This window comes from Streptomyces sp. RKAG337 (assembly GCF_023701715.1).
Lineage (GTDB): Bacteria > Actinomycetota > Actinomycetes > Streptomycetales > Streptomycetaceae > Actinacidiphila.
Genome location: NZ_JAJOZA010000001.1, coordinates 7218168 through 7275096 on the forward strand (window position 1 = coordinate 7218168; position 56929 = coordinate 7275096).

The 56929-nt window shown below is 72.9% G+C and carries 51 protein-coding genes and 1 pseudogene (2 of these 52 only partly in view); 27 read left to right on the forward strand and 25 right to left on the reverse strand.

What is annotated here, in order from left to right:
* Window positions 1-723, reverse strand: partial view of a FecCD family ABC transporter permease gene (locus LNW73_RS31980; protein WP_250993104.1) — the 5' portion only. It extends 243 nt beyond the left edge of the window; the window shows 723 of its 966 coding nt (coding positions 1-723); the start codon lies at window positions 721-723; its stop codon lies beyond the left edge, outside the window.
* 131 nt (window positions 724-854) lie between these two features.
* Here LNW73_RS31980 and LNW73_RS31985 point away from each other — a divergent pair, with 131 nt between their 5' ends.
* From LNW73_RS31985 to LNW73_RS31995, 3 genes are all read left to right on the forward strand, one after another.
* Window positions 855-1877 carry an ABC transporter substrate-binding protein gene (locus LNW73_RS31985; RefSeq protein WP_250992344.1) on the forward strand — a complete coding sequence of 341 codons (1023 nt, stop codon included), beginning with the start codon at window positions 855-857 and terminating at the stop codon, window positions 1875-1877.
* A complete protein-coding gene (locus LNW73_RS31990; RefSeq protein WP_250992345.1) occupies window positions 1874-2704 on the forward strand; it encodes a siderophore-interacting protein in 831 nt (276 codons plus the stop codon). Before LNW73_RS31985 ends, LNW73_RS31990 begins: the two co-directional genes overlap by 4 nt.
* Window positions 2705-2848: 144 nt before the next feature.
* Complete coding sequence (locus LNW73_RS31995; RefSeq protein WP_250974196.1) at window positions 2849-3250, forward strand: hypothetical protein; 402 nt, start codon at window positions 2849-2851, stop codon at window positions 3248-3250.
* A gap of 10 nt (window positions 3251-3260) precedes the next feature.
* Here LNW73_RS31995 and LNW73_RS32000 read toward each other — a convergent pair whose 3' ends face one another.
* Window positions 3261-3914 carry a TetR/AcrR family transcriptional regulator gene (locus tag LNW73_RS32000; protein WP_250992346.1) on the reverse strand — a complete coding sequence of 218 codons (654 nt, stop codon included), beginning with the start codon at window positions 3912-3914 and terminating at the stop codon, window positions 3261-3263.
* 96 nt (window positions 3915-4010) lie between these two features.
* Here LNW73_RS32000 and LNW73_RS32005 point away from each other — a divergent pair, with 96 nt between their 5' ends.
* The 9 genes from LNW73_RS32005 (at window position 4011) to LNW73_RS32045 (ending at window position 13830) form a co-directional block, all read left to right on the forward strand.
* Window positions 4011-4931, forward strand: a complete 921-nt coding sequence (locus tag LNW73_RS32005; RefSeq protein WP_250992347.1) for an oxygenase MpaB family protein — start codon at window positions 4011-4013, stop codon at window positions 4929-4931.
* 187 nt (window positions 4932-5118) lie between these two features.
* Window positions 5119-7074 (forward strand): sigma-70 family RNA polymerase sigma factor, encoded by a 1956-nt coding sequence (locus tag LNW73_RS32010; RefSeq protein ID WP_250992348.1) that lies wholly within the window; start codon window positions 5119-5121, stop codon window positions 7072-7074.
* 40 nt (window positions 7075-7114) lie between these two features.
* Window positions 7115-8059: a glutathione S-transferase family protein gene (locus tag LNW73_RS32015; RefSeq protein ID WP_250992349.1), complete on the forward strand. Its 945-nt coding sequence runs from the start codon at window positions 7115-7117 to the stop codon at window positions 8057-8059.
* Between the two features lie 83 nt (window positions 8060-8142).
* On the forward strand, window positions 8143-8580 hold the full coding sequence (locus LNW73_RS32020; protein WP_250992350.1) for a GNAT family N-acetyltransferase: 438 nt from the start codon (window positions 8143-8145) through the stop codon (window positions 8578-8580).
* A 288-nt stretch (window positions 8581-8868) separates the two neighbouring features.
* Window positions 8869-9210, forward strand: coding sequence for a hypothetical protein (locus LNW73_RS32025; RefSeq protein WP_250992351.1), 342 nt, complete (start codon window positions 8869-8871; stop codon window positions 9208-9210).
* The gene (locus tag LNW73_RS32030; protein WP_250992352.1) at window positions 9204-10046 is read left to right on the forward strand and encodes a hypothetical protein; all 843 of its coding nucleotides are present in this window, start codon (window positions 9204-9206) and stop codon (window positions 10044-10046) included. Before LNW73_RS32025 ends, LNW73_RS32030 begins: the two co-directional genes overlap by 7 nt.
* Window positions 10043-12166 carry a tetratricopeptide repeat protein gene (locus tag LNW73_RS32035; RefSeq protein WP_250992353.1) on the forward strand — a complete coding sequence of 708 codons (2124 nt, stop codon included), beginning with the start codon at window positions 10043-10045 and terminating at the stop codon, window positions 12164-12166. Before LNW73_RS32030 ends, LNW73_RS32035 begins: the two co-directional genes overlap by 4 nt.
* 297 nt (window positions 12167-12463) lie before the next feature.
* The gene (locus LNW73_RS32040) at window positions 12464-13132 is read left to right on the forward strand and encodes an epimerase (protein WP_250992354.1); all 669 of its coding nucleotides are present in this window, start codon (window positions 12464-12466) and stop codon (window positions 13130-13132) included.
* Window positions 13133-13212: 80 nt separating this feature from the next.
* Window positions 13213-13830 carry a DUF6629 family protein gene (locus tag LNW73_RS32045; RefSeq protein WP_250992355.1) on the forward strand — a complete coding sequence of 206 codons (618 nt, stop codon included), beginning with the start codon at window positions 13213-13215 and terminating at the stop codon, window positions 13828-13830.
* Window positions 13831-13915: 85 nt separating this feature from the next.
* Here the strand turns inward: LNW73_RS32045 and snpA are convergent.
* Window positions 13916-14565, reverse strand: a pseudogene (gene snpA / locus LNW73_RS32050) (snapalysin).
* A gap of 258 nt (window positions 14566-14823) precedes the next feature.
* On the opposite strand from snpA, the gene LNW73_RS32055 reads away from it, so the two are divergent.
* Window positions 14824-15834 (forward strand): LysR family transcriptional regulator, encoded by a 1011-nt coding sequence (locus LNW73_RS32055; RefSeq protein WP_250992356.1) that lies wholly within the window; start codon window positions 14824-14826, stop codon window positions 15832-15834.
* A gap of 45 nt (window positions 15835-15879) precedes the next feature.
* On the opposite strand, the gene meaB is transcribed toward LNW73_RS32055, so the two are convergent.
* The 4 genes from meaB to LNW73_RS32075 all read right to left on the reverse strand — a co-directional run bounded on the left by meaB (window position 15880) and on the right by LNW73_RS32075 (window position 23300).
* Window positions 15880-16875 carry a methylmalonyl Co-A mutase-associated GTPase MeaB gene (meaB, locus tag LNW73_RS32060; protein WP_250974184.1) on the reverse strand — a complete coding sequence of 332 codons (996 nt, stop codon included), beginning with the start codon at window positions 16873-16875 and terminating at the stop codon, window positions 15880-15882.
* Window positions 16876-16879: 4 nt separating this feature from the next.
* Window positions 16880-19129, reverse strand: a complete 2250-nt coding sequence (gene scpA / locus LNW73_RS32065; protein ID WP_250992357.1) for a methylmalonyl-CoA mutase — start codon at window positions 19127-19129, stop codon at window positions 16880-16882.
* Complete coding sequence (locus LNW73_RS32070) at window positions 19129-21030, reverse strand: methylmalonyl-CoA mutase family protein (protein WP_250992358.1); 1902 nt, start codon at window positions 21028-21030, stop codon at window positions 19129-19131. The genes scpA and LNW73_RS32070 overlap by 1 nt, the downstream gene beginning before the upstream one ends.
* Before the next feature lie 236 nt (window positions 21031-21266).
* Window positions 21267-23300 (reverse strand): ATP-binding protein, encoded by a 2034-nt coding sequence (locus tag LNW73_RS32075; protein WP_285393705.1) that lies wholly within the window; start codon window positions 23298-23300, stop codon window positions 21267-21269.
* Between the two features lie 186 nt (window positions 23301-23486).
* Between LNW73_RS32075 and LNW73_RS32080 the strand changes: the two genes are divergently transcribed.
* The 5 genes from LNW73_RS32080 (at window position 23487) to LNW73_RS36515 (ending at window position 28097) form a co-directional block, all read left to right on the forward strand.
* Window positions 23487-24728 carry a cytochrome P450 gene (locus tag LNW73_RS32080; RefSeq protein WP_250992360.1) on the forward strand — a complete coding sequence of 414 codons (1242 nt, stop codon included), beginning with the start codon at window positions 23487-23489 and terminating at the stop codon, window positions 24726-24728.
* Window positions 24729-24789: 61 nt separating this feature from the next.
* Entirely contained in the window at window positions 24790-24984 is a 195-nt protein-coding gene (locus LNW73_RS32085) for a ferredoxin (protein WP_250992361.1), read from the forward strand.
* A 446-nt stretch (window positions 24985-25430) separates the two neighbouring features.
* Window positions 25431-26027 (forward strand): TIGR03086 family metal-binding protein, encoded by a 597-nt coding sequence (locus tag LNW73_RS32090; RefSeq protein ID WP_250992362.1) that lies wholly within the window; start codon window positions 25431-25433, stop codon window positions 26025-26027.
* A 128-nt stretch (window positions 26028-26155) separates the two neighbouring features.
* The gene (locus LNW73_RS32095) at window positions 26156-27097 is read left to right on the forward strand and encodes a sigma-70 family RNA polymerase sigma factor (protein ID WP_250992363.1); all 942 of its coding nucleotides are present in this window, start codon (window positions 26156-26158) and stop codon (window positions 27095-27097) included.
* An 85-nt stretch (window positions 27098-27182) separates the two neighbouring features.
* A complete protein-coding gene (locus LNW73_RS36515; RefSeq protein WP_250992364.1) occupies window positions 27183-28097 on the forward strand; it encodes a GNAT family N-acetyltransferase in 915 nt (304 codons plus the stop codon).
* A gap of 60 nt (window positions 28098-28157) precedes the next feature.
* Here LNW73_RS36515 and LNW73_RS32105 read toward each other — a convergent pair whose 3' ends face one another.
* Window positions 28158-28379: a hypothetical protein gene (locus LNW73_RS32105; RefSeq protein WP_138353469.1), complete on the reverse strand. Its 222-nt coding sequence runs from the start codon at window positions 28377-28379 to the stop codon at window positions 28158-28160.
* Between the two features lie 265 nt (window positions 28380-28644).
* Between LNW73_RS32105 and LNW73_RS32110 the strand changes: the two genes are divergently transcribed.
* Entirely contained in the window at window positions 28645-29004 is a 360-nt protein-coding gene (locus tag LNW73_RS32110) for an STAS domain-containing protein (RefSeq protein ID WP_250992365.1), read from the forward strand.
* A gap of 31 nt (window positions 29005-29035) precedes the next feature.
* Here the strand turns inward: LNW73_RS32110 and LNW73_RS32115 are convergent, their stop codons facing one another.
* Entirely contained in the window at window positions 29036-29212 is a 177-nt protein-coding gene (locus LNW73_RS32115; protein WP_250974174.1) for a hypothetical protein, read from the reverse strand.
* 283 nt (window positions 29213-29495) lie between these two features.
* On the opposite strand from LNW73_RS32115, the gene LNW73_RS32120 reads away from it, so the two are divergent.
* Window positions 29496-32213, forward strand: a complete 2718-nt coding sequence (locus tag LNW73_RS32120) for a tetratricopeptide repeat protein (protein ID WP_250992366.1) — start codon at window positions 29496-29498, stop codon at window positions 32211-32213.
* A 42-nt stretch (window positions 32214-32255) separates the two neighbouring features.
* Here LNW73_RS32120 and LNW73_RS32125 read toward each other — a convergent pair whose 3' ends face one another.
* The 6 genes from LNW73_RS32125 to LNW73_RS32150 form a co-directional block, all read right to left on the reverse strand.
* Window positions 32256-33281, reverse strand: coding sequence for an LLM class F420-dependent oxidoreductase (locus tag LNW73_RS32125; RefSeq protein WP_250974172.1), 1026 nt, complete (start codon window positions 33279-33281; stop codon window positions 32256-32258).
* Window positions 33282-33328: 47 nt separating this feature from the next.
* Window positions 33329-34963: an ABC transporter substrate-binding protein gene (locus tag LNW73_RS32130; protein ID WP_250992367.1), complete on the reverse strand. Its 1635-nt coding sequence runs from the start codon at window positions 34961-34963 to the stop codon at window positions 33329-33331.
* Between the two features lie 78 nt (window positions 34964-35041).
* On the reverse strand, window positions 35042-35839 hold the full coding sequence (locus tag LNW73_RS32135) for an ABC transporter ATP-binding protein (RefSeq protein ID WP_250992368.1): 798 nt from the start codon (window positions 35837-35839) through the stop codon (window positions 35042-35044).
* On the reverse strand, window positions 35836-36654 hold the full coding sequence (locus LNW73_RS32140; protein WP_250992369.1) for an ABC transporter ATP-binding protein: 819 nt from the start codon (window positions 36652-36654) through the stop codon (window positions 35836-35838). The genes LNW73_RS32135 and LNW73_RS32140 overlap by 4 nt, the downstream gene beginning before the upstream one ends.
* A complete protein-coding gene (locus LNW73_RS32145; RefSeq protein WP_250992370.1) occupies window positions 36651-37550 on the reverse strand; it encodes an ABC transporter permease in 900 nt (299 codons plus the stop codon). The genes LNW73_RS32140 and LNW73_RS32145 overlap by 4 nt, the downstream gene beginning before the upstream one ends.
* The gene (locus tag LNW73_RS32150; RefSeq protein ID WP_250992371.1) at window positions 37547-38497 is read right to left on the reverse strand and encodes an ABC transporter permease; all 951 of its coding nucleotides are present in this window, start codon (window positions 38495-38497) and stop codon (window positions 37547-37549) included. The genes LNW73_RS32145 and LNW73_RS32150 overlap by 4 nt, the downstream gene beginning before the upstream one ends.
* A 640-nt stretch (window positions 38498-39137) precedes the next feature.
* Between LNW73_RS32150 and LNW73_RS32155 the strand changes: the two genes are divergently transcribed.
* The 7 genes from LNW73_RS32155 (at window position 39138) to LNW73_RS32185 (ending at window position 46901) form a co-directional block, all read left to right on the forward strand.
* Window positions 39138-40064, forward strand: coding sequence for a response regulator transcription factor (locus LNW73_RS32155; protein ID WP_250992372.1), 927 nt, complete (start codon window positions 39138-39140; stop codon window positions 40062-40064).
* 321 nt (window positions 40065-40385) lie between these two features.
* Window positions 40386-41237: a hypothetical protein gene (locus LNW73_RS32160; RefSeq protein ID WP_250992373.1), complete on the forward strand. Its 852-nt coding sequence runs from the start codon at window positions 40386-40388 to the stop codon at window positions 41235-41237.
* On the forward strand, window positions 41237-43066 hold the full coding sequence (asnB, locus tag LNW73_RS32165; RefSeq protein WP_250992374.1) for an asparagine synthase (glutamine-hydrolyzing): 1830 nt from the start codon (window positions 41237-41239) through the stop codon (window positions 43064-43066). The genes LNW73_RS32160 and asnB overlap by 1 nt, the downstream gene beginning before the upstream one ends.
* The gene (locus tag LNW73_RS32170; RefSeq protein WP_250992375.1) at window positions 43063-43638 is read left to right on the forward strand and encodes a flavin reductase family protein; all 576 of its coding nucleotides are present in this window, start codon (window positions 43063-43065) and stop codon (window positions 43636-43638) included. The genes asnB and LNW73_RS32170 overlap by 4 nt, the downstream gene beginning before the upstream one ends.
* The gene (locus tag LNW73_RS32175; RefSeq protein ID WP_250992376.1) at window positions 43635-45116 is read left to right on the forward strand and encodes a 4-hydroxyphenylacetate 3-hydroxylase family protein; all 1482 of its coding nucleotides are present in this window, start codon (window positions 43635-43637) and stop codon (window positions 45114-45116) included. The genes LNW73_RS32170 and LNW73_RS32175 overlap by 4 nt, the downstream gene beginning before the upstream one ends.
* Window positions 45113-45976: a class I SAM-dependent methyltransferase gene (locus LNW73_RS32180; RefSeq protein ID WP_250992377.1), complete on the forward strand. Its 864-nt coding sequence runs from the start codon at window positions 45113-45115 to the stop codon at window positions 45974-45976. Before LNW73_RS32175 ends, LNW73_RS32180 begins: the two co-directional genes overlap by 4 nt.
* A 52-nt stretch (window positions 45977-46028) precedes the next feature.
* Complete coding sequence (locus LNW73_RS32185; protein ID WP_250992378.1) at window positions 46029-46901, forward strand: helix-turn-helix transcriptional regulator; 873 nt, start codon at window positions 46029-46031, stop codon at window positions 46899-46901.
* A gap of 57 nt (window positions 46902-46958) precedes the next feature.
* Here the strand turns inward: LNW73_RS32185 and LNW73_RS32190 are convergent, their stop codons facing one another.
* The 10 genes from LNW73_RS32190 to LNW73_RS32225 form a co-directional block, all read right to left on the reverse strand.
* Complete coding sequence (locus tag LNW73_RS32190) at window positions 46959-48233, reverse strand: MFS transporter (protein WP_250992379.1); 1275 nt, start codon at window positions 48231-48233, stop codon at window positions 46959-46961.
* Between the two features lie 274 nt (window positions 48234-48507).
* Window positions 48508-49665, reverse strand: a complete 1158-nt coding sequence (locus LNW73_RS32195; RefSeq protein ID WP_250993105.1) for an LLM class flavin-dependent oxidoreductase — start codon at window positions 49663-49665, stop codon at window positions 48508-48510.
* 119 nt (window positions 49666-49784) lie between these two features.
* Window positions 49785-51179: an NtaA/DmoA family FMN-dependent monooxygenase gene (locus LNW73_RS32200; protein ID WP_250992380.1), complete on the reverse strand. Its 1395-nt coding sequence runs from the start codon at window positions 51177-51179 to the stop codon at window positions 49785-49787.
* A gap of 21 nt (window positions 51180-51200) precedes the next feature.
* Entirely contained in the window at window positions 51201-52466 is a 1266-nt protein-coding gene (locus LNW73_RS32205) for an LLM class flavin-dependent oxidoreductase (RefSeq protein WP_250992381.1), read from the reverse strand.
* Between the two features lie 74 nt (window positions 52467-52540).
* A complete protein-coding gene (locus LNW73_RS36115; protein ID WP_285391973.1) occupies window positions 52541-52663 on the reverse strand; it encodes a putative leader peptide in 123 nt (40 codons plus the stop codon).
* 108 nt (window positions 52664-52771) lie between these two features.
* A complete protein-coding gene (locus tag LNW73_RS32210; RefSeq protein WP_250992382.1) occupies window positions 52772-53692 on the reverse strand; it encodes an NADP-dependent oxidoreductase in 921 nt (306 codons plus the stop codon).
* A 99-nt stretch (window positions 53693-53791) separates the two neighbouring features.
* Entirely contained in the window at window positions 53792-54538 is a 747-nt protein-coding gene (locus LNW73_RS32215; RefSeq protein WP_250992383.1) for a GNAT family N-acetyltransferase, read from the reverse strand.
* An 81-nt stretch (window positions 54539-54619) separates the two neighbouring features.
* A complete protein-coding gene (locus LNW73_RS36750; protein WP_374118235.1) occupies window positions 54620-54748 on the reverse strand; it encodes a putative leader peptide in 129 nt (42 codons plus the stop codon).
* A 117-nt stretch (window positions 54749-54865) separates the two neighbouring features.
* Window positions 54866-56347, reverse strand: a complete 1482-nt coding sequence (locus LNW73_RS32220) for a leucyl aminopeptidase (protein WP_250992384.1) — start codon at window positions 56345-56347, stop codon at window positions 54866-54868.
* A gap of 244 nt (window positions 56348-56591) precedes the next feature.
* Window positions 56592-56929, reverse strand: partial view of a TetR/AcrR family transcriptional regulator gene (locus LNW73_RS32225; protein ID WP_250992385.1) — the final stretch only. 361 nt of this gene lie beyond the right edge of the window; the window shows 338 of its 699 coding nt (coding positions 362-699); its start codon lies beyond the right edge, outside the window; the stop codon is at window positions 56592-56594.

Genomic DNA, 56929 nt, shown 5'->3' on the forward strand with positions numbered 1-56929 from the left:
GGCGGCGGTCGCCGCCCCGCACAGCAGGGTGATGGCGGTCATCGCCAGCACACGGGTCCGGGTCAGCGAGGCGCCCAGGGCCCGCGCGGTGTCGTCGCCGAGGGCGATCGCGTTGAGCGGGCGGGCCAGGGCGAGGGCGAGCAGCACTCCGGCGCCGATGAACGGCGCGACCTGGGCGACCACGGTCATGGTGGCGGACGCGAGTGAACCGACGGTCCAGAAGCGCATGGTGTCCAGCGCCGCGGTGTCCAGCAGTTCGACGGCGTTGACATAGCCGTAGAGCGCGGCGGTGAGCGCGGTGCCGGCCAGCGCCAGCCGCACCGGGGTCGCCCCCCGGCTGCCGCCGAGCGCGTACACCAGGACCGATACGGCCGCGGCGCCGAGGAAGGCGAACCAGACGTACCCCGTCAGCGAGGTGACGCCCAGGAAGCTGATGGCGGAGACGACGGCGGCCGAGGCGCCGGCGTTGACCCCGAGCAGTCCGGGGTCGGCCAGCGGGTTGCGGGTCAGCGCCTGCATGACGGCGCCCGCCAGCCCGAGCCCGGCGCCGACCAGCAGCCCGAGCAGGGTGCGCGGCACCCGCAGTTCGCGGACGACGACATCGGTACTCGTCCCGGTGCTGTGGAACAGCCCGTGCCAGACCTGGTCGAGCGGGATCGGTTTGGCGCCGGTCGCGACGCTCGCTACCGCGATCAGCACCAGGACGCCGGTCGCTGCGAGCAGTCCGGCGGCGCGGGTCGCGGCACGCCGCCGGGGGCGGCTCTCTCGGCCGCCGGTGCTCGGGCGGGACTGTCTACGAACATTCGGTTAGGTTAGCCTACCCTTTCATCACCTCCCCGAGAGAGAAGCGCTCCATGCACACCCCCCGCTCCTCGTCCCCCTCCCGCCGCGCCCTGCTCACCGCGGGCGGCGCCCTCGGCCTCGGCGCGCTCGTCGCCGCCTGCGGGGGCGGCGGAGGGAAAACCGCCGCGGAGCCGGACCGGGCGAAGGGGCCATGGAGCTTCCGGGACGACCGCGGTACGACGGCGAAGTCGGCCGGCACCCCCGCGCGAGTGGTGGCCTTCACCGCGGCCGCGGCCGCTCTGCACGACTTCGGCGTCGAGTGCGTCGGGGTCTTCGGCCCCACCAAGCTCAAGGACGGCAAGGCCGATCCCCAGGCCGGCGACCTCGACGTCGCCAAGGTGACCGTTCTGGGCAACGCCTGGGGCGAGTTCAACGTCGAGAAGTACGCGGCCCTCGCCCCCGACCTGCTGGTCACCAACATGTACCAGCCCGACGCCCTGTGGTACGTGCCGGACGACAGCAAGAAGAAGATCCTCTCGCTGGCGCCCAGCGTCGCCTTCACCACTGCCGGCGTCTCCCTCACCGAGCCGGTCCGGCGCTACGCCGAACTCGCCGCGTCCCTCGGCGCCGACCTGAAGGCCGCGAAGGTCACCGACGCCAAGGCCCGTTTCGAGAAGGCCGCCGAGACCCTGCGCCGCGCGGCCAAGGCCAAGGGTGGCCTCAAGGTCCTCGCCGCCTCCGGCAGCGCCGACCTGCTGTACGTCTCCACGCCCGGCGTCTACGCGGACCTGAGCTACTTCCGCTCCCTCGGCCTGGACATCATCACGCCGGGCAAGGTCACCGGCGGTTTCTTCGAGAACCTGAGCTGGGAGAACGCCGACAAGTACCCCGCCGACCTGATCCTGCTCGACGACCGCACGGCCGCGCTGCAGCCCAAGGACCTCGCCGCGAAGCCCACCTGGGCCCAGCTCCCCGCCGTCAAGGCCGGCCAGATCACCCCGTGGGCCAGCGAACCGCGCTTCTCCTACGCCGGCGCCGCCCCGCTGATCGAGCGGCTGGCCGCCGCGGTCGAGAAGGCGGTGAAGGTCGCATGAGCGAGCTGCCCTTCCGCTTCTTCGACCTGCGGGTCCTGCGGACGGCCCGGCTCGCACCGGACTTCGTGCGGGTCACCTTCGGCGGCACCGACCTGGCCCTGCTCGCCTCCGGCGGACGGGACCAGCGGTTCAAGCTGTTCCTGCCGCAGCACGGCCAGGACGCCCCGGTCATGCCCGACCCGTCCGACCCCGACTGGTTCACGGCCTGGCGCGCCCTCGACCCGGAGGTCCGCGGCCTCATGCGCACCTACACCGTCGCCGAACTGCGCGACGCGGGGCGGCCGGCCGGCCGGCCCGCCGAACTGGACGTCGATTTCGCCCTGCACGGCGACATCGGCCCGGCCTCCCGCTGGGCACAGACGGCTCGCCTCGGCGACCGGGTCACCATCCTCGGCGCGGTCGAGGAGGACAACGGGGGCATCGACTTCCGGCCGCCGCCCGGCACCGACACGGTCCTGCTCACCGCCGACGCCACCGCGCTGCCGGCCGTCGCCGGCATCCTGGCCTGGCTGCCGCCCGGCCTGCCCGCGAAGGTCTGGATCGAGATCCCGCACGCCGACGACCGCCGCGAACTGCCCAGCCGGGCCGACACCGTGGTGACCTGGCTCATCGGCGACGACGCGCCGCCGGTCCTGGAGGCCGTGCGCGCCGCGGAACTGCCCGGGAGCACGCGGTACGCCTGGATCGCGGGGGAGTCCGGGGCGGTCAAGGCGCTGCGCCGCCACCTCGTCTCCGAGCGCGGGTTCGACCGTAAGGCGATCACTTTCACCGGCTACTGGAAGCGCGGCAGTTCGGAGGACGAACTCATCGCCGAGGTGGTTGTCTGAGCCGTCGCCCCGGCCGGTCGGCGGAACACCGGTCCGGTGTCCCGTTCCGGCCGGTCGGGGCCCGGCACTTGAGTACCGTTCGAGGGGAGCGGTGCAAGAGTGGTCGGGGCAGTTCGCCGTGCCCCTCGGGGAGGAGTCCCGCACATGCCCCAGAGGTTGACGCGCCCATGGGCCGCCGCACTCGCCCTGCTCCTGGCCGTCCCGGTGGTCGCGGCCTGCGACGGTATGGACAAGGCGCTCGACTGCGCCAAGATCGCCGCCCGGATCGCCGGGGATGTGCAGGATCTGCAGTCGACGGCCACCAATATCGGCCAAGTGTCGGAGCAGAGCCGCCGCCAGGACACCTCCGCCTCCCTGTCCAAGCTGGAGAAGGACCTCCAGGAGGTCGGGGGCAACAGCGTCCACGTGGACGTCCGCAAGGCCGTCGACGATCTGTCCGTCGCCCTCGGCCGCGCCAGGGACCGTGCCAAGGACGGCAAGGGGCCCGACGTCACGCCCCTCGCGGACGCGGCGGGCCGGCTGTCCGTCGCCTGCACGAAGGGATAGCGAACCGCCGTCAGGGACGGGGGGATTCCGGGCCGGTGCGGTCCTGGCCGGTGCGGTCCGGCCGGGTGGTCGCCGCGTGGGCGGCGAGTACCAGTTGGACGCTGTGGTCGACGAGGCGTTCGCGCGGGACGTCCAGGGTGCCGCGGAGGTGGCCGGCGAACAGGTTCGCCAGGCCGCCGACCAGGGCATAGGCGGTCATCCGGCGGCCGGAGTCGTCCGTGCCGTCCGCGAGCTGGCCGTCGATGAGGCCGGTGAAGGACGGCATCAGCCGGTGGCTGTGCTCGCCCAGGACCGGATCGGCGAACGGTTCGAGGAGCAGCAGCCGCCCCTTGTGCGGGTCGTCCAGGACGAGCGCGACGAACGCCTCGACGGCGGCGCGGGCCCTGGCCGCCGGCTCCGGCGAGGTGCGGGCGACGGCGTCGGCGAGCGTGTCGCGGGCCTCGGTGGCGACCCGTTCGAAGGCGGCGAGCAGCAGCGCGTCGCGGTCGGCGAAGCTCTCGTAGAAGTAGCGGTCGGTCAACTTGGCGCGGCGGCAGACGGAGCGGACGGTCACGGCCGCGCTGCCGTCCTCGCCGGCGAGGCTCAGGGCGGTCGCGAGCAGCGTCTCGCGGCGCGTCTCGCGTCGGGCGGCCAGCGTGCTGCCGCCCCAGGTGCGATCGCTCAACAGGGTCTCCTCGTAGGTGTGTTGACGACACCTGTCCGCACATTCTAATCTGGGCATCCTATTCTGATGACATGCGTCATCAGTTGGAGGTGCACCGTGTCGGACGTCTTACCGCTCGGACCGGAGTCACTCACCTGGAAGTACTTCGGAGACTGGCGCTCCCTGCTGCTCGCCCCCTGGGCGGGCTCGATGCAGAACATGCACCCCGAACTCGGCGCCGGCGTCGCCGAACACTCGCGCTTCTTCGAGGAGCGCTGGGAGCGGCTGTTCCGCTCGCTCTATCCGATCGGCGGCGTCGTCTACGACGGCCCTCGCGCCGCCGAGACCGCGCGGACCGTCCGCGGCTACCACGACACGATCAAGGGCGTGGACCGCACCGGCCGCCCGTACCACGCGCTCAACCCCGGCACGTTCTACTGGGCGCACGCGACCTTCTTCGTCCTGACCATGCACGTCGCGGAGTACTTCGGCGGTGGGCTCACCGAGGCGCAGCGGCGGCAGCTCTTCGACGAACACGTGCGCTGGTACGCGCTGTACGGGGTGAGCATGAAGCCCGTCCCGGCGACCTGGGAGGACTTCCAGGCGTACTGGAGCCACATGTGCGCCGAGGTGCTGGAGGACAACGAGCCCACCCGGCAGGTCCTCGACCTGGGCGCGGTCGCCAGACCGCCCGCCCTGCGCCTGCTGCCCGTTCCGGTGTGGGACGTGGCCCGGATACCGCTCGCCCGGCTGACGCTGTGGATGACGGTCGGCATGTATCCGCAGGCCGTACGGGACCGGCTGGGCTACGACTGGACGCCGCGCGACGAGCGCAGACTCCGGGCCCTCGGACAGCTCGTGAACCGCGGCATGCGGTTCGTTCCGCACGAGCGCCGCTTCCACCCCCGGGCGCGGGCGGGCTGGCGGCGGGAGAGCGGCCGGCCGCCGCTGGGCGCGCCCACCGTGCACACCCCGCTCCGCAACCTCCCCCCGGCCGATGAACGGCATCTGCCGCAGCACTACATGCCGGGGGACTGACCCCAGGGCGTGACCGCCGTTGCTCCCTGCCGCACACTGGGGCGGCAGCACCGCCCCTCGGCTCGGGAAGTCCGGCGTTTTCTGTTGTCCCCTCGCCGCGCGGGAGTCTCCTGAACGGCAGACAAGTGCCGATCCCGGCGGACGGCGCGGGGGCGGGACGACGGCGAACGACAGGGAGCACAGCGCGATGCGAGGAACCGAGCGGAGCGGCGGACCGGACACCGGCACGGTGATCGCGGCCCGGGGCGGCGACCGGCGGGCGCTCGACGAGCTGCTCGCCGACTGCGTCCCGCTCGTCTACAACATCGTCGGACGGGCGCTGAACGGGCACAGCGACGTCGACGACGTGGTCCAGGAGACGCTGCTGCGGATCGTGCGCGGGCTGCCCGATCTGCGGGATCCGCGGTCCTTCCGCTCCTGGATGGTCGCCATCGCCGTCCACCAGGTGCGCGACCGGGAGCAGCAGCACCGGGCCGCGCGCCATCGCCGCGCCGATCTGGAGGCCGCCGAGCAACTGCCCGATCCGGGATCCGACTTCGCCGCGCTCACGATCCTGCGGCTGCGCCTCACCGACCAGCGCCGCGAGGTGGCCGAGGCCACCCGCTGGCTCGACGGCGACGACCAGGAACTGCTCGCCCTGTGGTGGCTGGAGCAGACAGGTGAACTCGACCGGGCCGAACTGACCGTCGCCCTCGGCCTGTCGGGGCGCCATGCCGCGGTGCGCGTCCAGCGGATGAAGGAACAGATGGAGACCGCCCGCGCGGTGGTGCGCGCGCTCCACCACGTCGGGCAGCCGGGCAGCTGCCCGGAGCTGGCCGCCGTCACCCGCGACTGGGACGGAACGCCGAGCCCGCTGTGGCGCAAGCGGCTGGCCCGGCACGTACGCGGCTGCGCCGCCTGCGGCGGGCGGATCGGCGAGCTGCTGCCGATGAACCGGCTGCTCGGCGGGCTGCCGCTGCTGGTGCCACCGGCCGGCCTGGTCGCGCACGCACTCCCGGCCGCCGCACCGCATACGGCGGTTCCGCACGCCGCCGTTCCGCATCCGTCCGGCCTGAGCGGTGCGCCCGGAAGGCCGCGGGCCGCGCACTCCCGTCCGCCGCGCGGCGCACGGTCGGTGTTCCGGCGCCCTCCCGTCGCCGGCGCGGCGGCGCTGGCGGCCGCGGCGGTCATCGTCGCGGGCGTCCTGGTGGCCACCCATCTGACCGCGAACCCTCCGGGCCCGCTCGCCGCCGACGCCGCGCCCGCGCCGACGCCGTCCAGGTCCGCCCCCCTCATCCCGCAGGCCGTGGCACCGTCCGGCATACCGTCCGCGATGCCCACCCCCTCCCGTACTCCCACACCCACCGCGACCGCGACCGGTTCCCCGTCCCGGCACCCGGTCCCGGCGGCGACGGTTCCCGTCGCGCGCTCGGCGAAGAAGGGTGTGGGCGTCTGGACGTTTCCCGGGGTGGACCGGGCGCTGACGCAGTCCGGCGCGAGCTGGTACTACACCTGGTCCACGCAGCATCAGGGGGTCGCGGGGTCCGGCACCGCCGGCTTCGTGCCGATGATCTGGGGCACCGCCTCCGTCACCGACGCCGCCCTGGCGCAGGCCCGCGCCGCCAGCCCCTACCTGCTGGGCTTCAACGAGCCCGACATGGCCGCGCAGTCCAACATGACGGTGGAGCAGGCGCTGTCCCTGTGGCCCCGGCTCGCCGCCGCCGGCCGGACGGTCGGCAGCCCGGCCGTGGCCTACGGCGGTGACACCGCCGGTGGCTGGCTCGACCGCTTCATGTCCGGGGCCGCCGCCCGCGGCTACCGCGTCGATTTCATCGCGCTGCACTGGTACGGCGGGGACTTCTCCACCCCCGACGCCGTCAGCCAGCTGAAGTCGTATCTGCAGGCCGTCCACGACCGGTACCACAAGCCGATCTGGCTCACCGAGTACGCCCTGATCGACTTCTCGCACGGGACCAGGTTCCCCACCCCGCAGCAGCAGGCCTCCTTCGTCACCGCCTCCACCACCATGCTGGCGGCACTGCCCTACCTGCGGCGTTACGCCTGGTTCGGCCTCCCGGCCTCGGACACCGCGCCCAGCAGCGGCCTCTTCCGCAGCGGAGCCGTCGCGACCGACGCGGGCCGGGCGTTCCGCGCCGCGCGCTGAGGCGTGGCAGCCTCGCGGCGCACTGGGTAGGGTCGGAGACATGGCTGCACAGTTCGCGCGGGAGACGGGCACCAAGGGCGAGTTCACCCGGCAGGCGAACCGCTTCACCGATCGGATCACCGCCGACGGCGCCGGCGGGCGGGTGCCCGAGGCGGGCCGCTACCGGCTGATCGTCTCGCTCGCCTGCCCGTGGGCGCACCGCGCGATCATCGTGCGGCGGCTGCTCGGCCTGGAGGACGCGATCGGCCTGGGCGTGGTCGACCCGATCCGTGACGGGCGGGGATGGCGCTTCACCCTGGACGAAGGCGACCGCGATCCGGTGCTCGGGATCGGCTTCCTGTCCGAGGCGTATCTGCGGACGGATCCGGCCTACGAGGGCCGCGTCACCGTCCCGTCCCTCGTCGACACGGAGACCGGGACGGTCGTCACCAACGACTACCCGCGGATCACCCTCGACCTCGAGACCGAATGGACCGCGTACCACCGGCCGGGCGCCCCCGACCTCTATCCGCCGCACCTCCGTCCCGAGATCGACGCGGTCGCCGACGAGCTGTTCCGCGACGTCAACAACGGCGTGTACCGCTGCGGTTTCGCCTCGTCGCAGGAGGCGTACGAGCAGGCGTACGACGCCCTGTTCAGCCGTCTGGACGTGCTCACCGAGCGGCTGGCGGGACAGCGGTACCTCGTCGGCGACCGGATCACCGAGGCGGACGTGCGGTTCTTCACGACGCTGGTGCGCTTCGACGCCGTGTACCACAACCACTTCAAGTGCAACCGGAACAAGCTCACCGAGAACCCGGTGCTGTGGGCCTACGCCCGCGACCTCTTCCAGACCCCCGGCTTCGGTGACACGGTCGACTTCGACCAGATCAAGCGGCACTACTACGCCACCCACGAGCAGCTGAACCCGTCCCGCATCGTGCCCAAGGGCCCGGACCCGTCCGGCTGGACCACCCCCCACGGCCGCGAGAGCCTGGGCGCCTGAGACCCCTCACTCCGGTTGGGTGGACCGCGTGCAGCGGACGGCCGGCCGGCTCCTCGGCGGCCCGCGCGTGCCAGGATGGCGCCATGTTGGAGATCAGTTCCCTGCGTCCCTGGGACCGTGTGAAGTGGGAAGTGCTGGCGCGCGGTTACCTGGCGTTCTACGAGACGACCGTGCCCGACGCGGGGTACGAGGAGACGTGGCAGCGACTGATCAACGGCGGGGAGCTGTACGGGATCGCCGCGCGTCTGGACGGCGAGGTCGTCGGCATCGCCCACTACCTGTTCCATGCCAACGTCTGGTCGGCCGGCGCCTGTTATCTGCAGGACCTGTTCGTCGACGAGGCGGCGCGGGGCCAGGGGGCGGGGCGGGCTCTCATTGATCAGGTGGCCGAGGCGGCGCGGGAACGTGCTGTGCCGCGGCTGTACTGGCACACCCGGCAGGACAACGTCCAGGCCCGGGCGCTGTACGACAGGGTGACGCGTTACCACGGTTTCGTCTGCTACGTCCTGCCGCTCGACTGACGGACCACGTCCGGATGACGGCCCGTCACCGATCGCGTACACCGTGCTGAGCTGGGGGTCCCGCAGGACCTGAGTGTTTCTGCAGTGTTGCCGAGCACGGTCATCACCTTCCGCCTGAGGAGGTGATGTCATGAAGAAGATCACTGTGCGCAAGAACGGCCCGGTCAAGCTGACCTCGGCTTCGTCCCAGTACGGGACCTGGCCCTGGTGCTGATCTGAGTTCCGCTGTTGGCCCGTGTGCGGGAAGCCCTCCCGCGCGCGGGCTCAGGCCGTTGCAGGAGACGCGTGATGACAGCACCGCATCCGGAATTCCATGAGCTCACCTTCGTGACCGAACGCGACGAGGTCACTGTGGGGCGCCCGGACATCGAGTCCTACGTGACGTTCCCGGCGGACGGCGCCGAACTGCTGCGACGCCTCATGGACGGCATGGAGACCACCGCCGCCGCCCGCTGGTACCAGGAGACCTACGGCGAGCCGGTCGACATCACGGACTTCCTCAGCACCCTCGACGACTGCGGATTCGTCCGCTCGGAGGGCGAGGACACCGCACGCCTGGGTACGGTGCGCCACCAGCGGCTGGGCCGCTGGCTGTTCTCACCCCGGCCTGGATCGTCTTCGCCGTGCTGACCGCCGCCGGCGTCGTCGCGATGGTCCGCGAACCGCAGGCGCGCCCGTACCCCCACGCGATCTTCCTGGCGGACTCCCTGCTCCTCACCCAACTCGTTCTGCTGCTCGGCCAGATACCGGGTCTGCTGTGGCACGAGATGTTCCATGTGCTGGCCGCCCGCAGGCTCGGCGTCGGATCCCGGATGACCGTGGGCCGGCGGATGTACTTCCTCGTCCTGGAGACGCATCTCGACGGCCTGCTCGGCGTACCGAGCCGGCGCCGCTATCTGCCCTTCACCGCCGGGGTCCTCGCCGACGTCCTGCTCTTCTCGGCCCTGACGGTGGGCGCCGCCGCCGACGCGGCCGACGGCGGGCTGTCCTGGCCGGGCCGCGTCGCCCTCGCGTTCGCCTTCCCCACCCTGTTCAGGATCGCCTGGCAGTTCTTCTTCTTCCTGCGCACCGACCTGTACTACATGGTGACGACGGTGCTGGGATGCACGGACCTGCACGAAGCGGCGACCGCCCGGCTGCGCAGGCAGTGGCGGTGGGTGCCCGGCGTGCGCCCCAGGCCCGCCGACACCGGGCCGTGGTCGCCGCGTGACGCCGCGGTCGCGCGCTGGTACGCGCCCGCGATGATCGGCGGCGTCATCCTGCTGTTCGGCTGGGCGGCCCTCGCCATCATCCCGGCGCTGGTGGAGTTCGTGACCCGAGTGGCCGCCGGGCTGACCGGCGACGGCGGCACCGGCCTCGCCTTCTGGGACTCCATCGGCTCCGTCACCGTGATCCTCGCGCAATTCGCCTTGCCGTTCCTCCTGCCGGCCAGGAAGAGCGCCCGCAGAGAGGAACGCACCACATGAGCAGCAACCGCCAGACGCCCCGCCACAGCTGGCTCAGCGGACCCGACCGTACGGTGCGGGCCGCGACCGCCGGAGCACTCGCCGCCGCCGGGCACCTGACCACCGTCGACTGCCACCGGCGGCTGCGCGGACCGTACACCGCCGCGGGCAGTCTGCTGCGCGCCATCGTGCCCGACATGCTGCGGACCAGGCCCGCGCTGGTCGCCCGGCACGCCATCGAGATCCTGTCGGTCGCGCCCGAGCTCAAGGATCTCGTCGACGCGCCGCCGCAGACGCTGACCTCCCTCGCGTCGCCGACCGAGCGGACCCGGTACTACTCGCCGCTGCGCACCCGCAGAATCGCCCATGGACTCACCGAGTTCCTCAACGCGTGGGCCCAGGAGTCCGGTTCGACGGCCGGCCGGCCGCAACTGGTCCTGTTCGACAACCTGCACGCCGCCGACCCGACCGACCAGGAACTGATCACGGTCCTGCTGCGCCGCGCCAGGACCGAGGTCCTCACGATCGCGATCGGCACCAGCGTCTCCCCGGACCTTCCCGACGGGCTGGCGCAGGCCCTGGACCGCTATACGCGGCGCACCGAGCTGCCGGCCGCGCCCACGGCACCCGACACCCGGCTGCCGAACGAACTCCTCCAGGCGTACATCACCTCCGACGGCACCAGCGACATCCCCGCGGAGGCGGCCGCCTACCGGAACGCCGATCCGCGGCTGCGCTCCGGACTGCACCGCGTCCGCGCCGTCGAACTGAAGGAGGAGGGCGACTGGAGCCTGCGGCTCGGCGCCATCGCCTACCACCGGGCGCACGCGGGCGGCCGGACCGACGACGAGTGCCGCGACCTGCTGACCGCCGCCGACTACTGCCTGCGGATGGGCTACTACGACGCGGCCATCGAGCTCGGCGGCCAAGGACGCGACAGCTTCGATCCGGTGACACAGGAGCGGCTGTACTGCGTGGCCGGCGGCAAGACGGCCCAGGCGCTGGGCGCGCTGGGACGTACCGAGGAGGCGGAGGTGATCTACCGCGAGCTGCGCGGCCGGTACACCGACCCGGTGGTGCACATGGTCTCCAGCTACGCCCTGTCCATGCTGTACACCAGGATCCACCCCGCGGAGCGCCAGGACTCGGAGCTGGCGAAGCAGTACGTCAACAACTCCATCGCCATCGCCAAGCAGCTGCCCGACCCGGCCGATCGCGCCTTCCACACCGTCTTCCACGAGAACGGACTGGCCCTGGTCGAACTGCGCCGTGGCCACCCCGAGACCGCCCTGCGGCTGGTCACCGAGGGACTGGCCCGGCTGGACCGCGAGCTGGAGCCCGGCAGGCAGTCCCTGCACCGCTCCGTGCTGCTGCACAACCGGGCCCAGGTGAACGTGGCCCTCGGCCGGCTGGACGAGGCGCTGGAGGACTTCAACGGCGTCCTCGCGCTCGACCCGTACTACCCCGAGTACTACTGCGACCGCGCCGCACTGCAGTACAAGCGGGGCGACCTGGCAGCCGCGCTCGCCGACTACGACAAGGCCGCCACCCTCACTCCGCCCATCCACGAGCTGTACTACAACCGGGCCGACGCCCGCGCGGCTGCCGGGGACACCGACGGCGCGATCGGCGATCTGCGGTACGTGCTGGAGCTCGAACCCGACTATCTTGCCGCCCGGGTCAACCTCGTCTCCCTGCTCATCGACGAGGGCGACACCGAACTCGCCTCCGCCCAGCTCGCGCAGGGCCTCGAACTGCACCCGGGTGAACCGGACCTGCTGTGCACGCGGGGCCTGATCGCCATGGAACAGGACGACGCCGACGAAGCCCTGCGCGCCTTCGACGAGGCACTCGCCGCCGACCCGCTGCGCTCGGCGGCGCTCGCCAACCGTGCCGTCCTGCACTACGAGGCCGGCGACCACGCCGCCGCCGTCGCGGACCTGACCCGCGCCCTGGAGGTGACCGGGGACGACGCCGACCTCCTCTACAACCGCGGCTTCGCCCACCAGGCGGCCGGCAGCTGGCGGGCCGCCATCGCGGACTACCGGCACGCACTCGACCTGCCCGGCGCCGACCGCGACGCCGTCGAGTGCCAACTCGCCGAATGCCAGGCCGCTCTGGCGGTCGCGGTCGCGGGCTGAGGGGGAGCGCGCTCCGACCGGTTCGGGAATTGCCCGGTACGGCGGACGCACGCTCGACCTCGCGAAGGGCGGACGCTCGTCTCGACGAGGCGGCCGAACTGGCGGTGCTCTCCCGCCGGGCGCGACGCGGGCGCGGTCTGGTCAGAGGGGCAGGACCGCGTCTACGCCGACGTCACGGAACTGGTCTGCCAAGGGCTGCTCTCCGGCGCCGAAGGCTTCGACCCGGAAGGCGCCTCCTCAACGGGAGACCGGGCCCGGGGTAATCTGCGCGGACACCGACGGTCTGGGGACACGCACGTGAACGTAGTCATCTTCGGCGCATCCGGCATGGTCGGCCAGGGGGTCCTGCGCGAGTGCGTGCTCGACGACCGGGTCGAGAGCGTCCTGGTGGTGGGCCGCGCGCCGCTCGGCCGGAGCCACCCGAAGGTCCGCGAGGTGATCCACCAGGACTTCACCGACTTCTCCGCGATCGAGGACGAGTTCACCGGCCTCGACGCGTGCTTCTTCTGCCTGGGCGTCTCCTCGGGCGGCCGCAGCCAGGAGGAGTACCTGCGGATCACGCACGACTACACCCTCGCCGCCGCGACCCCGCTCGCCGCGCACAACCCGTCCCTGACCTTCACCTACGTTTCGGGAGAGGGCACCGACAGCACCGAGCAGGGCCGTTCGGCGTGGGCCCGGGTGAAGGGCAGGACCGAGAACGAACTGCTCGCCCTGGACTTCCACGCGTACATGTTCCGCCCCGGCTGGATCCAGCCCCGGAACGGGGAGAAGTCCAGGACCCGCTGGTACCGGCTGGCCTACAGCCTGACGTCCTGGCTCTACCCGGTCCTGCGCAGGCTGGCACCGGGACACACCACGACGACCGAGCACCTGGGACGGGCCATGCTCGCCGTGGTCGCCCTCCAGGGCGCCGGCGAACACGTTCTGTACAGCAGGGACATCAACCGGCTGGGCGGCGCCTGACCGCCGCGGCGGCGCGGGGGTCGTACGGTGGAGATCGTTGTACCTCGATCCACCGTCCGCTCCGATCCCCGGGTGACCTCATGTGCTGGACCGCGACAGCCGACCTCGTGGCGGGTACCGGCATCGCCGCGATCGGGGTGGTCTGCGTGGCGCGGGTGCGGCGGGCCCGCGATCTGCCGATCGCGGCGCTGCCGCTGATCCTCGGCGCCCACCAGATCATCGAGTCCGTCGTCTGGCGCTCCGACGGCGGCGCGGGACCGGCCACCACGGCCTGGGCCGTCATCGCTCTGCCGCTGCTGCCGGTGTGGGTGCCGTTCGGGGTGCTGCTCGCCGCGCCCAGGAGCGCGCGGCGGCTGCTGATGATCCCGGCCCTCGTGGGGCTCGTCACCGCAGTGACGCTCGCGTACTTCCTCACCACCCGGACGGTGACCGCCGACGTCCGGGGCCACACCGTCGGCTACGGTCTCGACCTGCCGCAGTCGTCGCTGATCATCGCGGGCTATCTCGTCGCCACCATCGGTTCGCTGCTGCTCAGCGGCGACCGGTTGCTGCGGCTGCTCGGCGGACTCGTCGCGGCCGGCGCGCTGGTCTGCGCGGTGGTGTGGCGGCTGGAGTTCATCTCCACCTGGTGCGCCTTCGCCGCTGTCGCCTCCGTCGTCGTCCTCGCCTGGGTGCGCCGCCGCCCCGCCGGGCCGTGACCCGGGGCGCCGGGCGCCGGAAGGTCCCCGCACCGTGCGGTGCGGGGACCTCGGGCCATCAGGCGGAACGGATCAGGGACGCGGTCTAGCCGCGCGCCACGATCCCGGCCGCCAGGCCGTTGACCCAGAGCCGGTCCACCCGAGCGCGTTCCGTCGCGTTCGGAACCTCGTTGCGGCAGGAGGTGCCGGGGCCGCCGCCCGACATCAGCTCGCTGCACGGACCCGAGTAGTGGTCCGGGAGGCCGAGCACGTGCCCGGTCTCATGGGCGACGACACGGATCGAGTCGTACTGCTGGTTCTGCCGGTAGTCCAGGAAGATGTAGCCGTTCCCGTGACCGTCGGTGCTGGCGTACGAGCCCTGGCTGGAGTTGCCCTCGTAGTACGCGAAGTCCGCGTTGCTGCCTTCCTGGAGCTTCACGTTCTTCTCCGCGGAGTTCCAGATCTGCGCGCTGCGCGATATCTGGGACCTGAACGACGGCGCGTTTCCGGTGCTGTAGATGAGAGTGACGGTCTGCAGACCGGGGTTGGCCGCGCGCTTGGCCGCGACCGACCGCTGGACGGCGTCGAAGAACGCCTTGTTGGCGGCCGCGTTCTCGTTGGACCCGGCGTAGGACGCCGAGGCCTGGGCCGCGGACCGGTCCGCCTGGGGGCGGCGGCGATGGCGGGCACGGTGCCCAGACTCGCAGCGAGGCCGATGCCCAGCGCTGCCGTGAGCAGCACCTTGGGGTATCGCATGGGGGGTCTCCTTCTCCTCCGAGAAGCCGTCGGTCGCTGTCGGGTACAGCTGAATTGGGGGGAACGGCGACCGGGGCTGGGGGATGAACTGCTGTTGCCGGTGAGTGTGCGGGAGAAGCGCGCCCCCGGGGATGATGCCAGGGGCCGATAGGCCGGGGACATCCCCGATACCGGGTGGCCAACTCGTACGCGAAAGACGGGTATTGCTGCGGTTCGGGACCCTGGTGCGACGTGCGGATCCCGCCATATCCTCCGCTCATGGAGCTCGAGGTGAGGCACCTTCGCGTGCTGTGCGCCATCGCCGATACCGGCAGCGTGCGCAAAGCGGCGCGGCAGCTGGGGATGACCCAGCCGTCCTTGACGACGCAGCTCCGAAGGATCGAGAGCGCCCTCGGGGGCCAGCTGTTCTCCCGGGAGCGCACGGGCAGCCGCCCGACGCCGCTGGGGCGGACGGTCCTGTGCCGGGCGCGGCCACTCGTCGCCGAGATGAACACGCTGGTGGCCGAGACTCAGGCGGCGGTGGTCAGGGCCGCCGGACCGCATCTGCGGATCGGCGGCACGGCCAGCCGCGCCATGGCCGGGTGGGTCAGCAGGGTGCACGCCCGGCTGCCGGACGCGGACACCACGATCCGGGTGGACGTGTCGGCCAACGCCCTGCTGCAGATGGTCGCGCTGAACCAGCTCGACGTCGCCTTCGTCCACGAGGTCGAGGGCGCGCCGTTACGGATCCCGGACGGTCTCGAACGGCGGGTCCTCGTCGCGCGGGAACCGCAGTTCATCGCCCTGCACGCGCACCATCCGGCGGCGCGCCAGAGCGTGGTCCCGCTGTCCGACGTCGCCGGGGACCGCTGGATGGTCGACCCGAGTGTCGACGGCGAGTGGGACGGTGTGCAGCGGGCCCTGCGCGCATCGGGGTTCACGCCGCGAGTGGCGTACGGGGACTATCTGACCGCCGCCGACATGGTGGCCGCGGGTGAGGCGGTCGCCCCCTGTCAGCCGACCTCGCAGCCGCGGCACGGCATGGCCATCCGGCCGCTGCGCGGCGACCCGATAGCGGTCGAACTCTTCATGGCCTCCCGGGCGTTGCCCGAGGGCACGGCCGGTGAGGTGGGAACCGCCGAGGTCGACGCGCTCTACGCCGACCTGGTGGCGGCCTACCGGGAGGCGGCCGCCGCGGCGACCACGTACCGGCAGTGGCTGGCCAGGAACAACCGGCCGCTGCTGTACGTGGACGAGGACGAGCTGTCCCGGACCGCCGGCTGCGCCTGACACCCGACCGCCCGAAGCTCGGACGCCGGACGCCGCCGGAGCGGGTCAGCCCGCGTCCGGCGGCTGGAAGGCGGCGAGCAGACGTTCGGCGGCGAGCGTCGCGGTGAGGGTGCCTTCGCGGACCTGCCGCTCCACGACGGGCGCGAGACCACGGACGTCGGGGTGCTCGCGCACCCGGGCGAGAAGCTGGTCGCGGACCATGGACCAGGTCCATTCGATCTGCTGATCGCGCCGCTTCGCCTCCAGCCGGCCGTCGGTCAGCAGGACGCGCCGGTGCTGTTCGAGGCGCTCCCAGACCGTGTCGAGTCCGCTGTTCTCGCGTGCACTGCAGGTGAGCACCGGCGGCGTCCAGCCCGCGTCCAGCGGCTGCAGCAGCCGCAGCGCGCCGGCCAGCTCGCGGGCGGCGGAGGCGGCCTCGCGCTCGTGCGGACCGTCGGCCTTGTTGACGGCGACGATGTCGGCGAGTTCCAGGACGCCCTTCTTGATGCCCTGCAGCTGGTCGCCGGTGCGGGCCAGGGTGAGCAGCAGGAAGGAGTCGACCATGTTGGCCACGGCGGTCTCGGACTGGCCGACACCGACGGTCTCGACGAGCACCACGTCGTAGCCCGCCGCCTCCATGACGATGATCGACTCACGGGTGGCCCTGGTCACGCCGCCCAGCGTGCCGGAGGTGGGGGAGGGCCGCACGAAGGCCGCCGGGTCCACCGCCAGCCGCTCCATCCGGGTCTTGTCGCCCAGGATGGAGCCGCCGGTCCTGGTCGAGGACGGGTCGACGGCGAGGACCGCGACCCGGTGGCCGAGACCGGTGAGCAGGGTGCCGAGCGCGTCGATGAACGTGGACTTGCCCACGCCGGGCACCCCGCTGATGCCGACCCGGCGGGCCGTTCCCGAGTGCGGGAGCAGCTCGGTCAGCAGCCGCTGGGCCAGCTCGCGGTGGGCCGGGCGGGTGGACTCGACGAGGGTGATCGCACGGGCGATGTGCGGCCGCGACCCGTCGAGGACGCCCTTGATGTAGCCGTCGATGTCGATCGTGGGTGCCATCGGCTCACAACTCGTGGCCGAGAGCGGCGGCGAGGGTGTTCAGCAGGTCGTACGCCGCGTCCGGAATGACGGTGCCGGGCGGGAACACCGCCGCCGCGCCCGCCTCGTGGAGGGTCTCGATGTCCTGCGGCGGGATGACGCCGCCGACGACGATCGTGATGTCCTCCCGGCCCGCCTCGGCGAGCTGCTCGCGCAGCGCCGGCACCAGCGTCAGATGGCCGGCCGCGAGCGAGGAGACACCGACGATGTGCACATCGGCCTCGACCGCCTGCCGGGCCACTTCGGCCGGCGTCTGGAACAGCGCGCCGACGTCGACGTCGAATCCGAGGTCGGCGAAGGCGGTGGCGATCACCTTCTGGCCGCGGTCATGGCCGTCCTGGCCCATCTTGGCGACCAGGATGCGCGGGCGGCGGCCCTCGGCCTCGGCGAACGCGTCCGCCAGCTTGCGGGTGCGCTCCACGCCGGGTGACGTTCCCGCCTCGTCTCGGTACACACCGGTGATGGTACGGATCTGGCCGACGTGCCGCCCGTACACCTCCTCCAGGGCGTTCGAGATCTCGCCGACGGTGGCCTTGGCACGTGCCGCGTTCACCGCGAGCGCGAGCAGGTTGCCCTCCAGACCGCCGCCGGGCCGGTTCCCGTCCCGGGCGGCCGCGGTCAGCGCGCGCAGCGCGTCCTGGCAGGCGCCCTCGTCGCGCTCCTCGCGCAGCCGCCGCAGCTTCTCGATCTGCTGGGTGCGGACCGAGGAGTTGTCGACCTTGAGGACGTCGATCTTCTCGTCCGTGCCGACGCGGTACTTGTTGACGCCGATCAGCGCCTGCCGCCCGGAGTCGATACGGGCCTGGGTGCGGGCCGCGGCCTCCTCGACGCGCAGCTTCGGGATGCCCGCGTCGATGGCCTTCGCCATGCCGCCGGCGGCTTCGACCTCCTCGATGTGCTGCCAGGCGCGCCGGGCGAGATCGTGCGTGAGCTTCTCGACGTACGCGCTGCCGCCCCACGGGTCGATGACCCGGCAGGTGCCCGACTCCTGCTGCAGGAACAGCTGGGTGTTGCGGGCGATGCGCGCGGAGAAGTCGGTGGGCAGCGCCAGCGCCTCGTCCAGCGCGTTGGTGTGCAGCGACTGGGTGTGGCCCTGGGTGGCGGCCATCGCCTCGACGCAGGTGCGCGGCACGTTGTTGAACACGTCCTGCGCGGTCAGCGACCAGCCGGACGTCTGCGAATGGGTGCGCAGCGACAGCGACTTGGGGTTCTTGGGGTCGAACTGCTTGACGAGTTTGGCCCACAGCAGCCGGGCCGCCCGCAACTTCGCGATCTCCATGAAGTAGTTCATGCCGATGGCCCAGAAGAACGACAGCCGGGGCGCGAAGGCGTCCACGTCCAGACCGACTTCCAGACCCGCGCGCAGGTACTCGACACCGTCGGCCAGCGTGTAGGCCAGCTCCAGGTCGGCCGTGGCCCCGGCCTCCTGGATGTGGTAGCCGGAGATGGAGATGGAGTTGTAGCGCGGCATCTTCTGCGAGGTGTACGCGAAGATGTCGGAGATCACCCGCATCGACGGCTGTGGCGGGTAGATGTAGGTGTTGCGGACCATGAACTCCTTGAGGATGTCGTTCTGGATGGTCCCGGCGAGCTTCTCCGGGGGCACACCCTGTTCCTCGGCCGCGACGATGTAGAGGGCGAGGACCGGCAGCACCGCGCCGTTCATCGTCATCGACACGCTCATCCGGTCCAGCGGGATCCCGTCGAACAACTGCCGCATGTCGTAGATGGAGTCGATGGCCACGCCCGCCATGCCGACGTCGCCCGTGACCCGCGGATGGTCGCTGTCGTAGCCGCGGTGGGTGGGCAGGTCGAAGGCGATCGACAGCCCCTTCTGGCCGGCCGCGAGGTTGCGCCGGTAGAAGGCGTTGGACTCCTCGGCGGTGGAGAAGCCGGCGTACTGCCGGATCGTCCACGGCTGGTTGACGTACATGGTCGGGTACGGCCCGCGCAGATACGGCGCGATCCCCGGATAGGTCTCCAGGAAGTCGAGACCGGCCAGGTCGTCGGAGGTGTAGAGCGGTTTGACGGCGATGCCCTCCGGGGTCTGCCAGAGCAGGTCCTCGTCGTCCTTGCCCGTGCTCTCCCGCACGGCCGCCCGCCACTGGTCACCGGTGATGCCGCCACCGGGGGCGGCATCCGCCGGGCCGTCCGGCTCCAGGCCGATGTCCGCGAAGTCCGGGATCGGTCCCGGCTGCCCCGTGCTGCCCTGCATCACGCCACTCCCATGCGGTCGAGGACGGAGGCGAGGACGGCGACCGCGTCGCCGCCCGCGAATACGAACTCGTCGACTCCGGCCCGAAGATACGTTTCACGCTGCTCGCCAGGACGGCCCGCGAGGAACACCCGCAGCGCCCCGGCCGAGACCAGGGCGGCCGCCGTGTCCACGGCCTGCTCGGCGTAGAGCTTGTCGCTGGAGCACAGACAGGCCACGGTGGCGCCGCTGCGTGCGAACGCCTCGGCGACCGAGGCCGCGTCGACCGTCACCGGGTCCTGGACGGTCTCGATGCCGCCCGCCTGGAAGAGGTTGGCGGCGAAGCTCGCGCGGGCGGTGTGCGCCGCGGCCGGGCCCAGTGCGGCCAGGAAGGCCCGCGGCCGGGAACCGGTGGTGGCCAGATGGGCGTCGGAGCGGGCCCGCAGCGCCTCGAAGGCGTCGTCGCGCCGGACCGTCGGCAGTCCGCCGCCGTCCCCTTCCGCGACCCCGGCCGGATCGGGCGCGGCCTCGCGCTCCACCGGCTGCTCGGCGAGGTTCGGGAACTCGCTGACCCCCGTGATCGGCTCACGGCGGTGCGCGAGGTCCGCGGACCGCTGCTCCCAGGTGCCCGACAGCCGTTCGGCGACCAGGCCGGACCGCAGCGCCGCCGCCTGGCCCCCGGCGCGTTCGATCTCCTGGAACCAGGACCACGCGGCATGGGCCAGCTCGTCCGTCAGCTGCTCCACGTACCAGGAGCCGCCGGCCGGGTCGATGACCCGGGCCAGGTGCGACTCCTCCATCAGGATCGACGAGGTGTTGCGGGCGATCCGCCGGGCGAAGTCGTCCGGCAGGCCGAGCGCGTCGTCGAAGGGCAGCACGGTGACGGTGTCGGCGCCGCCCACCCCGGCCGCCACACAGGCGACGGTGGTGCGCAGCATGTTCACCCAAGGGTCGCGCCGGGTCATCATCACCGGCGAGGTCACCGCGTGCTGGCGCTGCGCCCCCGCGGTGGAGGCCGCCCCGCTCGCCTGCGCCACCCGGGCCCACAGCCGCCGTGCGGCGCGCAGCTTGGCGATGGTCAGGAACTGGTCGGCGGTGGCCGCGTAGCGGAATTCCAGCTGGGCGCAGGCCGCGTCGACGCTCAGTCCCGCGGCGGTCAGCGCCCGCAGGTAGGCGACGCCGGTGGCGAGGGAACAGCCCAGTTCCTGCGCGGCGGAGGCACCGGCCCCGTGATAGGGCAGCGCGTCCACCGTCAGTGCCCGCAGCCCGGGGTACTCACGGTCGCACCGGGCAGCGAGCGCGGCGGCGGCAGCCGACTGCGCGTCGAGAGCGGAGTGCCGTCCGGTCCGGGCCGCCAGGCCCAGCGGGTCCGCGCCGAGGTTGCCGAGCGCCGAGTGCGCCGGCACCCCGCGCGTCCCGTACAGGCGCAGCAACTCCGCTGCGGCGGCCTCGAACTCGGGGCCGGCGTCCAGGACGACCGGCGCCAGGTCGAGATAGACACCCTCGAGGGCCGCCGGGATCCCCGACACCGGCATGCCGGTGCCGCCGACCAGCAGCCACAGCGAGGTGACGCCGTTCTCCAGGTCCGCGAGCACGGCCGCGTTGGTGCGCTGCGGATCGGGCCGGGCATGCCGCTGGCGCACGTCCCACCCGGTGCCCGCGGTGCCCTCCGGGCGTCCGGCGCGGGTGAACGGCGGGAAGCCGGGATAGCCGGGATCCGCGGCGCTGTCCTGCGCGGTGTACAGCGGACGGGTGGCGATCCCGTCCTGGAGCATGGTGGACAGCGTTTCCTCGGCCGGGGTACCCGGGACCGCTGTACCCGCTTTGGTGAGAACGCCTTCGACAAGGCGTTGCCACTGCTCGCGGGAAGCGTCGGGGAACTCGTCGGCCAAGGGGAGTCCGGGATCAGGCAGGACCGTCATGAGGAAAGGCTAGGGCAGCCGCTAAAGGCAGGGCAGGCCCACGACTGTGACCTTGCCCTCCTTGTCCGCCCCCACCGTCCTGAACTGGGGCTTTTGAGCCTCCGGCGGGTGGGTGCCGAGGACGGTCAGGGGGGCCGGACGGGTGTGGCGCAGGGGGTGGGTGGGGAGGCCGCACGAACCGGTGGCGGCACTCACCGCTGCCTGATTCATCATGATTCGTCCGCCGGTGGCGCGGATCAGGCCTCGATCGGGGAGGCGGCGTCCAGTACGGAGGCCAGCGCGGTCTGGAGGTTCGCCGAGGCGCCGCGCCGGAAGGCGCGCTCGTAGGCCTCGTCGCCGATGCCGGCGCGCGCCGTCCGTTCGCACTCCTCCCGGATCGGGCCCAACTCCGGCGTCCCGCGCTGGGGATGGCCGACGGTGCGCCAGAAGGCCTGCCCGACGCCGAAGACCCCGGCCGCGCGTTCGGCTTCGCCCTGCGCCGCGATGGCGGCGGCGAGCAGGTCGAGGCCCAGGGCGATGCCGAAGTTGTCGCGCAGGAGCCGCTTGCCGTCGAGCATCGTCCGGGCGTGCCGGGCCGCGGCGGTGGGGTTGCCGGCGAGGAGGGCGACGATGGAGAGCTGGTAGTCGAGGTAGGAGCGGGTCCAGCACTCGTCGAGCTCCACGCACCGGTCGCGCAGTGCTTCCGCCTCGGATCGGGCCTCGGGCAGCTTCCCGAGTCCGATGAGGGCGAACACCCTGACCAGGTGGCAGCGGAACCGGGCGGCCGAGGCGAAGGGCCGGCCGGGTTCCGCCTCCAGGGCGTGATCGGCCGTCACCTGCGCGGCGAGCGGGTCCCCGGTCAGCAGGGAGATCAGCCCGCTGAGGTAGGCGGCCGCGACGATCGCCTCGTTGTCGCCGTCCTCCCGCGCCGCGCGGGCGGACTCCTCGCTCAGCCGGCGCGCGGTCTCGTACTGGCCCTGGAGCGTCACGGTCAGGCCCAACGCCCACAGCGCCCGGGTCCGTTCGCGGCCGCGCACCGGGTACCCGGAGAGTCCCTGTTCGAGGTAGCCGCGGGTCTCGTGGAGATGGCCGCAGCCGCTCCAGAAGAAGCCGATCAGTCCGGCGAGGTCCAGCGCGTGCCGGGGGGCCCTGACGAGGAGGTGGTCCAGGGCGGTGCACAGGTCGGTGCGCGCGTCGTTGACCCAGCGGTACCAGCCGGCCTGGTCGGCGCTGAGCCATCCCGCGTCGGCCTGACGGGCCAGCCGCAGGTAGTGGTACGCGTGGCGGTCGGCCAGGGCGGCATCTTCCGACAGCGCCCGGAGCCACCACTGGCCGTACTCCCTGATGGTGTCCAGCATGCGGTAGCGCAGGCCGTCCCGCCGGACCACCGACTGGGCCACCAGCCGTTCCAGCACGGGGCCGACGGCCTCGGCGCTCAGCGGACCGCCCGAGCACACCGACCGGGCCGACTCGAGGTCGAAGCCGCCCCGGAAGACCGTCAGCCGTGCCCAGAGCAGTCGCTCCAGCGGCCGGCAGAGCTCATGGCTCCAGCCGATGGTGGTCCGCAGGGTCCGGTGCCGCTGCGGCCACACGGCGACGGACCGGCTCACCAGGTCGAAGCGGGAGCCGAGCCGTTCGGCGACCTCCTCGACGGTGGCCTGCCCGACCTGGGCGGCGGCGAGTTCCAGCGCCAGGGGGATGCCTTCCAGCCGCCGGCAGATCGCGCCGGCGGCCGAGCCGGCGCCGGTCTCCGTCAGCCGGCCGCCGGACCCCGCGGCGGCGCGCTCGGTGAACAGGGACAGCGCGTCCTGGCCGTCGGCCCGCATCGGGAGGACGTCCATCAGGTGCTCCGCGTCCAGGTCCAGCGGCTGTCTGCTGGTGGCCAGGACGGTCAGGCCAGGAACGGTGGTCAGCAGGTCCGCCACCAGATGCCGGCAGCCGTCGACCAGATGCTCGCAGGAGTCCAGTACCAGCAGCAGTTCCTTGCCGGCGAGCCATGCGCACAGCGCCTCGACCGGCAGCCGGGACGTGTGGTCGGAGAGATCGACCGCGTCCGAGACGGTCGCCAGCAGGAGCCGTTCCCCGTCCAGGGACGACAGGTCGGTCCACCACACACCGTCGCGGAACCGCTCGGCGGCGCGGGCCGCGGCCTGTAACGCCAGCCGGGTCTTGCCCACGCCGCCGGTACCGGTCAGCGTGACCAGCCGGTGACCGGCCAATGCTCCGTCCAGGCAGGCCAGTTCGCTGACGCGTCCCACGAAACTGGTGGATTCCTCGGGAATATGCCCCATCACGGGCCCAGTCTGGCACCAGGTGGCAGCGAGGTCAGGCGCGACGGGGAATCCACCCGCTCCCCGGCGGCGGCCGGCGGGTGTCCGGAACGCGCCCTACCGCTTCGGGATCCGACGATCTACCGTCGAATTAGTTTCCTCAGGCTACCAGTTTACGGGGGCTCCCACCGGAGGTGCACGTTCTCCATGACCCACACCGATGCCACACCGTCCCACGGCGGTCCGTCCGCCGCCCGCGCCGCGGACCCCGCCTACCCCGCGCACCGCGGCTGCCCGATGGATCCGCCGGCGCTCCTCGGCGAGCTGCGGCAGCAGGCCCCCGCGTCCCGCGTCACGCTCTGGGACGGCAGCAGGCCCTGGCTCGTCACCCGGCACGCGGAGGCCCGCCAGGTGCTGCGGGACGAACGGTTCAGCGCCGACTCCACCCGTGACGGCTTCCCGTTCGTCTCGCCGTCCGCGACCGCGCTCCGCGACTCGCCGCCCTCGTTCATCCGGATGGACCCGCCGGAGCACGACCGCCAACGCCGCATGGTGACGCAGGAATTCATGATCAAGCGGGTGTCACGGCTCGGGCCCCGCATCGAGCGGATCGTGGACGACCTGCTCGACGACATGATCGCGGCCGGTCCGCCGGCGGACCTGGTCGAGGCGTTCGCGCTGCCGCTGCCGTCCCTCGTGATCTGCGAACTGCTGGGCGTGCCCTACGCCGACCACGGCTTCTTCCAGGACCACAGCCGGGTGCTGCTGAACCAGCACACCCCGGTGGCGGAGGTCCGTGCCGCACGCGACGAGCTCAGCGGCTACCTGCGGGAGCTGGTCGGGGAGAAGGCCGTCCGTCCGCAGGACGACCTGCTCAGCCGGCTCCTCGCCGATCACACGGACCATGACGAGCTCACCATGGACGACACCGTCCGGATGGCTCTGCTGCTGCTCATCGCCGGCCATGAGACCACCGCCAACATGACGGCGCTGTCCGTCCTGGACCTGCTGCGGCATCCGCGCCAGTGGGAGCTGCTGTGCGCGGACCCGGGCCGGGTGCCGGGAGCGGTGGAGGAACTGCTGCGCCACCAGACCATCGTGCACACCGGACTGCCCCGGGTGGCCCTGGCCGACACGGAGATCGGTGACGTCACCGTCCGGGCGGGCGAGGGCGTGCTCGTCTCGCTCGCCGCGGCCAACCGCGACGAACGGGCCTTCCCCGAGCCGGACCGGCTCGATGTGGAACGTCCCGGCCGCCGGCACCTGGCCTTCGGCTTCGGCGTCCACCAGTGCCTGGGACAGCCGCTGGCCCGACTGGAACTCCAGATCGCCCTCACCGGCATCGTACGGAGACTTCCGGGACTGCGGATCGGCGTTCCCGCCGGGGAGCTGTCGTTCCGTCACACCATGGCGGTGTTCGGACTCTTCCACCTGCCCGTCGTCTGGTGACCCCGGCCGCCGCCGCGAACCCGCCGTCCCTCCCCATCGTGCGATCGTGAAGGAGTACCCCGTGCGTGTCACCGTCGACCGCGCCCTGTGCTGCAGCTCGGGCCTCTGCGTCCTGACCGCCCCCGACGTCTTCGACCAGGCGGACGACGACGGGAGGGTGGTCCTGCTGCTGGCCGACCCGCCGGAGGGCGAGGAATCCGCCGTCGAGGAGGCGGTCGCGTGCTGCCCGGCGGGAGCCATCGGCATCAGGGACTGACGCCGCCGGCGGCCCGCCGGGGAAGGCCGGTCAGTGGGACCACTGCCTCCGCTTCGCGCAGATGCACTTGGTGCGGTGACACCGCGGGCAGACCACGCGCACGATGGCGCTCATCGACAGGCGGGAAGAATCCACGGCACACTCCCGGGTCTCGTGGGTGACACTGGTCGCTCGTCGCGTACCCCCCTCCTGGGGAGATCACGCCCCGCTTCCCCGGCGCCCCGCTCGCTGCCCGATCGGGTGAACACCGTTGAAGGACACCAGAGTTGGCGCGGAGCGCAGCCGATGCGGTATCCGGGTCCGCGCGCGGTGGCCCGCCGTGGCCGGTCCGCGGAACGTGTCGTCCGCCCCAGGTGCGTGATCCGGATGCGATATTGAGCCGGTCCTTCACGCCGGCTCGGAGCGCGGCGGCCGCCGTCCGGCGCTCCAGAACCCGAGGAATGCCGATGACGCCGTCCGCCGAACCCCTCACGCTGCTCTCCCGCTCCCTTGACCAGACAGGTGCGCTCGTCGCCTCGGTCACCGACGACCAGCTGACGCGGCCGACCCCCTGCCCCGCCTGGACCGTCGCCGAGCTCGTCGATCACCTCGTCGACGGTCTGGGGCGGTCCACGCAGCGGGCCGGCGGCGGCACTCCCACGGCGGGCGGGTCCGGGCCGGGCGCGGGCCGTGGGCGGGCCGAGGCGTTCTCCGACGGCTCCGCGGCGCTCCTCGGGGTCTGGGGGCGGGCCGGCGACCTGACCGGCACGATCGAGCTCCCCGGCATGGGCGAGGTACCCGCCAGGTTTCCCGTCGACCAGCAGATGACCGAGTTCGCCGTTCACGCATGGGACCTGGCGAAGGCGCTGGGCCGGCCGGTCACGCTCGACCCCGAGGTGGGCGAGGCCGCACTCACCTGGGCCCGGGGCGCGCTGCGCCCGGAGTTCCGGGGCGAGGGAGACGGCTCCGCGGCGATCGGCCCTGAGGTGACCGCCAGCCCGGACGCTCCGGTGTACGACCGACTCGCGGCGTTCTTCGGCCGTGATCCCGGGCAGTGGAGCTGATGCACGGTCTCCCCGTGAGCGGGATCCCGTCGGCGCCGCGATGAGACGTGGACCACCATCCCGGTGCGGATGTCACACTCCGGCCGTCCGCACCGCTCTCAGGTTGCACCAGCGACAGGAGGCCCACGATGTCCGACACCCCGCCCGCCGACAGGGCCCGCGAAACGGCGGCGGACGACGCCACGGGGGTGTTCGTCGGCCATCGTGAGCTGCTGTTCTCCATCGTCTACGACATGCTCGGCAGCGTCGCCGACACCGAGGACGTCCTGCAGGAGACCTGGCTGGCGTGGACGTCCAGGGTCGGAGCGCCCGGTGCGGAGCCGGTCCTCGTCCCGCGCCCGTACCTGGTGCGGATCGCCGTCAACAAGGCGCTGGCCCGCCAGGCCGTGATCAGCCGGCGGCGTGAGACGTACATCGGCCCGTGGCTCCCCGAGCCGCTGATCACACCGCTCACCGACGCGACGGCCACCGGTGACGGCGCCGATGCGGCCGAGCGCACCGAGTCGGTGTCGATGGCACTGCTGGTCGTCCTGGAGACCCTGACCCCGCTGGAACGAGCGGTGTTCGTCCTGCACGAGCTGTTCGGCTACGCCCACACCGAGACCGCGGACATCCTCGACCGCAGTCCCGCGGCGGTCCGCCAGCTGGCGCACCGGGCCCGCGAACACGTGCACGCCCGGCGTCCCCGCTACCGGGCCGACCCGCGGCTGCGGCAGCAGGTGACCGAGCGGTTCGCCGCGGCGGTGTCCGGTGGTGACCTGCAGGCCCTGCTCGAACTGCTGGCGCCCGACGTGACGCTGTGGGCCGACGGCGGAGGCAAGGCCACGGCCGCAGGACTGCGGCCGGTCCACGGTCGCGACAAGGTGGCCAACCTGCTCTCCACCCGCGCCGGCCGCGTCGGCCGCGGCCTGGACATCCGCTACGAGCGGATCAACGGAGACCCGTCGGCAGTCCTGTTCCGTGCCGGATCGCCCTTCGCGGTGCTGGTCGTCGAGCTGGTTCCGGAGAGTGCTCAGGTGCAGGGCATCTACTTCGTGACCAATCCCGACAAGCTCTCCCGCATCGGCTGACGCAGGGGCTGACCGCCAGGGCCTGACCCGCAGGGCCTCCCGTCCGACCCGACGGCGGGTCAGTCCCGGTCACTAGAGTGGTGGAGTGACGGAATTCAGCGTTCTTGTCGACACGTCCAGCTGGCAGCCGGGCTTCGAACGACGGCTCCGCGCCGCGTACGGCGCCGTGGGGTACCCCGAGGCCGCGGCGGAAGCCGGCCTCGGACGGACCTGCGAAGGCATCGCCGAGTGGACCGTCGCCGAGATCCTCTCGGCCGGCACCCGGGTGGGTTTCGTCGCGGTGACCATGGAAGCGGACACCCCCACCGGCCGCATCGGCGACCTCTGGGTCGACGCGGCCCACGCCGGGCAGGGCCATGAACGGGCCGCCAGGTCCTGGGCCGAGGGATGGTGCGCGCGGCAGGCCGCGACGCGGGTCGCCGTACGGCTCGTCGAGCCCGACGGGCTCTTCGCCGACTACCCGGTGCGGGGGCAGCTCCGGATGCGTGTCATCACCGATGCCGCGACGCCCCTGGACGGGGTCACCGCCCGGCCGATGACGCCGGCGGAGTACCCGGGGTGGCTGGCGGCCGAGAACACCGCCTTTGCCGCCGATATCGTCCGGTCCGGGGCCATGACCCCTGACGAGGCCCGGAAGAGGGCCGACCGGGCCTACACGGAACTGATCCCTCAGGGCCTGGACACCGAGGACCATTCCATCCTGGTCCTGGAGCACGCGGGAGCCCCGATCGGCACCGGGTGGCTGAAGCACCGCCACATCCCGGGGGTGACCTTCGGCTTCTCGCTGGAGATCGACGAGCAACACCGCGGCAAGGGGTACGGCAGGGCCGCGATGGCGGTGGGGGAGCTCGCCACCGTCGAGGCCGGCGACTCCGCCCTGATGTTCAACGTGTTCGGCGGCAACGAGGTGGCGATGAGCCTGTACACCAGCGCGGGCTACCCGGTGGTCGAGGAGACCCGGTCGATCGAACTGCCCCCGGGGACCGGCTCCCTGCCGTAACGGCATCCGGCCCCGTCCCCGGTCCGGCCCTGGTTCCGGCCTCGTCCCGGTCCGGGTGCGTCAGGCGCAGTAGCGGATCAGCCAGTCGTTGTCGGGGTTGCGGCCGAACTGGGGGTCGTTCGGTGGATCCGACGGGCTCTCCTCGACCATCTGCTCCGGCGCTATGCGCTCGGGGAGCTGCCCGAAGCGGGCGGCCCGCCCCTCGGCCGGGTCTTCGGCGGGCCGCTGCCCGTCGAGGCCCTGCCCGTTGGAATGACCCGCTCGTTCATGACGTGCGTTCATGGCGACCCCGGACTCGGCTCGGCACAGATCGGAACCCCCTGGTTCCTACTCCGCCAACGAACCACCGGCCCCGGAGATTCCCCGGTCCGTGCCTTGCCGGCTGCCGCCGGAGCGCAGCGACCCGACCTTTAGCACTGTTGGGGGCGATGGCGCAGCCGTTTCGTGAAACGGGTCCGGAACTCGTCGGGTGCCCGTACGGTGACTCGCGTCGACCTTGACCCTGTCGGTACCCCTGCACGATCGTCCCGTAGCTGAGGGAGCCGTCGTGGAAGAGTCCACCATGCCCGTGTTCTCACCGGATCACACCCGTGCCCACGGGGACTGCACCGTGGTGCCGCTCCGCGGCGAGATCGACCTGCTGACCGCCCCTGACCTCACCCGCTTCCTGGACGCCCTGACCGAGGGAGTCCACCCGGACCTGCTCATCGATCTGCGGCAGGTGGACTTCCTCGACGGCAGCGGCATAACGACCCTGGTGCGCGCACGCGGCCGGGCGGTCGCCCGTGACGGCCGGCTCCGACTGCTCTGCACCCACCCGCCGACGCTGCGGATCCTCCGGCTCCCCGAACTCCGGCTGCAGTTCGACCTGCTGGAGCACATGCCGGCCCCCGAACCGGCCCCCTAGACCGTGTCTCCCCAGCCCCGGTCGGATCCGCTCAGGTCCGCGGTCGTCGCGCCGCGAACAGACCGATCACGCCCACCAGGGCGGCGGGCGCTCCCAGCAGCGTCCACACCGGCACGTGGGTGAAGAGACCGATGGCGTTGCAGACCACCCCGAACAAGATCAACGCCTTCCACGGGCCAAGGGGGCCGCGCGTCTGCTGCTGCGTCATTTCCGCTCCTCACTGAGAGTGCCGCGCTGTCCCTGCGGCATGGGTCGAACGTAGCCACGGCCGCGCGGCCCCGTCGCGGGCCCGGCGGCGCCGCAACTCCCGTCGTACCAGGTCGGAGTGGGGTCACCGAGGAAACCGGCGGTCCCCGGTGCGGCCCGCTCCGGGAACACCGGCCGAACAGCCCTTCCGGACGGCAGGCTGGGAACTTCGAACGCGGCAGCGGGCCCAGCGGGGACCCGCGCGGGCCGGTGCGGCGCTGGGAGCGGGGGCAGGGGTGGCGGTGGTGACCGGGCGCGGAGCCGGGGAGGCACGGGGGGCGTTCGCGGACGCGCTGGCGCGGTTGCGCCGGGAGTTGCCCGATGTGTCGGACGAGACCCTGGCGCGCCGCGCCGGCCGCACGGCGCTGCCGTCGGGGCGCAGGGTCGAGGTCAACGCCCGGCGGCTGGGGGAGTGGCTCGGGGGCCGGTCGGTGCCACGGGACTTCGACGTCGTCGTGGCCGTGGTCCGCGCCGTCGAGACCGCTGTGGCCGGAACCGGACCGGGACTGGCACCCCGGCTGTCCATCGCACAGTGGGAACGGCTGTGGCGCGCCGCCTGCGAGGAGCGTTCGCCCGCCCGGCACGGCGCCGCGGAAGCCGCCGCCGGTGCGGAACCCGGCCCGGCAGGAGCGGTGCGCGGCCTTGCCGTCGGCCGTCCGCCGAGCGACGCGGCGGCCTTGCGGGAGCGGCCGGACCTGGCCGGCGCCCTGGACTCCGCCATCGAGGAGGGTCAGGTCCGTCAGGTCGTGCTCACCGGGGCGGGCGGGGTCGGCAAGTCGCAGCTGGCCGCGGCCGCCTTCCACCGCGCCCGCCGGCGTGGACTGCTGGCGGTGTGGGTTCCCGCGTCCTCCCGTCAGTCGGCGCTGGCGGCCTGCGCCCGCGCCTGGCGGGTGATGGCCGCCGAGGGTGCGACCGGCGCCCGGGATGCCGGCGGCGGAGGGGACCGCGGATGGGACGAGGAGGCGGAGGCGGATCTGTTCGTCGGCTGGCTGCGCACGACCACCCGACCGTGGCTCGTGGTGCTCGACGACGTCGACGACCCGGCGGAACTGGCGGGGATCTGGCCCGTCGGCGACCACGGGACGAGTGTCGTCACCACCCGCCGCCGCGACGCGTCGGTGATCCGGCCGTCATCCCGGATGATCCGGGTCGGGATGTTCACCCCCGAGGAGGCCGCCGGCTATCTGCGCGCACGCCTCGGCGCGGACCCAGGAACTTCGTCGTCCCCGGCCTCCGACAGCACCGGTGGATCGCGGCACGACGCCGAAGTGGAGTCCCTCGCCGAGGCGTTGGGCCACTTCCCGCTGGCTCTGTCCCAGGCGGCGGCGTTCGTCATCGACACCGGCCTGAGCCTCGCGCGGTACCGGCGGCTCCTCGACGACCGGCAGGAGACGCTGGCGGACCTGTTCCCCTCCTCGTCCCCGGCCGATGAACACGGCGGGACGGTGTCCAGCACCTTCCGGCCGGCCCTCGAACGCGCCGAGACGCTGGCCCACCCCGGAACGGTCCGGGCGGCGCTGGCACTGGTGGCGATGCTGGCTCCCGGCGGCATACCCGAGGTGGTGCTGCACACCGGAGCCGCCCGGCGCTGGATCGGCAGGGAGCAGGACCGGCCCCGGGAGCGGGACGTCCTCCTCGCGCTGCGCGCCCTGCACCGGCTGAGCCTGGTCACCCACGACAGCGAACGCGGCCCCGCCACGGTCGAAGCGCACGCCCTGGTGCAGCGCGCCGCGCGGGAGACCGTACCGGCGGCGGACCGGCCGGCCCTGGCCGCCGCCGCGGCGGACGCACTGGAAGAGGTCTGGGCGTCGCGGGAGATCGGTCCCGACCTCGCGGCCGCCCTCTACCGCAACGTGGAGGCACTTCGGCTGACGGCCGGCGAGCTGCTCTGGGAGGGCCGGATGCATCCCGTGCTGCGCCGGACCGGTCCCCATCTGACCGGTCTCGGCCGGGCCGCCGCCACCCGGGACACCTGCTCCGAACTGCTGGTCCGGGCACGGGCCCGGCTGGGGGAGGGCCACCGGGACGTGCTGTTCCTCCGCTCTCAGGTCGCCCAGGCCGTCGGCGACCTCGGCAACGCCACCGTCGCCCACGCCGAGCTGGCCGGGATCCGGCGCGCGGCGGAACAGAACCTCGGCGCCGCGGATCCCGACACCCTGTCCGTGCGGCTGCACGAGGCCCGCTTCCTGATGGAGTCGGGCGGGGTCGGCGAGGCGTCGGAGGCCTTCAGCACCCTCGCCGCCGACGCGGCCCGCGCGCTCGGGCCCGGTGCCGCGCCCACCCTCGACGCCCGCGGCTTCGCCGCCATGTGCCGGGGGCTCGCGGGTGACGCCGTCGCCGCGCGCGACGCCTACGCCGCGGTCGCCGAGGACCTGGAACGTGAACGGGGCATCGGCGACCCGGCCACCCTCGGTGCCCTCACCGACCTGGGACGCTGGATCGGGGAGGCGGGCGACCCCGACGCGGCGGTCGCGATGCACCTCAAGGCCGTCGAAGCCCTGCGCACGGCGGCCGGACAACTGCACCACGACACCCTCGTCGCCCGGCACAACCTCGCCTACTGGCGAGGTCTGGCAGGCAGCCCCGAGCAGGCGGTGGAGGAGTTCGCCGCCGCCGCGATCGACGCGGAACGCGCGCTCGGCGCCGACCATCCGACGACCCTCACCTGCCGCGTCAACCTCGCCTTCTGGAGCGGCCGCACCGGCCGCCCGGCCGACGCAGTGACCGAACTGGCCCGCCTCCAGCCGCTCATCGACCGGATCCTCGGAGCCGACCATCCCCGCGCGCTGCGAACCCGGCAGCAGAGCGCCGAACTCCAGGACCGGGCGGGCGACCGCGCCGGGGCGACGACTCGGCTGACGACCCTGCTGAGCGACATGACGCGGGTCCAGGGCGCCGGACATCCCAGGACCCGCGAGGTGGCGGAGCTGCTGAACCACTGGGGCAGCCCCGCCGGCTCCTAGACAGTGCGGAGCCCCGCCCGTACCCGCCGGATCAAGTGCGTTTCAGCCGGCGGCGGGTCCCAGCCGGGCCAGCGTGTCGAGCACCTTGGCCCGGCTGACGAAGACCTCCGGCGGCAGCGAGACGTACAGCTGGATCGTGGTCACCCCCGGGATGTGGTAGCGCAGAATGCGCTCCCGGCACTCCTCGGGCGATCCGCTGATGAACAGACCGTCCACGACCTCGTCCGGCAGCGCCTTCTGGGCGCCCTCGGGATCGCCGGCCTCCCACCGTTCGTGCGACTCCCGCAGCAACTCGCCGTGCCCGAGCCATTCGTGGAACTTGCGGTACGGCTCACGGTTGAGGATCCACGCGAGGAAGGGGCGGGTGGCGCGATGGGCGTAGTCGGTGTCCTCGGTGGGGCACACGAACACCTTGACCACCAGCTCCTTGCCGGCCGGCTGCGGCCCGACCGCGTTCAGCACGGTGGGGACGTCCTCGGGGAAGAGCAGATTGGTGATCGCCCCGTCCCCCTCGGTGAAGCCCAGCCGCAGCATGCCAGGACGCAGCGCGCCCAGGATGACCTTGACCGGTGCGGCCGGCGGGTGCGGCAGCTGGAAGCCGGTGATGGAGAAGGTGTCGAAGTCCCCGGAGACGTGCTCACCGCGCAGCGCCCGGGTGACGAACCGCAGGACGTCCCGGGTGCGTTTGAACGGTTCGTCGAACGGGATCCCGTTGATGTCGGTGACATGGGCGGGCACCGAGGCGCCGATCCCCAGGAGCACCCGTCCCGGGGCGAGTTGGGCGAGGGTCGCGGCGGTCTGGGCGAGCACCGCGGGACCGCGGGTGTGCACCGGGACGATGCCGGTGCCGATGCGCAGCGACGAGGACCAGGCGGCCGCCGCGGCCAGCGGGGTGAAGGCGTCGGTGCCGCCGCCCTCGGCGCTCCAGACGTCGGTGTAGCCGAGGTCCGGGAGCCGTTCGACGATGAAGCGGTGCCGGTCGATGGTGAGCCCCGGCAGCGGCAGGGTGATGCCCCACCGCGGTGGGGCCGCCGCGAGGCGCGGAGGCGGTTCGTGCGGGGCGGTCATGGGGGCGACGGTCCTCTCGTGGCGGATGAACAACGGTAGACGCCGGGCTACTTGCGGATCCAGACGGTCGTCAGGTCCAGGAACCATGACTGCGGCTGCACCAGACCACGGACCTTGGGCGACAGCGCCCGCGGATTGCGGTCGTTCACCACGAAGAGCCACGGCGCGTCCTTCGTCACCAGAGCCAGCGCCTGTCGGTAGTCGGCCCGCCGCTTGGCCTGGTCCGTCGAGGCCGACGCGGACGCGAGCAGGGCGTCCACCCGCGCGTTGGTGTAGTGGCCGGTCCAGAAGGGGCTCTTGCTGCCGATGAAGAGCGGCAGCAGTGCCTCGGACTGGAACAGGGTGGTGGACTGCGCGATCGCGTCGGAGCCGAGTGCGACCTGGCCCTTGGCCTCGGCGCTGATCAGGGTCGACCAGTCCGTGGTGCGGAGCTGCACCTTGATGCCGACAGCGGCGAGGTCGTGCTGGATCGCCTCGCTGATCGGCACCGGAAGCAGGTTGCCCGAACCGCCGGTCGGAACGGTGACGGTGGTGCTGAAGCCGCCGGCCTTGCCCGCCTCGGCCAGCAACTGCTTGGCCTTGGCCGGGTCGTAGGAGTAGGCGTCGCCGGCCGGGTCGAAGGCGAAGGTGGCCCGGGGCGCGGTCTGGTAGGCCGGGTCGGCGGTGCCGTGCAGCAGCTTCCCGGCGATCGCCTTGCGGTCGATGGCGAAGTTGGCCGCCTGCCGGACCCGCGGGTCGTTCCACGGCGCCTTGGACGTGTCCAGGATCCAGTACCACAGGTGGTCGTAGCTGTTGGTGACGAGCTGCACCCCGTCGGCCTTGAGGCTGTCGATGTCGTCGGGGTTCGGGTACTCGATCCAGTTGACGCCGCCGGAGCGCAGCGCCGCGGTGCGGGCGGCGACGTCCGGGAGCGACTTGATCACCAGCCGGTCGAGCTTCGGCGCGCCGCGCCAGTAACCCTTGAACGCGACCAGGTCGATCTCCTGCCCGGCGGTCTGGGAGCTGAACGCGAAGGGTCCGGTGCCCACCGGGTGCTGCCCGAAGTCGGCCGTTCCGTACTTCCGGACGGCGGTGGGGCTCGCGATCAGGACATGGGCGAGGTCCTCGGGGAAGTGTCCGTTGGGCGCGGTGGTGACCAGCTCGACGTGGTCGGCGTCGATCTTGCGGTACGTGGCGATGTCCCCGGCGTACTCCTGCGCGGCCGCGCCGAGCGCGTCGGTGTACTGCGCGTTGTGCTTGTCGAGGTAGCGGTCGAGGTTGAAGACGACCGAGTCGGCGTCGAAGGGGGTGCCGTCCTGGAACTTCACGCCCTTGCGCAGGGTGAAGGTCCAGGTTCTGGCGTCGGCGGCGACCTTCCAGGACTCCGCGAGCGCGCCGGTGATCTCCGGGGGCGCGTCGGTCCTGGACAGGTCGTAGCGGGTCAGCCCCTCGTAGAGCTGGAAGCTGACGAGGCGCTTGCCCTCGAATCCGGCACCACCGATGACGGTGTCGGGGTTGGGCAGCTTGCCGGTCGCGCCGATGACCAGGGTGCCGCCCCGGCCGTTGGTGTCGGAGCCACCCGGACCGTCCGAACCCGTCGTGGTGGCCGCCGATCCGCAGCCGGCGGCCGCGAGCAGCAGTCCCGCGGTCAGCAGGGCCCCGGTTCTGCGCCGGAAGCGTGGCGTGGCGTGGTGGTGCGTCATCGTGAGTCCTCGGGGTCGGTGGAGATGCCGGTGTCGACGGGTACGAAGAAGTGGATGGGGCGGGGGCGGCCCGAACGGTCAGGGGAGATCGGCCGGTTCGTCGCCTGCGGCGGCGAGCAGGGCGCGGGTGTAGGGATGGCGGGGTGCCCGCCACATGTCGGCGACCGGCCCCTCCTCCACCACCTGTCCGTGCCGCAGGACCAGCACCCGGTCGGCGAGGTGCCGGACGACCGCGAGATCGTGGGAGATGAACAGACACCCGATACCGGTGGTGTCCTGGAGCTCCACCAGCAGGTCCAGGACCTGTGCCTGGACGGTGCGGTCCAGTGCCGAGGTGGGTTCGTCACAGACCAGCAGCTCCGGGCCGGGAGCCAGGGCGCGTGCGATGGCCACTCGCTGCAACTGCCCGCCGGACAGTTCGCGCGGGTACCGCCGGGCCAGTCCGGGGTCGAGTCCGACCCGCTGGAAGAGCGCGGCCACCGCCTGCGGCCGGTCCCGACGCGGGACGCCGTGCAGGCCCAGCGGGAACGCCACCGCCTCCCCGGCCCGCAGACCGGGGTTGAGCGAGCCGCCGGGATTCTGCGGAACGAACTGCAGCCGTCCGCGTACGGCCCGTGCGCTCCGGCCGCGGAGCCGGTAGGGGTCGTGGCCGGCGAAGCGGACCGAACCCGTATCGGGGGCGAGCAGCCCCAGCGCCAGCCGGGCGAGGGTGGACTTGCCCGAACCGGACTCGCCGACCAGGCCGACCGTCTCGCCGCGCCCGACGCCCAGGCTGACTCCTCCCAGCGCGAGCCGCCCGCCCGGATACCGCTTGGTGACGTCGGCGAGGTGGAGCAGGGGAGTGTTCTCGCCGCCGGTCCCCGCGCTGACGCTCATCGGCGTGCCCCCGCCCGGGCCGCGACGAGCTCCGCGGTGAAGTGGTGCGCCGGCCGGGAGAGCACCTGGTCGGACGGGCCCGACTCGACGATGCGCCCGGCGCGCATCACCGCCACCTGTCCGCCCACCCGGCGGGCCACCGCGAGGTCATGGGTGACGAGCAGTACCGCGATGCCGTGCCGGCTGCGCAGACCGCTGAACAGATCCAGGATCTGCGATCGGACCAGCGCGTCGAGCGCCGTGGTCGGCTCATCGGCGATCAGCAGCTCGGGCTCGCAGGCGACCGCGAGGGCGATCGCCGCTCGCTGCCGCAGCCCGCCGGAGAGTTCATGCGGGAAGCTGCGCGCGATGCGCTCCGGCTCCGGGACTCCCGCCGTGGTCAGCAGTCCGGGTACGGCCTCCCGGGCCGCGCGGCGGGTGGTGACCACCCGGTGCCGGCGCAGGACTTCGGTGATCTGCGGACCGATGCGGCGCAACGGGTCGAGCGAACCGGTCGGATCCTGCGGCACATAGCCGATCCGGCTGCCCCGCACCCGGGAGAACTCCCGCTCGGTCAGAGCGCGCAGGTCGGTCGCGCCGAGTCGGACCCGGCCGGTGACCCGGGCGTTGCGGCCGGGCAGCCCGAGCACGGTCCTGGCGAGCGTGGTCTTGCCGCTGCCCGACTCACCGAGCAGCACCAGGGCGCCGCCGGGCTCGACGGAGAGCGACACGGCGTCCACGGCATGGACGGGGGCGTCGCGGCCCGGGTAGTCGACGGACAACTCCTCGACGAGCAGCGCGGGTCGGCCGGTCGCCCGCGGCGCGTGCGGGGTCATCGGACCGTCTCCGGTGCGAGGTCACTCGGATCGCCGATGCGGCGCCGCAGCGCCTCGCCGAGGGTGTTGAAGACCACCGAGACGATGAGGATGGTGAGGGCGGGAAGGACGGCGACTCCGGGGTGGGTGAGCAGACCGGGGCGCAGGTCGTCGAGCATCGCTCCCCATTCGGCGGTGGGCGGCGGAACGCCGAGGCCGAGGAAGGAGAGCCCGGCCGCGTACACCACGGACAGCCCGATCAGGGACGAGGCGTAGGCCAGGATCACCGGCGCGACGACCGGCAGGACCTGGCGGACGGCGACGAGGGTGCGGCCGGCGCCGCTGACCCTGGCCGCCTCCAGGTATTCGGCGGTGCGGATCCGCGCCACCTCGGTATGGGCGACCCGGGCCACCGCCGGAGTGAGCACCACCGACAGCGAGAGCACGGTCGCGCCGAGGCCCGCCGGCATCAGGGTGGCGATGGTCATCGCCAGCAGGATTCCCGGGAAGGCGTACAGCACGTCGAGCGACCGCAGCAGTGCCTGTTCGGTGACCCGGCCGCCGAGCCCGGCGGCGATGCCCAGCGCGGTGCCGGCCGTCGCGGCGATCGCCACCGGGACGAACCCGCCGATCAGGGAGGGGCGGGCGGCCCAGATCAGCCGGCTGAGCACGTCGCGGCCCTGCCCGTCGGTCCCCAGGAGATGACCGGGACTGCCGGGGTCGAGCAGGCGCACCTGCAGTGATCCGGCGACCGGGTCGTACGGGGCGATCAGCGGTGCGGCGACGGCCAACAGGAGCAGCAGCACGGCGAGCACGGCGGGCAGCAGCAGCCCGGCGTCGCGTCGCAGGGCTGCGGACCTGAGGACCCGGAAGGGACGCCGCCCCTGGACGGAGGTACCGGTACGGAGCAAGGTCATCGGGGGCTCCGGACGCGTGGGTCGATCCAGGCGTGGGCCGTGTCGACCAGGATGTTGACGCCGACGAAGGCCACCGCGACCACCAGGACCCCGCCCTGGATGAGGGGCAGATCGCGTGCGGTGAGTGCGTCGTAGAGCAGGTGCCCGAGACCGGGCCAGGCGAAGAGCGTCTCCACGAAGACCACGCCCTCCAGCAGATAGGCCAGTTGGAGGCCGCCGATGGTGAGCAGCGCGGGGGAGGCGTTGTGCACGCAGTGCCGCAGCACCGCCGTCCGGCTCAGCCCGCGGGCCCGCAGGCTGTCGGCGAGATCGCCCGCGAGGACCGAACCGAGCGCGGCCCGGAACACCTTGGCGGTGAGCCCCAGCGGAACCAGGGCGGCCGCCACGGCGGGCAGGATCAGATGGCGCAGCAGGTCCGGCAGGCCGCCGTCGCCGAAGACGTCATGCGTACCGCCGGCCGGCAGCCAGCGCAGCCGCACCGCGAAGACGGCGATCAGCAGCAGCGCCACCGAGTACTGCGGGGCGGAGACCGACAGGGTGCTCAGCGCGCCCGACACCCTGCCGAGCGGCCCGCGGGGCCGCAGGGCACCGATGGCGCCGAGCAGGGTTCCGCCGATGAGGACCAGCGTGAACGCCGCGGCCGACAGGATCAGGGTCTGGCCCAGCGCCGGCCACAGCAGTTGGTCGACGGGGCGCTGGCCGGCGATGGACGTGCCGAGGTCGCCGTGCAGAGCGTGCGTCAGCCAGTCGGCGTACCGCACGGGCAGCGGCCGGTCCAGACCGAGACGGTCGGTCAGCTCCTGGCGCGCCTGCGGCGGGGCCCCCGGGCCCAGGAACGCGCTGACGGGGTCGCCTGGTACCAGGGCCACGGTGGCGAAGACCACGAGCGTCACACCGACGAGGGTGGGCACCGCGAGCAGCAGCCGCCGGATCAGGAACCGTCTCATGCGGGCACCGGCCGGAGCGGGGCGCCCGGCGGCCGGGCGACGGGGAGGCGGGCAGGGGCTGGCATGAGCGTGGTCCTTCCAGGGCCGGTCACTCCGGCCGATGGGAAGAAGGTGGCTCAGCCGGCCGGCCGGCAGCCAGCCAGGCGTTCATGCTGTTACCTGTGGTCATAGGATCCGGGGTGCGGATCAGCGCGCTGCCCCGCAGCGCCGGTCGTGGACCGACCTTGACCCGTACTCGCGTACGGAATTACCCTGCGCGCATGGCTATCCGGCGCACCGACTTCACGTTGGTCGGCATCTGCGGCTCGTGGCACCGCAGGTGCTTCGACGAGACATGTCGCCCCGGCGCCCGGCGCTGACCGCCCAGCCTCCGGCTGCCCGGCAGCGCCCCTCCTCCCGCAGCGGACAGCCGCCCCTCTGATGATCCGTCAGTGACGTTCCGGGACCTCGGAACCGTCATGGAGCAGGGCGGAACCCGCGTCCTATCGCCGCGTCGTCCCGCCAGGGACCGGCTCCGTCACCTCCGAGGGGACCGCACCGCCATGCCGCACGACATCCGTGACCTGACCCGTCGACCAGCCGGCCGGGCCGGACGGCCCGCCCGAACCGTCCACCTGCCGCTCCGGTCCGGAGGTTCCCGATGGGAACGCTGACCGAGCTCGCCGACCCGTGCTCCGGACGCAACCGGCGGCAGTCCGGGCGGCGGGGCCCGTCCGTCCCGGCCCGGCCGGCCACGACGGACGCGCTGCACATCGAGATCGACAATCCGCTGGACCTCATCGCGGGGCACCAACTGCTGGCCGAGCCCGAGGCGTTCTCCGCAGGTGGCGGTCCGGTCCGCCGCCCCGCCGCAGAACCGGCCTGCTCCTGCGGGCATCCGCTGTGCACCGTGGCCGCGGACCGGGCCTCGGACACCACCCGGGTGTTCCTGGTGGAGCGGCACCCGGTGGCCAGCGCCGGGCTGCGCAGCGTCCTGGCCAGCGTGCCGGGGATGACCGTGGTGGGCAGCAGCACCGGTGATCCGCTGCGCGCCGTGGAGGGCGTGCGACGGGTGCAGCCCGACGTCATCCTGCTGGGCGGCGGCGCGACACTCGCCGACGACCTCGCCGCCGTGGTCGAACTGCGCGGCCCCGACGGCGCACCCGACGCGCGGGTGCTGCTGCTGCGCCGGGCGGAGAGTACGGCGGAGGCCAGCCGGATGCTGCTGACCGGGGCGAACGGGTGCTTCCCGCTGGACCTGCCGGAGGACCGCATCATCAGCGCGGTGGCGACCGCCGCCGCGGGCGGCGCGGTCTTCCTGCCCGCCCCGCCGTCGGCCCGGGTGCACCTGGCCAGTCTGGCCGGGCACGCCGCGGAGTCACCGCCGCAGCACTGCGGACTGACGGACCGGGAGCGCGACGTGCTCTCCCAGCTGGCCCGGGGCCTGGGCAATGCCGAGATCGGGCGCGAGCTCGCGCTGGCCGAGGCCACCGTCAAGAAGCATCTGACCCAGGCGATGCGCAAGATCGGCCAGTCCGACCGGCTGCGTGCGGCGCTCTACGCCCACCGGCACGGCCTGGCCGGCTGAGGGCCGGCTGCCGCTCCGGCGCGGGAGCGGCGGCCGCGGCGCTGTCGACGGCGGGCACCTGTGCGGGGTGCCCGCCGTCGGCATGTCCGGGCCCGGCAGCGGCGGGGCGACCTTAGGAGCAGACGGGGGCTCCGTAGGTCGCCCCGGCCCGCTCCGTTCGGGGCTTCTGGCCACGGGGTGCCGCTCCGTAGCGTTGCCGAGGACCGAGACCGCCGCGACCCGCACCCCGGGTCCTCATCCCCCGACCCGTGACGGCCGCACTGCCCGGGGTCCCGGGTCCCGCACGACCCGTCCCCGTAGAACCTGTAGAAGGAGACCCTGATGAGCGATGTGCCCGAGGCAGCCATCGCACGGACCGGACCCCAGGAACCCACTCCACGCGGCGCGGGCGCCGGGACCGTCCCCGGACCGCGCACCGCGGTACTGGGGGAGCCGCGCTCCGGGGACGGCAGCACGCTCCCGGCGGCCGGCGGCCCGTACGACCTGCCCTACCCGGCCCCGTACCGGCCCGCGTACCGGTCGATGCCCGAGGACGAGCGCTCGGCCCTGTGGCGCCAGCGGCTGCACGAGGCCGAGGCCGGCCTCACCTCGTTCCTGGTGACGCGGGGCGATCATCTCCATCTGACCGACTGGTTCGCGCTGCAGGCCGAACTCTTCGCCGATCTGCCCGCTGCGGGGGACGCCGACTCGGCGGCCTGGCAACGGGTGTTCTTCCGCGGCCAGGCACTGATGGAGCGATTCCTCGTCACCCGGTACGGCGAGGAGTCGCTCGCCGGATGGGCCGGCGCCAACGCCGAGGTGCACCGCACGGTCGAGCCCGACCACGGGCGGGGCGCCGCCGACCCGATCCACCGCATCGCCCGGCAGGCCGAACTCTACGGTTCCGACTACGAGTTCGACTCCGACGCACCCGAAGGCCCCGACCATGCGGCGCTGACCATCACCCACTGCGCGATCTGGGACTACCGCGAGAGGGCCCGGCGCAGCGGAGTGCGCCTCACGCTCGCCTCACCGTGCACCTACTGCACCGAGGCGCTGTCCGCCAACATCCGCGCCAAGGGCTACCGTCCCGCGCACCGGCTGCGCAGCGGACCCACCGGGCACGGCTGCCGCTGGGAGGCCGACGCCCCGGCCGGCGACGCCACCCTCCCCGTCACCCCGCGGGAGGCGTGATGTGCGGGATCACCGGATGGGTCGACTGGGAGACCGACCTGCGCACCAGGGAACGGACCGTGCGGGCCATGACCGAGACCCTGGCGTGCCGGGGACCGGACGCCGACGGTGTCTGGCTGTCCAAGTACGCCGCACTCGGGCACCGCAGGCTCTCGGTCATCGACCTCGACGGCGGTGTGCAGCCGCTGCGGGACCTCCCCCTTCCGCGCGCCGTGCTCAGCTACAACGGCGAGCTCTACAACTACCGCGAGCTGCGCGCCGAACTGCGGTCCCTCGGGCACGAGTTCCGCACCGCGTCGGACACCGAGGTCGTACTGCGGGCCCACGTGCAGTGGGGTGACCAGGCGCCCCGCAGGTTCAACGGCATCTTCGCGTACGCGCTGTGGGACACCCGCCGCGAGGAACTGCTGCTGGTCCGGGACCACCTGGGGATCAAGCCGCTGTACTGGCACGCCCACCGCAGCGGTGTGCTGTTCGGCTCCGAGCCCAAGGCCGTCCTGGCCAACCCGCTCTTCCGGCCCGAACTGGACGCCGAGGGCATCGCCGAACTCTTCGCCCTCCCGGCCGCGCCGACGGCGGGCCACGGACTCTTCCGCGGTCTGCACGAAGTGCGCCCCGGCACCGTGGTGACGGTCGGCAGATCGGTGACCCGGCAGTCGACCTACTGGGCGCTGGAGTCACAGCCGCACACCGACGACCCGGCGACTACCCGGGAGACCGTCCGCGCGCTCCTCGCCGACAGCGTCGAGCGCCAGCTGCTCAGCGACGTCCCGCTGTGCACCCTGCTGTCGGGAGGCGTGGACTCCAGCGCCATCACCGCGCTGGCCGCGAGCGCCCGCGAGCGCGCCGGCCAGGGCAAGGTCACCAGCTTCTCGGTGGACTTCCCCGGCAGCGCGGAACGCACCCCGGACGCCTGGCGCACCACCCTGGACGCCCCGTACGTCCAGGCCGCCGCCGAGCACATCGGCACCCGGCACACCTCCGTCGTGGTCCCCGACGACGACATGCTCACTGCCCGCGACGCCGTCCTGCGCGCCCGGGACCGGCCCGGCTGGGGGGAGATGGACGCCTCACTGCACCTGCTGTTCCGCGAGGTACGGCGGCACTCCACGGTGGCGCTCTCCGGGGAGGCCGCCGACGAGATCTTCGGCGGCTACCCCTACTTCCACGACGCGCAGGCACTCGCCGCCGACACCTTCCCCTGGCTGCACGGCCGCACCACCCCGGCCGCACTGCTGCGCCCCGAGGTCCGCGCCGAGGTACGCCCCGACGAGTACACCGCCGAGGCGTACCGGCGGTCGCTGGCCGAAGTGCCGCGGCTGGACGGCGAGACCGGACCGGACCGGCGGCTGCGGGAGGTCTTCCATCTGGCGCTGACCCGCTGGCTCCCGCCGCTGCTGGACCGCGTGGACCGGGTGAGCATGTCGGTGGGCCTGGAGGTGCGGGTGCCGTTCTGCGACCACCGGCTGGTGGAGTACCTGTGGAACGTGCCCTGGGACCTCAAGTCCCCCGGCGGGCGCTCCAAGGGGCTGCTCCGCGACGCCGTCCGCGACCTGCTGCCACCCCAGGTGACGGACCGGCCCAAGAGCGGCTACCCGTCGACCCCCGCGGTCCGCTACAGCGAGGTGCTCACCGCCCGCGCGCACGAACTGCTCGCCGATCCGCAGGCTCCCGTCTTCGACCTGGTGGACCGGGACGTGGTGCGCCGTGCGCTCGCCGAAGGGCGTCCGCTGCCCAGCCCGCGAACGGCTCCCAACCCGATCGGCGGCCTCGACCACCTGATCCAGGTCGACGAATGGCTGCGGGCCTACCGCGTGGGGCTGCGATGAGCCCCACGAGTCCCTCCGCCCGCGCGCAGGCCCCGTCCGGCCGCCCGCGGACCGAACCGGCCCTCGGAGCGGACGCCTTCCGCGCCGCGGCCCGGCACTGGACCACCGGGGTCGGCGTCCTGACCACGCAATGGGGCGAGGAGGTCTTCGCCAAGACCGTCTCCTCGCTGTGCCCGCTGTCCCTGGAACCCCTGCTGGTCAGCGTCGCGGTGGACCGGCGCAGCCCGCTGGTCGACGCCGTCCGCGGCAGCGGCCGGTTCGCCGTGAGCGCGCTGAGCCGGGAACAGGAGCACATCGCCCAGCGGTTCGCCGCCCCGGGCGCCGGCCGCGCCCTCGGATTCTTCACCACCGCGCCGATGCGGGCGGAGCTCACCGGCGCACCCGTCCTGGAGCACTGCCTGGCCTGGTTCGACTGCCGGCTGCACAGCGTCCTGCCCGGCGGCGACCACGCGATCCTCGTCGGGCAGGCCGTCGCCGCGGACACCGGTGACGGTGAGCCGCTGCTCTACCACGACGGACGGTACCGCTCCCTCGACCGCCAACCGATCACCCCGACTGGAGTGCACGCATGACCCTGCTGGACACCACCGACACCGGACGGGGCCTGCTCACCGCCGACCGGTACCGGGCCGAACTCGACGACGGCCGTGAGCTGTACCTCGACGGGAAGCGCATCAGCGACCCGGCCGGCCATCCGGCGTTCAAGCCCGCCGCCGACGAGATCGGCCGGCTGCTCGACCTCCAGCACCATCCCGACCACCAGGACCTGCTCACCTGGCAGGACCCGGCCACCGGGCAGCGCCTGGCCCGCGCCTACCAGCCGCCGCGCACCCTGGAGGAACTGCGCGTGCAGCGGCGCAGCGCCGAGTTCTGGCACGCGGAATCCCTCGGCCAGCACGGGCGCTCGCCCGCCTTCATGGCCTCCATCGCGGTCGGCCTCTACGACTTCCGCCACCAGCTGGAGAAGGCGCGCACCGGATTCGGCACCAACGCCGAGGCCTGGTACCACCACACCTCCCGCAACGACCTGGTGCTCTCGCACGCGCTGGGCGACCCGCAGATCGACCGGTCCGCCGACCCGGTGGACGATCCCGATCTCGCGCTGCGCGTGCTGTCGGAGAACGAGCGCGGCATCGTCGTCCGCGGCGCCAAGCAGCTGACCACCCTGGCCCCGCTGGCGCACGAGGTGCTGGTCTACCTGTCGGCGTCGTTCGCCCAGCGCCGCGGTGAGCAGTTCGTCGTCTGGTTCGCCCTGCCGCTGAACACACCCGGCCTGGTGACCCTGTGCCGCGAACCCCTCGGCAGCAGCCCGTGGGGACACGCCCATCCGCTCGGCGCCCGCTTCGACGAGCAGGACGCCATGCTGTTCTTCGACGACGTCCTGGTGCCGTGGGACCGGGTGTTCCTGCTGCGCGAGAGCGAACTGGCCAGGACCGGACTGGGCCGGATCAACGCCTGGAGCGCCTACATCGGCCACGTCCGCTACCGCGAGCGGCTGCGCACCCTGCTGGCGACCGCGACCCTCGTGGCCGAGAGCATCGGTGTGGACGGCTTCCGGAACATCCAGGAGGACCTGGGAACGCTGGCCGGCTACGCCGAACTGACCGAGTACTTCCTGGACGCCGCCGAAGCCCGTGCCACCGTCACCGACAGCGGTCTGCTGGCGCCCGGCGACACCGCGGCCAGCCGGGTGTGGTCCGCCGAAGTGGCGGGCAAGGCCGTCGACATCGTGCGCGGCATCGGCGCCTCCGGGCTGCTGATGCAACCGACGGCGAACGATCTCGCCAACCCGCGGCTCCGGCCGCACCTCGACCGCTACATGCGCGGGCGCGGCATCGACGCCGAACACAAGTCCCGGCTGTTCCGGCTCGCCTGGGAACTGACCGGTGACGGCTTCGGCCAGCGCCAGGACCTCTACGAGTTCGTCCACCGGGGAGACCTGGCCCGCAACCGCATCAACCTGTACCGGCGCTACGACCAGAGCAGTGTGCGCGAGCGGCTGCAGCGGCTCATCGCCGAACCCACCACTTCCCCGGAGGTCCAGTCGTGACCGCGTCAGCCGTCGAGATCCAGGCCCGGACGCTGTCCGGCTACGCGGACGCCAGCAGGCTCCGGCAGGTCCACGACCGTGACTGGGTGCTCGACCAGGTGCCGGACCACCCCGAAGTGCTGCTCGACCTCGGCAGCGGCATCGGCCAGCTGCTGCGCTCCGCCCTCGACCGCCACCCGTCACTGCGGCTGGCGGTCGGTCTGGAACGGTCCGAGCACCGCATCGCCGAGGCGGCCGAGCGGCTGCGCCCGTACGGCGACCGGGTCGCGCTGCACCAGGCCGATCTGACCGTGCCCGCCCCGCTGGAGTACCGGCCGGACGTGGTCACCATGACGTCGGTGCTGCACTGGCTGTACCCCGACGAGGACCGCATCCTGGCCTGGGTCCGCGACCACCTCGCCCCCGGCGGACACTTCCTGCTGACGACCTACCATCCGGCGCGGGACGAGCACGGCCTCGGCGGTGAGGACGACATCGTCCGCGACGCCCTGGTGGACCTGGGCACCGAACGGGACGCCGTACCCCGGGTGTTCGCCGCGGGGGAGGGGGACGCGGGCGGCACGGTGCTGCCCATCGCCACCCGCACCCGGACGATCGAGGACCTGGCCGGGCTCCTGGAACGTCACTTCCGGGTCGAATCGGTCCTCGACCGGGACGCCGTGGTGCACATCGAGGACGCGGGCCAGTACAGCCACTTCCACGCCGCCACCTTCGGCGACTACTACAGCCGCCTCGTCCCGCCCGCACGACGGGCCGAGTTCTTCCGGGCGGTCGGCGACGCCGCCTGGCGGCGGCAGGGTGAACGCGGCTGGGTCAGCAACATGCCCGTACGACTGTGGAAACTCCAGCCACGTGATTGACGCCTAGTCTGGAAGCACCGAACCGACCCCGCCGGCCGAGGAGTCACCTCCGATGTCCACCCCCCTCCCCAGCCAGGAACTCGGCGCCTTCCTGCGAGCCCACCGCGAACTGCTCCAGCCGTCCGACGTGGGACTGACCGCCAGCTCCCGGCGCCGCACACCGGGGTTGCGGCGCGAGGAGGTCGCGTCGCTGTCCGGAGTGGGACTGGCCTGGTACACCTGGCTGGAACAGGGCCGGGTGACCGCCTCCCGGCAGGTACTGGAGGCGGTCGCCCGGGCCCTGCGGCTGGATCCGGCGGGGCTGCGGCACGCCATGCGGCTGGCCGGGCACCACGAACCGACCGGTCCGCTGGACCTGAACGGTTCGGGGAACCTCGCGTCGACCGTGCAGCCGGTGCTGGACTCCTGGCCCACCAGCCCGGCCGTACTGCTGGACCGGCACTTCGACCTGCTCGGATGGAACACCGCGTGGAGCGCGCTGTGGGGCGCTCCGGAGGCGGTGCCCGCCGACCGCCGCAACCTGATGTGGCTGATGGTCGCGGGCCGCCAGCTGCGCACCGTGCTGCACGACTGGGAGCCGCTGGCGATGAACGTCTTCCAGCACTTCCGCGCCCAGGCCGGTACCTCCCTGTCCGACCCCAGGACCGGGGAGGTCTACCGCCATCTGGACGAGGACGCCCCGCAGTTGCGCCACTGGTGGGGCTGCCACTCGGTGGCGGAGCTGACCACGCGTACCGTCGTCGTCGAACCACCGGGCATCGGCCGGATCGAGCTGGCGCTGTCCTCCTTCCACCCGGTGGACGACCCCTCGGCTCTCGTACTGCTCTTCACCCCGCGCACCGCCGAGGACCACTCCCGCATGACGGCACTGACCGAACGTCCGCTGCGTGCGGTCACCGGACTGCCCGAACGACACGCCGGCTGAGACGACAAGGAAGTGGGGGGAAGGGCCGCGGCCCTTCCCCCCACTTCGCTGCCCACGTCAGACGCTCTCGGCGGCCTCCTCGACGCCGTCGGACCGGCGACCGGAAGCCTGACCGGGGTCCGACGGCGTGCGCAGGCCGTGACTGACCGCCAGACCTCCCAGCGCGCCGAGCAGCGCGAGACCCACTCCGATGACGAGCGTGCCGGTCGAAACGTCGCCGAAGGCTCCGACGGCCCAGGCCCCCACGCCCGTTCCGGCGTACATCGTCGAGGTCAGCCAGGCGCTGGAGGTGGCGCGCAGCTCCGGCGCGACCGTGCCCGCGAGGGTCTGCTGATCGGTCACGAAGCCGCCGCTGGCCACGAACCACACCGTCACCCCGACGAGCGCCGCGATCAGGCCGGGACCGCCGGCGGAGAGGGCGACCCCCACGGCGAGCAGCACGCCCCACAGCCCGAGCAGCGGCAGATGGGACCGGCCGGCCGCGCGCGCCCGGTCACCGAGGCGCCCGGCGGCGAGCGAGCCGGTCACACTGCCCGCGCCGACCAGGATCCCGACCAGGCCGAGTTGAGCCACGGAGAGATCGAACCGGTGGACCAGCAGCGCCCCGAGGAAGGTGTACGCCCCGAGGTTGGCCGCGTGGAAGACGGTGTTGACCAGCAGGGCCCTGCGCAGCGCAGGGTCCGTCCAGCCGGCCAGTACGGCCCTGACCGCGCCGATCGCCGCTGCCGGGCGCGGGGTCGCCGCGACCTGGCGCAGGAGCAGCGGCAGCGCCGCCGCGGTGCCGATCGCCAGCGCCACGAAGGCCGAACGCCATCCGGCGATCCCGGCCAGCGCACTGCCCAGCGGCACTCCGAGGACCTGCCCGCAGGAGAACAGCGCCATGCCCAGCCCGAGCGCCCGGCCCCGGAAGCGGTCCGGGGCCGTCTCGGCGATGTGCGCCCAGATCGCGGGCCCCGCCGCGGCCGCCGCCAGCCCCGCGACCGCCCGGGAGAGCACCAGCGGCGCCAGCCCGGTCGAGAGCGCGGCGGCGGCGTTGGACACGATGAACAGCGCGGTGCCGGCGAGCAGCGTCTGCCGTCGCCCGATCCGGTCGCTGAGCAGGCCGAGGAACGGCGCGCAGACGGCGTAGACGAGTACGTAGGCGGTGACGCTGGAGGCGGCGGCCGCCTCGCTGACGCCGATGTCCGCGGCGATGGTCGGAAGCAGCGGGGAGACCAGGAACGTCTCGGTCCCGAACAGGAACAGCAGCACGAACACGCCGGCATAGCGCAGCCAGTCGTAGGTCTCGGGCGCGGCGGCCGGCTCAGCGGGTGCGCCGGAAGTGCGGCTCAAGGGAATCACAGCCTTTTCGAGCGGGGATCCGGAGCCAGGGGAACCCGGACCGGCTCCCGCGGCGCGCAGCGGCGCGGCGGGGCAGGGACGGGGCGGGACGGCGGGGTGCGGCTCCGGCGGGGTCGGGGCCGTCCGGCCCCACCATCGTGTGCCGCCGCGCAACGGCCAGCCAGACAGGCGATCATCCTGTGACCGCAGCTCATAGGCAGCACACCGACGAGGGGCCACGACCCGTCGGCCGTGACCCCTCCCTGTCGCCGCGCCCGGCGCGGCGCTAGACGACGACCTCGTCGAGCTTGCCGCTGACCACGTCCTGCCAGGCGTGCGCCAGCAGGTCGAAGGAGCGGATCCGGTCCTGGTGGTCGTGGGTGATGGTGGTGACGAGCAACTCGTCCGCGCCGGTGGCCCGTTGCAGGACCCGCAGCCGCTCGACGACGGTCTGCGGCGAGCCGGTGAACTGGGTCCGCACCCGGTCGTCGACGAGGGCACGCTGCTCCTCGGTCCACACGTGCCCGGCGGCCTCCTCCGGGGTGGGGAACGGGATCGCGCCCCGGCCCGAGCGGATGCTGTGCACCCACAGGGCGTAAGGGGCCGCGAGCCGGCGCGCGGTGTCGTCGTCCTCGGCCACCACCACATCGGCGGAGACCAGGACATGGGGACGGTCCAGCACCGTCGAGGGCTTGAACGCCTCGCGGTAGGCGTCCACGGCCTCCAGTACCGCGGCCGGGCTGACGTGGTAGTTCGCCGCGAAGGGCAGCCCGAGCGCGCCGGCGGCGCGGGCGCTCGCCCCGGCGCTGCTGCCCAGGATCCACACCTGCAGATCGGCTCCCTCACCGGGAACGGCATGGGCCTCGAGACCGCCCGAGGTGAGGTGGTCGCCGCGCACCAGCGCCAGGATCTGTTCCACCTGGTCCCGGTAGTCGGGGAGTTCGGCACCCGGGAACTGGACGAGCTCGGTGTAGCGGGCGAGCAGCGGGGAGCCGATGAGCCGGCTGATGTCGTAGGGCGCGGGGATCAGCAGCCCCTCGGGGGTGTACCGGGGTCCGGCGGGCGGCGTCGCGGCGGCCGGGCCCGGTGCCGGTGCGGGCGCGGAGGCGCCGGGCTTGCGGAAACCCGAGCGGCCCAGGCCGAGGTCGATCCGGCCCGGGTGCAGGGCGTCGAGCAGCCCGAACTCCTCCACCACCGACAGCGGGGTGCGGTGGCCCAGCTGGACCGCGCCGGCGCCGACCCGGATCCGCTCGGTCGCGGCCGCGACGAGCTGGATCAGCAGGGCCGGTGACACCCCGGCGACACCGGTCGTGAGGTGGTGTTCGGCCAGCCAGTAGCGGTGATATCCGGCGGCCTCGGCGCGCTGCGCCAGGTCGACGGTGTTCCGCAGTGCCTGGGCCGCGGTGGAACCGGAGCTGATGGGCGCCAGGTCGAGGACGGACAGCGGTACGGAGGGCGCCGCTGAGGGTCCCTCCGGACGGAGTTCGGGGGAGGCGCCGGGGGAGGGGTCCGCGGACGGGGCCTGGGAGGTGCCGCGTTGAGCGCGATCCGAAGGAAGTTCCGTCACGACGCCGCCTTATTCGTACTGTCGTTGCTCCGGGTGCTGTTCCTGGCCGGTGGCCGGTCCAGGCCGAGGTGGTCGCGGAGTGTGCTGCCCTCGTAGTCGTGCCGGAAGACGCCCCGCTCCTGGAGCAGGGGGACGACCGTGTCGGCGAACGCGTCGAGTCCGCCCGGGGTGACGTGCGGGACGAGGATGAAGCCGTCGCTCGCGTCGGCCTGGACGAAGTCATTGATGGTGGTCGCGACGGTCGACGGGGAGCCGACGAAGGTCTGGCGGCCGGTGGTCTCGATCACGAGTTCGCGGATCGACAGCCCGCCGGCCTCCGCCTTCTGCCGCCATTCCTTCGCGGTGGCCAGCGGATCGCGGAACATCCGCACGCTGGCCCGGCCCCGCGCGACCGTGTGTTCGCCCGGGTCGGGGTCGATCTCGGGCAGCGGACCGTCCGGGTCGTAGCCCGACAGGTCGCGGTTCCACAGCTGTTCCAGGTACTTGATCGCGGTCTGCCCGCTGACCTGTGCCCTGCGGACGTCGTGCGCGCGGTCGCGTGCCTCGGCGTCGGTGTCGCCGAGCACGAACGTCGCGGCGGGCAGGATCAGCAGCTCGTCGCGGGTGCGCTGATGGCGCGCGAGTCGGTCCTTGACGTCGGTGTAGAACGCCCGGCCGGCGTCGAGGGTGCTGTGCCGGCTGAAGATCGCGTCGGCGGTGGCCGCCGCGAACTCGCGTCCCTCCTCGGAGTCGCCCGCCTGGAAGATGACGGGGCGGCCCTGCGGGCTGCGGGGGACGTTGAACCGGCCGGCGATGTCGAAGTGCTGGTCGCGGTGGTGGAATTCGCCCGCCCGGGGATCGCGGAGGAACCGGCCGGACTCCGTGTCGGCGACGATCTCGTCGTCCTGCCAGGAGTCGAACAGCTCCCATGAGGTGCGCAGGAACTGCTCGGCGCGTGAGTAGCGGTCGTCCTGCGCGAGAAAGCCGCCGCGCCGGAAGTTCTCGCCGGTGAAGGCGTCCCAGGAGGTGACGACGTTCCAGGCCGCGCGGCCGCCGGAGAGGTGGTCGAGGCTGGCGAACTGGCGGGCGACCTCATAGGGCTCGTTGAAGGTGGAGTTGATCGTGCCGGTCAGGCCGATCCGCTCGGTCACCGCGGCGAGTGCGGCGAGCACGGTGAACGTGTCGGGGCGGCCCACGACATCGAGGTCGTAGATCTCGCCGCCCTGTTCGCGCAGCCGCAGGCCCTCGGCGAGGAACAGGAAGTCGAACCTGGCCCGCTCCGCGGTACGGGCGAAGTGCGCGAACGAGCTGAACTCGATGTGGCTGCCCGCCTCCGGGTCGCTCCACACGGTGGTGTTGTTGACGCCGGGGAAATGCGCCGCGAGATGGATCTGCTTGAGGGGCTTGCTCATGGTCGGTCGGATCCCTCCGGCTCAGGCACCGACGGTGCCGGCGGCACCGGTGATGCCGGCAGTGGCGGCGGTCACGGCGGTAGCGGTGGTGGCATAGCGGTTGGCGGGGCGCGGGAGGCCGAGCAGCCCGCGCAGCGTCCGGGCCTCGTAGGAACGGCGGAAGGCGCCGCGGGCCTGGAGTTCGGGCACCAGGCCGCGCGTGATCGCCGGCAGGTCGCGGCCGATGGTGGCGGGGCGCAGCCGGAAGCCGGTGAGTCCGGCCCGCCGCCGTTCCAGGAGCAGATCGGCCAGTTGCGACGGCGTTCCGGTGAACACCTCGGCGTCGCTCGTCCAGGTCTCACCCGCCAGGGCGTCGAGCCGGTCCCGGCGCGCCCGTGCGACCCCGGGCCGCTCGTCGAGGAAGACCACCAGGTCGCCGAAGACGTGCACGGTGTCGTCGTTCCGTCCCGCGGCCTCCTGTTCGGCGCGGACCGCGGCGACGATCGTGCGGGCCTCGTCGGCGTCGTGCGCGGTGACATAGCCGACGTCCGCCGCACGGGCCACCAGCCGGTACGGCACGGCCGAGTCGGCGAGGGCGGTCACGACGGGCTGCCCCTGCGGCGGGCGCGGGGTGATCGAGGGGCCCTTCACGCTGAAGTGCCGGCCGTGGAAGTCGGCGTAGTGCAGCTTGTTCCGGTCGATGAACCGGCCGGTGGCCACCTCCCGGATCTCCGCGTCGTCCTCCCAGCTGTCCCACAGCCGGCGCACCACCTCGACGTAGTCGGCCGCCTCGTCGTACAACTCGGCCACCAGGTCCGGTACGTGCGGCCGACCCGGCTCCGCGGCGCCGAACGGCGGGAAGGAACGGCGGCCGAAGTGCGCCGCCTCGTCGGGCCGGGCCGACACCCGGACCCGTAGTCCGGCGCGGCCGGCGCTGACGTAGTCGAGGGTGGCTATCGCCTTCGAGAGGTGGAACGGCTCGGTGTGGGTGGCGACCGCGGTCGGTACCAGTCCGATGTGCGTGGTCAGCGGGGCGACCCGGGCCGCGACGAGAACCGCGTCCAGCCGGCCGCGCACCTGGTCGGTGCGGTCGTCAGGACCGGTGCGGCCGGCGGACTGGAGGGCGAGGGAGTCCTCGAACGTCACGAAGTCCAGCAGCCCGCGCTCGGCCTCGGCGACGGCGTCGGCCCAGTAGCCGGCGGTGAGCAGGTCCCGGGGGCGGGCCCCCGGCTCCCGCCAGGCGGCGGGATGCCAGCCGGCGTCGTCGAGCGCTACGGCGAGATGCAACGGGTTCAGGGATGCGGACATGGCGTGGTTGCCTTCCTGATCGACCGGATGAGGACGCGCCGCCCCGGGGGCGTGAGCGTCAGCAGGGAGTCAGATCAGGGACAACAGAGGGAGCCGGCGATCCGTTGCAGATCGATGTGCTGCCGTCCGTAGAGATGGACGACGGGCCCGCGGGGGTCGAGAGTGCCGATGACGACGCGACCGGGTGCTGTCCGCATCGTCATCACCTCTCTCCGGTTCGAACGGCCGGTGGCCTCGTCACCTCATATCGACGCTATCCCGCGGGTATTGCCCGGCGCAATGCCCGCCGGCCGCCCCGCCCCGGTCTACCGCGAGACCTCGATCACGACCTTGCCCCGGGTGTGGCCCTCCTCCACGGCGCGCAGCGCCTGGCCGGCCTGCTCGAAGGGGAAGGTCCGGGTCACGAACGGGTCGAGGACGCCCTCGGCGACCAACTCCGCTACGGCGTCCAGCACTTCGGTGTTCCGCTTCCTCGCCACCGTCGCCCCGCCGAGCTTGACGACGTTCACCTTGTCGGGACCGCTGATCAGCGCCGCGGGATCCGCCAGCAGCGCGGCGACCTCCTCCAGGGACGCGCCGCCGACCAGGTCGAAGACCGCGTCGACGCCTTCGGGCGCCGCCGCGCGCACCCGGTCCGCCACGCCGGATCCCGACGCGACGTGCACGACCCCGAGGGACTCGACGAACTCCTGCTTCGCCGCGCTCGCGGTGCCGACCACCCGCAGACCCCGGTGGGTGGCGATCTGCGCGGCGGCGCTGCCCACTCCGCCGCCGACACCGTTGATCAGGAGCGTCGAGCCGGCCGGCAGATCGAGCTGCTGCACACCGTCGTACGCGGTGGCCACGGCGACGGGCAGCGTCGCGGCGTCGGCCCAGGACACCCCGGCCGGCTTGTGCGCGGTGCTGGCCACCGGCAGCAGCGTGTACTCGGCATAACCGCCGGTGAGGGGATTGCCGAACACGGCGTCCCCGACCGCGTACCCCTCGACGCCGTCGCCCACCTGCTCCACCACACCGGAGACCTCACCGCCCAGCACCGCGGGCAGCTCCACGGCCGGCGCGTTGGCCTGGACGTATCCCGTCCTGCGCTTCCAGTCGACCGGATTGACCCCGGCGGCCCGTACCGCCACCAGGAGTTGGCCGGCGCCGGGCACCGGCCGGGGCACGTCGGCGAAGGACTCGGTCTCGGGACCGCCGAACCGGGAGAACACATAGGCCTTGGGCATCGGTATCTCACACTTCTGGTCGAGGAGCTGGAGAGGAACGGGGGACGAGCCGGACAGGACAGGCGCTTGCACCACGCTGCCGGAGCCCTGACCCGGCGGTCACTCGAGGCGGCGTTGCGCGCTGTCCGGGACCCGGACGAAGGTGAAGAGCGTTCTGCGGCGCAGGGTGAAGCCGATCGACTCGTACAGCCGGACGGCGCCGGTGTTGGACTCCGCCGCGTGCAGGAACGGGGTGTCCCCCCGCTCGCGGATACCGGCGGCGGCGTGGCGGATCAGCCGCGTCGCCAGCCCGGACCCGCGATGGTCCGGGTCGGTGCACACGGCGCTGATCTCCGTCCAGCCGGGGACCCGCAGCCGTTCCCCGGCCATCGCGACGAGCCGGCCGTCCCGGCGGACCCCGTAGTAGGCGCCGAGTTCGATGGTGCGGGGCAGGAACGGGCCCGGCTTGGTGCGGGCGACGAGATCCAGCATCTCCGGAACGTCGGCGGGGCCCAGCCGCACCGCCTCCGGCTCGGCCTCGGCGCGCAGCGCGGTGTCGACGAGTTGCACTCCATAGCCGGAGTCGATGGTCTCCCAGTCCTCGGGGACGGCCACGGTTCCCGTGACGGCGATGGTGAGGCCCGGCTCCACCAGCTCGGCCAGGTCCTTCCAGCCGCGTGGATCCTCGGCATCGGCGAGCGCCACGAACGGCGACACGTCGGACCGATAGCGGGCGGCGGCCCCGCGGATCTCGGCGAGGTGGCGGTGCGGGCCGGTCAGTGCGGCCCATGCCGGGTTGTCCAGGACATGCGGCGGCGCGGCCGCGTCCTGATCCGAGGGGTGCGGGGGATGGAGACCTGTGGGCATGGTGGTGGGGACTCTCCGTTCTGGCACGGTGCTGCTTCTGCGGCTACGGGGCGGTTCGCGGGACGGTCGTCAGCCCGGAGTTCAGCCGCGACAGAGGGCGCTGCTGACCCGCTGCAGATCGATGTGCCGTCGCAGGAACGCCGAGGCCCGGCCGTGGCGTCGCCACGCGGCCATCCCCGGACCTGCGTACATACCGTTCACCATCGTCATTCTGCCCGTGCGGGCCTCGCGTCCGCCGGAGGGGCTCCGGCCGTAAGCTAGGCACGCCGAGCGGAGCGTGTCAATGAGACCCCTGCCGGCCGGACGGCGCTCCTTCCACAACGCGGTTCAGGAGTCTTCGGGTTCCCGGGTGAAGCCGAGTGCGAGTTCGGTCAGCAGTCGTGCGCCGAAGCCCGTGCAGCCCCGGGGACGCCAGGACGAGGCGGTGTCGTTCTGGGCCGTGCCGGCGATGTCGATGTGCGCCCAGGCGCGCCCGGCGACGAACTCCTCGAGGAACAGGGCCGCGTGGATTGCCCCGCCGTTGGGTCCGCCGATGTTCTTGATGTCGGCGACGTCCGAGTCCAGTTCACCGCGGTAGCGCCGGGCCAGGGGCAGCTGCCAGACGGGCTCGTCGGTGCGCCGGGCCGCTTCCAGCACCTGGTCCACCAGCGGTTGCGCGTTGCCGAACACCGCGGCGATCTGCGGGCCGAGCGCCCGCAGGCTCGCGCCGGTGAGGGTGGCGATGTCGACGACGGCGTCGGTGGGCTCCTCGGTGGCCAGGACGAGGGCGTCCGCCATCACCAGCCGTCCCTCGGCGTCGGTGTTCAGCACCTCGACGGTCGTGCCGCCGCGCAGGGTGAGCACATCGCCGAGCTTGGTCGCGGACCCCGAGGGCATGTTGTCCGTGCACATCAGATAGCCGGTCACGAAGGTGGGGCAGTGCAGTGCGGACAGCACCGACATGGCCGCCAGGATCGCTCCGGCACCGGACATGTCGTTCTTCATCGTGGCGTGTACCGCGTCGGCGGGCTTGAGGCTGATGCCGCCCGAGTCGTACGTGATGCCCTTGCCGACCAGCGCCAGCCGGGGCACCTCGGGGCCGGCGGCGGGGGGCCGGTAGGTCAGTTTGATCATGCGGGCCGGTTCCGTGCTGCCCGCGTTGACCCCCAGCAGTCCGCCGCAGCCCAACTCCCGCAGTGCGTCCTGGTCGAAGACCTCGACGTCCAGACCGCTCAGGGCGCCGACGCGCGTCGCGCAGTCGGCCAGCCGGGTGGCGGTGAGCAGGTTCGGCGGGGAGTTGGCCAGATCCCTGGCCAGCAGGGTGGCCTTCGCAAGGAGCCCGCCGCGCCGCGCCCCGCGGTCGGCGGCGTCGGTGTCATGCGCGGGCACCACGAGGGTCAGGCTCCGGACGGGGACGGTCCCGGTGTCGCTCTTGAGCGGCTCGAAGGCGTAGCGGGCCAGCAGCGTGCCCTCGACCAGTGCCTGCGCCGCGACCAGGCTGTCCACGCCCGCGCCGACCGGGGTGAGCAGCGTCAGCCGCGCGGAGCGCCCGGCGGCCAGGGCGAACGCGGCCGCCGCGTCACGCAGCGAGGCGGGGTCGGCGGTCTGCGGGTCGCCGATGCCGTAGAGCACCACCGGCGTGCCCTGAGCGTGCGCGCACACCAGCGTCTGTCCGACGCGCCCGGTGAAACCGGCCGCCGCGGCGGCCGCCGGGGTCAGTCCCACGTCGGCGGGCAGTTCGCCGCCCTCCGCGACCGGCATCCCCCAGATGTCGTCCGGGCCGGCCCCTGGCCCGGACTCCTCCGCGGCCACGACGCCGATCTCGGGCATGTGGTCGAGGGAGGGAACGGGGTCTGAGGTGTCCGCACGCAAGGACATGGCGGGTCTGCCTTTCACGCCTGCGGTGTCGGCCGCGTGGTCGCGCCGTCCTGATGCGCGGATGCCACTGTGCGCACAGGGCGCGCGGCCCCGCGCCCGGCAACACGCCGTATTGAGCCGAACGGCCGACCCCGGGACCGCCGGACCGGGGGAGGCGCGCACGGTCCGGTGGACCGTACGGCGCCTTCCGCCGTCGTCACCGCGTGCCGGGCTCCGGGTCCAGCAGCGTGGCCAGCCCGTCGAGGATGCGTTCCAGTCCGAAGGCGAAACGATCTTCCATGTTCGGCTCCGACAGCTCCGCGGCGAGGGCCACCAGGTTGGGGAACCGGTCGGCGGGGAGCTGCTGGAGGTGGTCGCGGGCGGCGTTGACGACCTCGGTCCTGGTGGCCTGCCCGACGGCCTCGGCGGCCGAGAGGGGCGACTGCTCCTGGAGCACGAAACCCGCCACGTAGTTGCCGAGCAGGTAGCTGGTCAGGGCGGCTTCCGCAGCGGGGAATCCGGCCTCCCGGAGCCGGTCCAGCTGGTCCTCCAGGA

Coding starts and splice junctions, on each gene's coding strand:
- LNW73_RS31985 (WP_250992344.1), top strand. CDS start 855: ATGCACACCCCCCGCTCCTCGTCCCCCTCCCGCCGCGCCCTGCTCACC.
- LNW73_RS31990 (WP_250992345.1), top strand. CDS start 1,874: ATGAGCGAGCTGCCCTTCCGCTTCTTCGACCTGCGGGTCCTGCGGACG.
- LNW73_RS31995 (WP_250974196.1), top strand. CDS start 2,849: ATGCCCCAGAGGTTGACGCGCCCATGGGCCGCCGCACTCGCCCTGCTC.
- LNW73_RS32010 (WP_250992348.1), top strand. CDS start 5,119: ATGCGAGGAACCGAGCGGAGCGGCGGACCGGACACCGGCACGGTGATC.
- LNW73_RS32015 (WP_250992349.1), top strand. CDS start 7,115: ATGGCTGCACAGTTCGCGCGGGAGACGGGCACCAAGGGCGAGTTCACC.
- LNW73_RS32020 (WP_250992350.1), top strand. CDS start 8,143: ATGTTGGAGATCAGTTCCCTGCGTCCCTGGGACCGTGTGAAGTGGGAA.
- LNW73_RS32025 (WP_250992351.1), top strand. CDS start 8,869: ATGACAGCACCGCATCCGGAATTCCATGAGCTCACCTTCGTGACCGAA.
- LNW73_RS32035 (WP_250992353.1), top strand. CDS start 10,043: ATGAGCAGCAACCGCCAGACGCCCCGCCACAGCTGGCTCAGCGGACCC.
- LNW73_RS32045 (WP_250992355.1), top strand. CDS start 13,213: ATGTGCTGGACCGCGACAGCCGACCTCGTGGCGGGTACCGGCATCGCC.
- LNW73_RS32055 (WP_250992356.1), top strand. CDS start 14,824: ATGGAGCTCGAGGTGAGGCACCTTCGCGTGCTGTGCGCCATCGCCGAT.
- meaB (WP_250974184.1), bottom strand. CDS start 16,875: ATGGCACCCACGATCGACATCGACGGCTACATCAAGGGCGTCCTCGAC.
- scpA (WP_250992357.1), bottom strand. CDS start 19,129: ATGCAGGGCAGCACGGGGCAGCCGGGACCGATCCCGGACTTCGCGGAC.
- LNW73_RS32070 (WP_250992358.1), bottom strand. CDS start 21,030: ATGACGGTCCTGCCTGATCCCGGACTCCCCTTGGCCGACGAGTTCCCC.
- LNW73_RS32075 (WP_285393705.1), bottom strand. CDS start 23,300: ATGGGGCATATTCCCGAGGAATCCACCAGTTTCGTGGGACGCGTCAGC.
- LNW73_RS32080 (WP_250992360.1), top strand. CDS start 23,487: ATGACCCACACCGATGCCACACCGTCCCACGGCGGTCCGTCCGCCGCC.
- LNW73_RS32090 (WP_250992362.1), top strand. CDS start 25,431: ATGACGCCGTCCGCCGAACCCCTCACGCTGCTCTCCCGCTCCCTTGAC.
- LNW73_RS32095 (WP_250992363.1), top strand. CDS start 26,156: ATGTCCGACACCCCGCCCGCCGACAGGGCCCGCGAAACGGCGGCGGAC.
- LNW73_RS32105 (WP_138353469.1), bottom strand. CDS start 28,379: ATGAACGCACGTCATGAACGAGCGGGTCATTCCAACGGGCAGGGCCTC.
- LNW73_RS32115 (WP_250974174.1), bottom strand. CDS start 29,212: ATGACGCAGCAGCAGACGCGCGGCCCCCTTGGCCCGTGGAAGGCGTTG.
- LNW73_RS32125 (WP_250974172.1), bottom strand. CDS start 33,281: ATGACCGCCCCGCACGAACCGCCTCCGCGCCTCGCGGCGGCCCCACCG.
- LNW73_RS32130 (WP_250992367.1), bottom strand. CDS start 34,963: ATGACGCACCACCACGCCACGCCACGCTTCCGGCGCAGAACCGGGGCC.
- LNW73_RS32135 (WP_250992368.1), bottom strand. CDS start 35,839: ATGAGCGTCAGCGCGGGGACCGGCGGCGAGAACACTCCCCTGCTCCAC.
- LNW73_RS32140 (WP_250992369.1), bottom strand. CDS start 36,654: ATGACCCCGCACGCGCCGCGGGCGACCGGCCGACCCGCGCTGCTCGTC.
- LNW73_RS32145 (WP_250992370.1), bottom strand. CDS start 37,550: ATGACCTTGCTCCGTACCGGTACCTCCGTCCAGGGGCGGCGTCCCTTC.
- LNW73_RS32150 (WP_250992371.1), bottom strand. CDS start 38,497: ATGAGACGGTTCCTGATCCGGCGGCTGCTGCTCGCGGTGCCCACCCTC.
- LNW73_RS32155 (WP_250992372.1), top strand. CDS start 39,138: ATGGGAACGCTGACCGAGCTCGCCGACCCGTGCTCCGGACGCAACCGG.
- LNW73_RS32160 (WP_250992373.1), top strand. CDS start 40,386: ATGAGCGATGTGCCCGAGGCAGCCATCGCACGGACCGGACCCCAGGAA.
- asnB (WP_250992374.1), top strand. CDS start 41,237: ATGTGCGGGATCACCGGATGGGTCGACTGGGAGACCGACCTGCGCACC.
- LNW73_RS32170 (WP_250992375.1), top strand. CDS start 43,063: ATGAGCCCCACGAGTCCCTCCGCCCGCGCGCAGGCCCCGTCCGGCCGC.
- LNW73_RS32175 (WP_250992376.1), top strand. CDS start 43,635: ATGACCCTGCTGGACACCACCGACACCGGACGGGGCCTGCTCACCGCC.
- LNW73_RS32185 (WP_250992378.1), top strand. CDS start 46,029: ATGTCCACCCCCCTCCCCAGCCAGGAACTCGGCGCCTTCCTGCGAGCC.
- LNW73_RS32200 (WP_250992380.1), bottom strand. CDS start 51,179: ATGAGCAAGCCCCTCAAGCAGATCCATCTCGCGGCGCATTTCCCCGGC.
- LNW73_RS32205 (WP_250992381.1), bottom strand. CDS start 52,466: ATGTCCGCATCCCTGAACCCGTTGCATCTCGCCGTAGCGCTCGACGAC.
- LNW73_RS36115 (WP_285391973.1), bottom strand. CDS start 52,663: ATGCGGACAGCACCCGGTCGCGTCGTCATCGGCACTCTCGACCCCCGC.
- LNW73_RS32210 (WP_250992382.1), bottom strand. CDS start 53,692: ATGCCCAAGGCCTATGTGTTCTCCCGGTTCGGCGGTCCCGAGACCGAG.
- LNW73_RS32215 (WP_250992383.1), bottom strand. CDS start 54,538: ATGCCCACAGGTCTCCATCCCCCGCACCCCTCGGATCAGGACGCGGCC.
- LNW73_RS36750 (WP_374118235.1), bottom strand. CDS start 54,748: ATGACGATGGTGAACGGTATGTACGCAGGTCCGGGGATGGCCGCGTGG.
- LNW73_RS32220 (WP_250992384.1), bottom strand. CDS start 56,347: ATGCCCGAGATCGGCGTCGTGGCCGCGGAGGAGTCCGGGCCAGGGGCC.